A 57671-nucleotide genomic window follows, 5' to 3' on the forward strand; every position below is an offset into this window, starting at 1 on the left:
GATAATAATAAGCCATTGCAAGGTGTTGGTGTTTATAATAAAACTACTGGAGCTTATACGTATACTAATGTTTCTGGGTATTTTGAATTAGATGATATTTCGGTAAACGATATTATTTATTTTTATCAATTAGGTTACGAAAATCAAGAACTTGTAATTGTAGAAAAACACTTAGATAGCGAAGTTAATATTATTTTAGAAATATCTTCAGCGTCTTTAGATCAAGTATTAATCGTTTCAAAAGTAAACGTACTAAGTAATTTTGTTAATGTCGATTTAAAAACAAGTCCAGTAAAATCATCGCAAGAAATTCTTAGAAAAATCCCTGGGCTAATCATAGGTCAACATGCAGGCGGAGGTAAGGCAGAACAAATATTTTTAAGAGGTTTTGATATTGATCATGGAACAGACATTGCTATAGATGTTGATGGTATGCCAGTTAATATGGTGTCTCATGCACATGGTCAAGGTTATGCCGATATGCACTTTATTATACCAGAAACCATTAATAATATTGACTTTGCAAAAGGTGCATATTATGCAGATAAAGGCAATTTTAACACTGCTGGTTATGTAGATATTAATACAAAAAAAACAATTAATAATAATATTGTTTCGGTTGAAGCTGGTCAGTTTAATACGTTAAGAGCATTAAGTATGCTAAAAATTGTAGACGAAGATAAGAGTAAAGCATACATTGCATCTGAGCTTATGTTATCAGATGGTGTTTTTGAATCGCCACAAAACTTTAATCGTATTAATGTTATGGGGCGATATAATTTTAATAACTACGAAGATCAAGAATTTAACATGGCTATTTCACATTTTCAAAGCAAATGGGATGCTTCAGGGCAAATACCTGTTCGTGCAGTTGAAAACGGACTAATAGGCCGTTTTGGGGCAATTGATGATACTGAAGGCGGGAATACCAGTAGAAGCAACTTTTGGATAAAACATAATAAGCAATTGGATGAACATTCTACAATAAAATCATCGGCTTACCTTTCAAAATACGATTTCGAATTATTTTCAAACTTTACGTTCTTTTTGGAAGACCCTGTAAATGGCGATCAAATTCATCAAAAAGAAGACAGAACAATTATTGGGGCGAAAACAACTTACGAGCATTCGTTCCATCTAGAAGATCATGATGCGCAGTTAAAATACGAATTAGGTGTTGGTTTTAGATACGACGATGTAAATGATGTCCAGTTATCAAGAACTTTAAATAGGCAAACTATTTTAGAAAGACTAGCTTTTGGTAACATTGATGAGTTAAATGGATTTGCTTTCGCGAATTTAACATACAAAAAGAATAAATGGACGTTCAATCCAGGTTTACGTTTAGATTATTTTAACTTTGATTACGAAAATTTACTAACAACGACTTATGAGAATAAAAGCGAAAACAAAGTATTGGTAAGCCCAAAACTAAATATAATTTATGCAGCATCACCAAAACTACAATGGTTTGCAAAAACGGGGTTAGGCTATCATTCAAACGATGCGAGAGTTGTTACTGCAAACAACGGCAAGAAAGTATTACCAACTGCTTATGGAACTGATCTAGGTGTTATAATGAAACCTATGAATCGATTGGTAATTAATGCGGCATTATGGAGTTTGTTTTTACAACAAGAATTTGTTTATGTTGGCGATGCAGGTATTGTTGAACCTAGCGGAAAAACTAAACGTTATGGCTTTGATTTTGGTTTACGATATCAATTAGCAGATTGGTTATTTTTTAATACCGATGTTAATTATACTTATGCAAGAAGTAGCGAAGACCCAAGTGGACAAAATTACATTCCTCTTGCACCAGATTTAACATCCTCAGGTAATATAAGCTTTAGAGACTTAAGCAATTTTTCAGGCGGATTGAGTTATAGGTATATTAAGGATCGACCAGCAAACGAAGATAGTTCTATTGTAGCTGAAGGGTATTTTATAACAGATTTGAATGTAAATTATCAGTATAAAAACTGGACATTTGGTTTAATAGTTGAAAATTTGTTTGATAGCGAATGGAACGAAACTCAATTTGCAACAGAAAGCAGATTATTTAACGAACCAGATGCTGTTGAAGAAATTCATTTTACACCAGGAAGTCCATTCTTTTTAAGAGGAAAAATATCTGTTAGATTTTAAATAACCTTAAATTTTTTAAATAAAAATGCACCTAATTTTGGTGCGTTTTTATTTAACTCCAAGTTTTTTTAAGAAATCTAATAAAGTTTTCGCTCATAATATTCTCAATATCTTCTTTTGAATATCCTTTTTTTGATAACATTTCTGGAATTTTTTGAAGGTCAGCAATAGTGTCTAAATCGCTGGGAGATTGTTCTTTACCAAAAGCACCGTCTAAATCTGTACCAATTCCAACATGTAGAGAATTTCCTGAAAGCTGACAAATATGGTCTATATTATCAATCATTTGATTTAAAGTAACACCCATACTTTCTGGTGTAGATTTTCCTCTTACCCAATTAGGAACCATCATCCACGCATCTAAGGCAACACCAATTACAGCATTTCTATTAACTAGTTCAATAATCTGATTATCCGAATATTGTCGATTATGATTTACAAATTTTCTACAGTTATTATGGCTTGCCCAAACTGGGCCATCATAAGCTTTCATGGTTTCCCAAAAGCTAATATCACATAAATGTGTTGCATCTAGAATTAAATTTAGCTCTTTAATTTTTTTTAGTAATTCTTTTCCTTTAATACCAATACCACCAACCGAATCGGTGCCATGTGCATATGTGCCAGGGCCATAATGAGCAGGTCCAATAGCGCGTAATCCTTGTTTGTATGATTTTTCTAAATAATCAATAGAAACAATAGAGTCAGCACCTTCTAAACTTAAAATATATCCAATAGGTTTTTTATTAGAACTAGTTTTCCATAAACTTAAATGGTTATTTAATTGTTCCAAATTGGTAACTTGTGTCATTTCACCAATATCTTCCATAGCTTTGTACCAAGCTAATTGACCTTGTGTTTGTGCCCATGCTTGTTGAGGCGAGTTCCAACCAGGTAAAGCACTTCCTTTTTTTACGTATCTAGCAATTTGAGTTGCAACACATAGGCCAATATTTCCTTTTCGCATAGCATCTAAAGAGACTGTGTTTTTTGCTCTGTCTGGTTTATCAGTCATTCCTATTTCACTACGTCTTATGTCTTCAACAGTCCAAGTTAAATCTCGGTTCCATTCTAAAGCATTCATTGCAAGATCTAAATGAGCATCTAGTATAAACATTTTTTATGTTTTATTTATATGGTTATTTTATAATCTCTTGCAACTACTTGCCAAGAGCCATTAATTTTACCGTTTAAAATTGTAATTACTTCATTGTATTTACTTACTGTTGGGCATATATGCATAGGAATTGCATAACAAACATCTCCTATTGAATATTTATTAGATGCGTTAAACTCTAAAACTAAATGTTCCTCGCTATGGCTAATTTGTTTGCAACCATTAATATTTAAAATTTTCATTCTAGGGAATGTCATTTCAGCAGCAACAGCTTTATGTCCTATATCTAAGCAAATAATATTTTCTTTGGGCTTGCTAATAATGCTCCCTAGTAAAACAGCTGCTGGGAGAAATGGTAAATCTTTAAAGGTGTTTTTATAGCCTTGATCCCATAGCAAAGGTGTGCCAGGGCTAACTTCAACTTCCTTTCTTTTTGCATGAATAGGAAAACATGGAGTGCCTCCAGCAACAATTACTGGTGCTTTATACCCTGAGTTTTCTATATCTTTTTTTAAATTAGAAACTACTTTAAAAGCGTCATTACATGCCTTTTCGCGTAAGTTTAAATCGGAGTCTTTAATATGCCCGTCGTAAACATGCAAGCCTTTGGCTATTAAATTAGAGTTTGAAGCGATGTCTTGGTATAATTTTAATGCTTCTACTTTGTCAGAAATTCCCGTTCTGTTCATACCATTATTAATATCTAACCATAACGGAATAATCATGCTTTTTTCTGAAGCTATTTTTGAAATTTTTTCAACTGTTTCATAATTATCTGTAATGGATGAAAACTCTGAATTTGGATATTTTTCTATTAACCGAAAAAATCTGTAGATATTAACTCCAACAGGTTGTATGGCTAAAAGAATATCCTTGACTTTGCACATAGCCAAAAGTTCTGCTTCTGCAATGGTAGCACACTTAAACTTTGTAATTCCATATTTTAATTGCAGTTTTATAATTTCTGCGATTTTATGGGTTTTTATATGCGGACGCAAATATTCTGTACCACCAGCAATCTTAATCATGGTTTGAATATTTTTTTCTATCCTTTCTGGATAAACCAAAAGGGTAGGCGTAATTAAATGTTCAGTATTGCTAATTTTATACCAATCTGGATTTTGCATAGTTTAATATAATTCAAACATAACTTCTACTTCCACAGGAATTCCATCAGGAAGCATCATACCTACTGCGCTTCTTACACCAATTCCATGTTCCTCTCCAAAAACATCTGCCATAAGTTCGCTAAAACCATTTATAACATAAGGATGATTGATAAAATTTGGTGTACAGTTTACCATACCTAAAACTTTAACGACTCTTTTAATTTTGTCTAAACTCCCAAAATGAGTGACTATTGATGAAAGTACAGTTAAACCAACTTGTCTTGCAGCCATTTTTGCTTCTTCATCACTAATATTATCTCCCGCCCGACCTTGCATAAGACTGCCATTAATATTTACAGGCCCATGGCCTGAAACATATAAAAATTTATCTACAACTAATAAGGGTTTGTATACACCTGCTGGTTTGGGTGCAGGCGGAAATTCTAATTCTAATGCTTTTACTTTTTCTGATGGTAACATATTTATATAAATGTATTTAATGTTAAAACGCCAATTAATCCCATTATTCCTACAGTAGTTTCCATAACGCTCCATGTAGAAAGTGTTTCTTTAACTGTAAGGTTAAAGTACTCTTTAAACATCCAAAAGCCGCCATCGTTTACATGTGATAGCATTAAACTTCCAGAGCCTATAGCTAGAACCATTAATTCTGGACTAACACCTGTACTAGATATTAAAGGGAGTACAATACCTGCGGCAGTTAATCCTGCTACAGTTGCAGACCCTACACAAACTCGAATTACTGTAGCAATTAGCCAACCAAGTATTAAAGGCGATAAGCTTGAATCTTTTAATAAATGGCCAATATAATCGCTTACGCCGCTATCTATTAAAATTTGTTTTAAAGCCCCAGCTCCAGCTATAATTAAAAGTACCATAGTAATACTTGAAACTGCATTCGATATAGATTTCATTAATTCAGGCATTTTTTTACCTCTAGCTAGACCTAAAGTATAAATGCCTACTAAAACAGATATAAGCATTGCAATGGCTGGATTACCAATAAAGTTGACTATTGTTTTTAACAATCCTTCGTCTAAAAATTGATTGAAAATTGTGGAAAAAGCAATTAAAATAACTGGAAGTAGTGCTGTAAAGATGCTAATACCAATTCCTGGCATTTCTTCATCTTTTAAAATAACAGGATTGTAAAATTCTTTTAAAGGTGTTGCTTTTATATTTTTTATTGTTCTAGAAAATAATGGTCCCGCAATAATTATAGCCGGTATAGCAATTATAATTCCATAGAGTAAAGTTTTACCAATATCTGCTTTAAACATTACTGTAATAGCAGTAGGAGCTGGGTGAGGAGGAAGAAACCCATGAGTTACAGATAAAGAAGCAAGCATAGGTAAACCCACATAAATTAAAGGTAACCCTGTAGCAGCGGCAACAGTAAAAACCAATGGAATTAATATTACAAAACCAACAGAATAAAACATAGGAATACCTACAATAAATCCTGCTAAAACCACGGCCCATTGAATATATTTTATACCAAATGAAGCAACAAGTTTTGATGTAATTCTTTGTGCTGCTCCACTATCGGCAACTAGTTTACCTAGCATTGCCCCTAAACCTAGAATCATAACCAAAAACCCAAGAGTGTTTCCAATTCCTGTTTGGATAGATTGAGTAATTTGTTCTAGATCCATGCCTTGTAGAATACCTACAAAAAGACAGACTATAATAAATGAAATAAAAGCATTAAGTTTAGATACAGCTATTAAAAAAAACAATAGAACTATTCCAAGAATAACGATGGTTAAAGTCATATACAAGAATTTGCTTGATATTAATTAATAATTGCAGCTAATTTTTTTGCTAAAAATTATTAACCTACTCTATACATAGGTATTAAAAAAATTATATAGTAAAGTAATAAATTTAATGTTATTAATATTAAATTATTTCTACAGTCAGTAGGAAACTATCGCTAAACAGAAGGTTTTAGCTTATCTATATGATAGTTATAATGTGTAGTAAAAGAAAAGTAATTTAAGCAGATGGAATAAATGACTATTGTTTTTCAATAATTTCAACCTCAAACAATTTATCCCAACGTTTACCAGTCACAAATATGGTTTTAGTTTTTGGGTTGTAAGCAATACCATTTAAAACATCTAGTTTTTCGTGTTGGGTTACTTTTTTCTTCAAAGGAGAAAAATCGATAACAGCAATTACAGCACCGTTTTTAGGGTTTATAACTGCAACACCACCTCTTTGATAAATGTTAGCGTAAATTTTTCCGTTTATCCATTCCAATTCATTTATACGTCCAATTTTACCTTTATTTGTAAACACTTGAATATAATCTTGTTCAATCAATGTTTCTGGATTTAAAAGCCATATTTTTTCGGTGCCATCACTTTTATAAATCGTATTGTCATCATTACATAGCCCCCAACCTTCTTTACTGTTACCATATTTAAAGCTACTTAGTTTATCAAACGTATTTACATCATAAACAAAACCAATGCCTTCTTGCCAAGTGAGTTGGTAAATTTTATTATTTAAAATTGTTACGCCTTCACCAAAATATTCATCAGCTAAGTTTATGTTTTTTACAACCTCACCAGTTTTATAATCAAGCTTTCTAAGTTTCGATTCTCTGTACTGGCCGGTACTTTCGTAAATAGTATCATTAAAAAACTCAATACCTTGAGTGTAAGATGTTATATCGTGCGGATATTCATTAATAATATTATACTTATAAACTTTAGGAGCTTCGTTATTTAAAATAGTAATATTTGTATTTGCAGTTTGCTTTTCATTATTAAAATAAACAGTAGCTTCAACAGTATATTTTCCTAATTTATGATTATTTAATGAGAAGCTTTCGTTAACCTTTTTTCCGTTTAAAGTGTATAAAACAGAATCTATAGTGTGATTTTTTTTGTTTTCTAAAGAAAGATTTAAATTTTCAGATATAGAAATATTACCTTTTTCAGCATTAGTTTTAATAGAGAAATCACTTTTTTTCTGACTAGAATTTGAGCCACAAGAAATAATAAATAAACTTAAAAATATGATTGTGAGAGCTTTGAATGTATTCATTTAGTACTAAAAATTTTCAGCAAGATATTTATTTAAAAACAGTTTAAAAAATTATTGTGAAAATTTTAAAAGGTTGTATCTTTGCAGCTGGCAAGTCCTACACAACCAGCTCCTGTTGAATCCTCCAGGGCGGGAACGCAGCAAAGGTAAATGGTCGTAGCGGTGTGATGTAGGTAGCTTGCCTTTTTTTATGCGCTAAATTTAAGGTTTCTTATCATTTCATTTTTGTAATTTGGTGCTTTATTATTGTAATTTTAATTTTTATGTCTAAAGTTGTTTTAATAACAGGCGGTTCTTCAGGAATAGGGAAATCTGTGGGCGAATTTTTAACCCAAAAAGGCTTTACAGTTTACGGCACAAGCAGAAATCCAGAGAACTATAAAAACAGTAAATTTTCTATACTTCAATTAGATGTTAAAAAAAATGAAACCATTAAAAAAACCGTAAGTGAAATCATTGAAGCTGAAGGAAAACTAGATGTATTAATTAACAACGCCGGAGCAGGCATTACAGGACCCATAGAAGAAATTCCAGATTCTGAAATTAAAGCCAATTTTGACACTAATTTTTTTGGACCTATAAACGTTATAAAAGCTGTTTTACCACAAATGCGCAAACAGCAATCAGGTTTAATAATTAATATAACATCTATAGCGGGTTATATGGGCTTACCGTATCGTGGTGTTTATAGTGCTAGCAAAGGCGCTTTAGAGCTTTTAACCGAAGCTTTTAGGATGGAGTTAAAAGAGTTTAATATTAGTATGACTAATGTGGCACCAGGTGATTTTGCTACCAATATAGCTGCTGGTCGTTATCATGCGCCGCTTATAGATGATTCACCATATAAAAAACCATACGGCGATACTTTAAAGTTAATGGATGAACATGTCGATTCTGGTAGTAATCCTAACTTAATGGCAGAAGCGATTTATAAAATCATCAATACCAAAAATCCAAAAGTGCATTATAAAGTAGGGGAGTTTATGCAGAAATTTTCTATTGTGCTTAAAAGAATACTTCCTGATAAAGTTTATGAAAAATTGTTGATGAATCATTATAAGCTTTAATGTTTTTTTTGGCATATTAGTTGATATTGATTGTTTTAAAATCTTTCATCATGAAATATCACATGAAACAATCAATACGCATCATTCTTTTATTTTCTTTTTTTACGATCAGTAGTTGCGAAAATGTTATAGACTGTATTATTAATGTACGCCCAGTATTATCTGATAAAAGATTAGCTATTGGGGGTGTTAATCAATTCTATTCAGAAATAATTTCGGCAGAAATTAAAAACGAACCGCGAGACAATGCTTACGAATATTATTATGACATTCGTGGAGATATCCCTGAAGGTTTAGGGGTAACTATAGATTACAGAGATATTTTTATTGAAGGCACGCCAACAAAAGCTGGACGATATACGTTTACGGTACACTTAGATGTCGACCCACCAAATGGGTATTATTATGATGAAGATGGTAACGAAAGGTACGATGATTCGTTATGTAGCGATAGTACTTCAAGAACTTATACTATTGCCATTAAATAGCAGTTTATAGCATACTCAATTGTTAATATTTTTTAATTAAAAAATAATTTTTGAAGGATTATAAAGTTGTAAATTTGCAGCGCGTTAAGGATAGTAGTGGCATCCTTTTTTACTTTTTGTAAAAAGATATAGCAATAGCCTGATTTGAACGACTTTTTAGGAGAGAGCAACGCCCAAAGTATAAAACACAACTTAAATATATACGAATGAAATTTTTTATTGACACAGCAAATCTAAATCAGATAAAAGAAGCGCAAGACCTTGGTGTACTTGATGGCGTTACAACAAACCCATCGTTAATGGCTAAAGAAGGTATTACGGGACACGATAACATTTTAAAACACTATGTTGATATTTGTAATATTGTTGATGGTGATGTAAGTGCCGAAGTTATTTCGACAGATTTTGAAGGGATGGTTAGAGAAGGTGAAGCTTTAGCTGAATTACACGATCAAATAGTTGTAAAGTTACCAATGATTAAAGATGGTGTAAAGGCTTGTAAATATTTTGCAGAAAAAGGCATTAGAACAAATGTAACATTAGTGTTTTCTGTTGGTCAAGCATTATTAGCAGCAAAAGCGGGAGCTACTTATGTGTCGCCATTTATTGGTCGTTTGGATGATATTTCTACAGATGGATTAAACTTAATTGCAGAAATTAGACATATTTACGATAACTATAATTTTGATACTCAAATTTTAGCAGCTTCTGTTCGTCATACGATGCATGTTATTGACTGTGCTAAGTTAGGTGCCGATGTTATGACAGGACCACTAAGTTCTATTGAAGGGTTGTTAAAGCATCCTTTAACCGATATTGGTTTGGCTAAGTTTTTAGAAGATTATAAAAAAGGAAACTAAATATATTCGGTTTCAGGTATAAAAAAAGCCTCAACTATTATTAAGTTGAGGCTTTTTTTATGATTATTTTTTTTATCTATTTATTAAGCCTAAAAGCTGTTCCTCAAAATTTCTAGCAAAAATATTAGTTTTGCTGTTTACTATTTTATGGTTTTTATCTATCAGAAAAGCTTTAGTCATGGGGTAAATGGCTAAATTTTCTTTTGATGCTTCTGGGTTTTTAAATTGGTATTGGTTTTTTAGCGAAAAGCTATTTCGTTTTAATGCATTTAATGCTGAGTTTAATCCGTAGTCATCAACATTAATAACCACAAATTTCACTTCTGGATATTTAGTACTTAGCTCATAAATTTTATGCTGACTTTCTTTAAAATGGTCATAATACGTTTGCGACCAAAAACAAATTACGGTCGGTGAATTTATAATAGCACCAACACTTGTCTCAGAATTATTAGTGTCTATAAGTTTTATTTCTGGAAATGAAGAACCAATTTTTAAGTTATTTAAAGCATTGGCATAACGCGTAATCATTTCTTTTCCTTTGCTATTAGAGCTTACACTTGTATAATATTTTAGAATACTATTATTATTTTTTTCATTTTTACTTTTGTTTAAAAAACTTATTGTGTAATGATGAAGCAAGTCTTCTTTTATTTGATTATCGGTTACTAAACTATCAATAAGTGCAAGTCTGTCTAAATTATAGCATACATCTGAACTTTTAAAATGATTGTCTTTAGAGTGTTTATAATGCTCGGTGAGCGCTATGTTGTTAAAGTTCCATCGTAAAAAAGTGTTGTAAATAAAGTAATCTTTAAGAAATGTATCGTTGTAATTTATGTTTTTTCTGTAGCTATAAAAGTCTTTTGGTAACGAGTCTAAAATATCATTTTTATTATGGCCATAATGTACAAACGGATAAATTTCTTTATTAAAATAGTAGTTATACTCTATGTTGGCTTGTGCAATTTTATTGAACAGCTCAGAGGTATCGTATTTGTTTTTAAATTTTTTAAGTTTTTTTAATTTAATCTTTTTTAAAGAGTCTACTTGTTTTTGATATGCTTCTGCGCTTAATTGACAGTATTTAAAAATCTTTTTTTCTTCTATTTCATTTTTTAAAAACTCATCAATTAAGTAATTGTTCTTTTTTGCACCCTCTCCAGTATAAACTAACGATTCGTCAAATTCTAAAGTGTTTAATCTAAACATAATGCTGTCCTTTGGTTCTAATAAAATCATTTGGAATTCGCCGCCATGTTTAAAGCTATAGAGTCCAGCTTGTAAATTATTTATTTTATAAATAAATCTATTATTACCATCTAATTTAATAGTATCAATAGTACTGTTAGATTTAGATAGCACAACAAAATTATTGTTTGCATTAATAATTTCACCGCCTATAAAAGCATAATCACCATTACTTTGGGTGTTATCCTTTTTACAACCTATTAGTATGATTGCAATAAGTAGTGTGTAATAGTATGATTTCATAGTCCCCCTTCAAAAAATGTTTTAGCATAAATGCTATTTATAACAAAAATATGGCTTGTATTTATAAAGTGCTGTTAAGGCGTTGTTAAATATTAGTTTGTAAATGGTTTTCTAATATCTAAATACTAGATAAAATAAGTAAATGATGTTTCGTCTTACGGTTTGAATTTTATACTTTTGCAAAAAAATTATCAAGATTATGTTATCAGTTTCTAACTTATCAGTTCAATTCGGAAAGCGCGTACTTTTTGATGAAGTAAATACCACTTTTAATAATGGTAATTGCTACGGTATTATTGGCGCAAATGGTTCTGGAAAGTCTACGTTTTTAAAGATTATTTCTGGAAAACAAGACCCAACTTCTGGCCACGTGTCTTTAGAAGCTGGTAAGCGTATGTCTGTACTAGAGCAAAATCATAATTTATATGATGAGCATACCGTTTTAGAAACGATTTTAATGGGTAACAAGCCATTATATAAAATTAAAACTGAAATTGATGCGCTTTATGCAGATTATACTGATGAAAATGCTGAAAAAATTGGAGAACTTCAAGTGAAATTTGAAGAAATGGATGGATGGAATGCAGATAGTAACGCAGCTTCTATGTTATCAAATTTGGGTATTAAAGAAGAATTTCATTATACCCTAATGGCAGATTTAGATGGTAAACAAAAAGTGCGTGTGCTATTAGCGCAGGCTTTATTTGGAAATCCAGATGTGTTGATTATGGATGAGCCGACCAACGACTTGGATTACGAGACTATTTCTTGGTTAGAAAATTTCTTAGCTAATTACGATAATTGTGTTATTGTTGTATCTCACGATAGACACTTTTTAGACGCTGTTTGTACACATATTTCTGATATTGATTTTGGAAAAATAAATCACTTTTCTGGTAACTATACGTTTTGGTACGAGTCGTCTCAATTAGCAGCAAGACAACATGCGCAACAAAACAAAAAGGCTGAAGAGAAGAAAAAAGAATTAGAAGAATTTATTCGTCGTTTTTCTGCCAACGTTGCAAAAAGTAAACAAGCTACCAGTAGAAAAAAAATGATTGAAAAATTAAATATTGGAGATATTAGACGTACTAGTCGTCGTTATCCTGCGATTATTTTTGAACGCGATAGAGAAGCAGGTGATCAAATATTAAATATACAAGGTTTAGCAGCTTCAATTGATGGTGAAACTCTTTTTAAGGATATTGATCTTAATTTAAACAAAGGCGATAAAGTGGTCGTTTTTTCGAGAGATTCTAGAGCTACAACAGCCTTTTATCAAATATTAAATAATAAAGAAAAAGCCGATGCTGGTAAATTTGCTTGGGGTGTTACAACCACACAATCATATCTACCACTAGATAATAGTGAGTTTTTTAATAACGATTTAACGTTGATTGATTGGTTACGCCAATGGGCTCAAACCGAAGAAGAGCGAGAAGAAGTTAATATCCGTGGGTTTCTTGGAAAAATGATTTTTAGTGGTGAAGAGGCTTTTAAAAAATCGTCTGTATTATCTGGAGGCGAAAAAGTACGTTGTATGTTATCAAGAATGATGATGACAAGAGCAAACGTATTGCAATTAGATGAACCTACAAACCATTTAGATTTAGAGAGTATTACGGCATTTAATAATTCACTTAAAAACTTTAAAGGCACTGTACTTTTTACAACACACGATCATGAGTTTGCACAAACCGTAGCGAATAGAGTGGTGGAGTTAACTCCAAGTGGTGTTATTGATAGATATACAACGTTTGATGAATATATGCAAGATTCTAAAATTAAAGAATTGCGTAATAAAATGTATGCGGTAACGGTTTAATTAATACTATTATTACGAGGAGCTTTTGCGACGTGGTAATCTTTTTAAATTGAAACGGTGCTTATGCTTTTAAACTAGCATTAATAGTTTCAACAATCACAATAGCTTTATCAAGTTCATCTTTGTGAACATATAATTCTTGTTGACCTTGTATAGACGCTCCAAAGCCAGCTAATCGTCCAGATTCTGATTCATCTTTAATAACTGCTGTTACATTAATATTTTCAAGTTCTGAAAGTATACGTTGTACAGTAATAAAATTGCCAGTAAAAATTTTTATATAATTAGAATCATGCATAGCGATAGGTTTAAACGTTACTTATAAATATACGAAATTTTTGGTTAATATAAAAAGAAGATTTTACAAGTCATTAGATTAAAATGTTCCAACAAAACCTATCTTTTTTTTGCTAAAAGTAAAATTCCAAGAAATTTGTTTTTCTTTTTTAGTATAATCGTATGCCTTTGTTTTAAATAGAAATTTATCTATTGAATCCACTACAACGATGCTTAAAACTGTAGCAATTCCTACATCGGTTAACCAATGTGCGCCAGCAAAAAGTCTAGAAACAGGGGCAATGGCACCCAAAGAGTAAACACTAATTTTAGACCATGTATTATCAAACTGCTTTGCTATGGCATGTGCCATTGTTACGGATAAAACGGTATGACCTGAAGGAAATGAATGAAATTTAGCTTTATTAGACCAGAACCTAAATTCATTACTATCATATCCGTTTTCTGGTCGTGCTCTACCAAAAGCAGTTTTACTTAAACTTTGAATAATACCACTAGTAAAAGACGACGAAATAATTAAAACACTAGTTTTTCTTAGTTTTTCATTTTTTGTAAATAAACCAAATCCATAAAGTGATGCATTAGCAATAAAATATACTTGCGGACTTCCAAAACGAGTGCCAACTTCTTGAAATGAATTGGGAACATGAGGTTCGTTACGCACAAAAAAAGCACTTGATTCATCATCAACAGTAGACAATGCAAAAGCACCAATAATTACAGTTCCTAAAGTTTTGAAATCCTTTTTTTTCCAATGAAGAGGTCTTGTAAACGAATAGCCAACACCTTTGATGCTCTGTTTTAAATCGTAAATTGCCAATCTTCCAATAGAAAGAGTATCATAAGCATTATTTATTTTTGTTATATTTTTTTGTGCACTCAACTTAAAAGCAAACAAAATAACAACAATAAAAATAAAGCTATTTTTTAATTTCAAAATTACCTTAATTCTGCTCCAAGTTGTTTTTCGAAATTTGCTTGTAGCTTGTTCATGATTTTATCAATCTGTTTATCAGTAAGTGTTTTGTTTTCGTCTTGTAAAGTAAAGCTAACCGCATAACTCTTTTTACCTTTTGGTAAGTTTTTACCTTGATATACATCGAATAAGTTAACACTTTTAAGCAATTGCTTTTCACTCTGCTTAGCAAGTTTATAAATAGATTCAAAAGTTACAGCATCATCTAAAAGTAATGCAAAATCTCGACGTACTTCTGGGTATTTCGAAATAGCTTTAAACGTGATTTTATGACGTTTTACAATATCTAAAATGGCATCCCAATTAAAATCAGCAAACAACACATCTTGAGAAATATCAAAATGTTTTAAGATTGATTTTTTTACTAATCCAAAATCTACCAATTTGGTTTTACCAAAATTTAAGCTTAAACCTTCACTAAACAAATCATTTTTTATGGGCGATTCATTAAATCTAGAAACACCTAAGCGATCTAACAACGTAATAATACTTCCTTTTAGGAAAAAGAAATCACTCTTTTTAGAGGCAACCTGCCAACTTTCTTTATTTTGATTTCCGGTTGCGAAAAGTGTTAAATGCTTGTTTTCTGCTCTTGTATCGCTATAATGATGATAGGTTTTTCCAAATTCGAAAAACTTTAAATCTTGTCGCTTTCTATTTATATTATGTGAAATGGATTCTAAACCAGAGAATAATAAAGATTGACGCAATACTGATAAATCGTTACTTAAAGGATTTAACATTGTAATATTATGTTCATCCTTTAATTGTTCGCTTAGCGCAATGTAATTAGGATTGGTTAGCGAGTTTGAAAGTATTTCGTAAAACCCCTGAGCCGCTAATTGATTACCAACGATATTCTGAATTTTATGGTCTTCGAAACGAGACGTACTAGAAATTGAAGCATTTAGTTTTTCGGTGGTTTTTATGTTGTTATAGCCATAAACTCGTAAAATTTCCTCAATAATATCAGCTTCGCGTTGCACATCGTTTCTGTATGCGGGAACGGTTAAACCTAATCCTGTTTCAGTAACATTATTTACTTTAATATCTAGGGATGTTAAAATACGTTTAATGATTTCTTTAGGAATTTCTTCACCAATTAATTTCTTTGCATTATCGAAACTTAAACGCACTTGAAAGTCTTCGATTTTATTTGGATAAATATCAATTAAATCACTAGTAATTTCTCCGCCAGCTAATTCTTGAATTAATAAGGCTGCACGTTTTAAAGCATATTCTGTAATATTTGGGTCGATACCACGCTCAAATCTAAATGATGCATCTGTATTTAAACCATGGCGTTTAGCCGTTTTGCGTACACTAATAGGGTTAAAATAGGCACTTTCTAAAAATATACTTGTTGTACTTTCGGTAACGCCAGAATCCATACCACCAAAAACACCAGCGATACACATGGGTTTTTCAGCATCACAAATCATTAAATCATCTTCGTGTAATTCACGTTCAATACCATCTAAAGTTGTAAACTTAGTTCCAGCTTTTAGAGTTTTAATTTCAATTTTATTACCAGAAATTTTTACAGCATCAAAAGCATGAAGCGGTTGCCCTAATTCGTGTAGTACATAATTAGTGGCATCAACAATATTATTAATCGGGCTTAAACCAATAGCCTTTAGACGATGTTGCAACCATGTTGGGGATTCAGCAACCTTTATTCCAGAAATAGTAACACCGCAATAACGAGGTGCTAAATCTTTATTTTTAACATCAATATCAATCTTTAAAGTACGGTTATCTGTATGAAAAGCACTAACCGATGGTGTAATAAATTCTAGGTTAATATCTTTTTGTACTAATCCTGCTTTTAAATCGCGAGCTGTACCAAGATGGCTCATCGCATCTGCTCTATTTGGAGTTAATCCAATTTCAAAAACTTGATCGTTTTCAATATCAAAAATATCTTCAGCAGGTGTTCCTACTTTTACGGCATCATCTAAAACCATAATACCGTCGTGAGATTTTCCTAGACCTAGTTCATCTTCAGCACAAATCATGCCGTGGCTTTCTTCACCACGAATTTTACCTTTTTTAATCGTCCAGCTTTCACCGTCTTCAGTATATAAAGTGGTTCCGATAGTCGCAACAGGTACTTTTTGTCCAGCTGCAACGTTTGGCGCACCACAAACAATTTGTAAAGGGGCATCTCCGCCAATATTAACCGTAGTAATTTTTAGTTTATCTGCGTTTGGGTGTTTAATACAAGTTAATACCTCACCAATAACAACGCCTTCTAATCCACCTTTTACAGATTGGTAACTCTCAACACCTTCAACTTCTAATCCTAAATCTGTAAGTAGCTCGCTAGTTTGCTCTGGCGTCCAATCAATTTTAATAAATTGTTTCAACCAGTTATATGAAATCTTCATAAATCAATTAATATGTGATGCGCAAAGATAAAATATTGATGTTACCAATCAAACAAAGCGTTACTATTTATGAGAGCAAAAAATTAATTAATAATTGGTGTGTTTCTTTAATATAAAACTGTGCTTATTAGCTTACCAAATAATTTTTTAAATTAATTTCTATATTTTAAGAATATATTAGATACTTCATAAAAAAAAGCGCCTAATTAGGCGCTTTTTCAAAATGTTATAAATTTCTTTTTAGAATTGGTAACGAATACCTAAAGCAATATCAAAATCTAAATCATTATTATCATACAAATCATCGCCAAAACCAATTTCTGGTCTAAAATCTAGTGATAACAATAATGGGATATCAAAATTATATTCAATACCTATATCACCAGCAGCAAAAACAAACGTATCGGTAATATCTTTTTGTCCAGGAACATTAACGCTGAATGATCCTAAGCCACCACCAACACCGGCATACCAGTTAAAACCACCATCTAAATCCCAAACCCATTGGTATAACCCAGCAAGTTTAAAACCATCGTAATTTTTGCCATCACGCCAACCTAAATCTAATTCTAAACGATTGTTCTCACCTAAAGCATGTTGATACGAAATTTCTGCACCAAAACCATCACTATCGCCTAAGCGAAGCCCAATAGCATTTTTAGAGATGTCTTGTGCGCTTGCAGCAAATGTAAAACCTAATACGGCAACTGATAATAAAAATAATTTTTTCATAAGTTTAAAGTTTTTGTTTCATTAATAATATACGAGCTATTGTAAAAAATAGATCATTTTAATATTCGGTTTACTTTTGCAAAAATAACGCCAAAATTGTAATTATATTTAGCTTCTTTTTAGATTTAAAATAATATTTATTAAAAACATGAGCTTAACATCACATTTACAGGCTTTAAAGAGAAATCTTTCTGGTGAGTTTTTTTTATGATGACTTAATAAAATCGATATACGCTACAGATGCGTCTGTTTATAGAATGTTGCCCTTGGCTGTAGCATACTTTCAATTTCAAATAAAAGTTTAGGTAAACAATTTAAAAAATTTAAAAATCAAATAGTTAAAGAAAAAATTATTAAAACTATTTATTTTTTTAATGATGAATTTACCAATCATTTAGACACACTGATTGGTGTGGATGCTATACAGCTTTTAAAGGCACTAAATTATTACGAAGTTAAATTAATTAATCATGCTGAATCTGGTCGTTCCTTTTTATCAAAAGGCTTATTAAAACAAGCTAAAGATTTTGCTAATAAAAATGTTGAAATTTTTAAAAATAAAGTTTCAGAAGATACGCCACTTATCGGCATTGAACCTTCAGCGATTTTTACCTTCAAAGACGAATATTTAAAATTAGCAGACAATAAAACTTCTGCGGAAGCGATAGCAAAACACACGTTTTTAATTGAGAAATTTATTCAAAAAGAAATAGACTTGGGAAATATAACTTCTAATCAATTCACTTTAGAAGAAAAAACCATAAAATTCCACGGACATTGTCATCAAAAAGCGATGAGCAACCAATTATTGAGTTTTGCAGTTTTAAATTTACCTAAAAAATACAAAGTCACTATTTATCTCTAGTGGATGCTGTGGTATGGCTGGAAGTTTTGGCTACGAAAAAGAACATTACGAAGTGAGCATGCAAGTAGGCGAACAAACCTTATTTCCTGCCGTTAGAAAAGCTTCAGAAAGCACTGTTATTTCCGCAAGCGGGACAAGTCGCAGACACCAAATAAAAGAAGGTATACAACGCGATGCAAAACACCCAATTACCATTTTAAGAGAGGCATTGGTTTAGTTTTTTTCATGCGGTTGAATAATAGTGATTGCTGCAATTAAATCTTTAATTTCCATGTTTTCAAAATCTTCATCAACGACAAAAGGTGCAAGTTTATCTTTATTGTAATTATATATTTTCCAGCGTTTAAACTGATATTCTAAAGCTGTAAAGTTCTCAACCCAATCACCAGAATTTAGGTATATGGTTTTTCCGTGTTTATTCTCTTTATATTCCATTTTTGGCTGGTGTATGTGTCCGCAAATCACATAATCATAGTCATTTTCAATGGCTAAATCAGAGATTACTTTTTCATAATCATTAATATATTTAACAGCCCCTTTTACTCCATTTTTTATCTTTTTAGAAAGCGAGTATCGTTCTTTGCCACGTTTTTCTAAATACCAATTTATAAGTCTATTAAGTAGTGTTAACAAGTCGTAGCCATAACTACCAAGTTTGGCAAGCCATTTTGCATTTTGAATGGAAACATCAAAAACATCACCATGAAAGAACCATGCTTTTTTTCCGTGAAGATTTAATACAAGTTTATCTACAATTGAGATTTTACCAATAGTAGTACCACTAAACTTACGTAGCATCTCGTCATGATTTCCAGTAATATAAGTAATTTCAACACCATTGGCAGCCATGTCCATGATTTTTTTTATGATCTTTAAGTGTGGTTTTGGGAAGTATCGTTTGTTAAATTGCCAAATATCTATAATGTCACCATTTAGAATTAATTTTTTTGGCTCAATACTGCTTAAGTAGGTTAGTAATTGTTTTGCATGACAACCGTAAGTGCCTAAATGCACATCAGAGATTACAGCAATTTCTATTTTACGTTTAATTTTCAAAAGAGTTGTTTTTTATTGTTATAAATTAAAGGAACTATTATTATGTAATCATTAACTTATAATTATTTAAGTATAAGCATATTGTTAAATAATTATTGTATTCAATTCTGGTAATTTATTAGTCTTTCTCTGATTTCATTTCCGTATCTCTAATAATAGATTTATTTTAGCATCAAAATTTAACTATGGCAGGTAATTCTTTCGGAAAATTATTCAACTTAACAACATATGGTGAATCTCATGGACCAGCTTTAGGTGGTGTTATAGACGGTTGTCCGTCTGGAATTGAATTAGATTTGGATGCTATACAAAATGAGCTTGATAGACGTAAACCTGGGCAATCTGCAATTGTAACTCAGCGTAAAGAACCAGATACCGTTAAATTTCATTCAGGAATTTTTGAAGGAAAAACAACTGGAACTTCCATAGGTTTTGTTATAGAAAACACCAATCAGAAATCTCACGATTATACACATATAAAGGATAGTTATCGTCCAAGTCATGCCGATTATGTGTACGATAAAAAATATGGTTTTAGAGATTACCGTGGTGGTGGACGAAGTTCTGCACGAGAAACAGCATGTCGTGTGGTTGCAGGTGCTATAGCAAAGCAAATGCTAAAAGGTATCGAAATAACGGCTTATGTTTCTGGGGTTGGAACCATGAAATTGGGTAAACTATATAATGAAATAGACCTCACTAAAGTAGAATCTAATATTGTACGTTGCCCAGACGAAGCTATGGCTGCAAACATGGAAACTTATATTAAAGAAGTGCGCAGTAAAGGTGATACCGTTGGAGGTATTGTAAGTTGCGTTATAAAAAATGTGCCTGTTGGTTTAGGCGAGCCTGTATTCGATAAATTGCATGCAGAACTAGGTAAAGCTATGCTTTCAATAAACGCAGTAAAAGGCTTTGAGTATGGCAGTGGATTTCACGGAAGTACTATGTATGGTAGTGACCATAACGATGCATTTAATACAGACGGTACTACAAAAACCAATTTTTCTGGCGGTATTCAAGGAGGTATTAGCAATGGCATGGATATTTATTTTAACGTTGCTTTTAAACCGGTAGCAACGCTTATCCAGGAGTACGAAACTATCGACAAAGAAGGTAAAGTAGTCCAAATGCACGGTAAAGGACGTCACGATCCCTGTGTTGTACCTAGGGCTGTTCCTATTGTAGAGGCTATGGCAGCTTTGGTTTTAGCTGATTTTTATTTAATTAACAAAATTTATAGCTAGAAGCTGTTACCCGCTTGTAATTTATCCTGAGCAAAGTCGAAGTGCTATATTCTTTTTAAAAAACAACGTCAATACTATTAGGTATGACTTATCAATCTTCTAAAGTTTAGTTTCAAGCAAGACTTACATCTTTTTTAGATTTTAAAAAGATTGATGCTTCAACCGTAATAAACTAGCCATAAAAATACGTTTTTATAGAAAAGGTAAATGTCTTTTGTAGAGCTATTAAATTAACTCTTTCAGATTAATACTCGATGTGTTTAGACGTTGATGATTTTTAAAATTATTTATATTTATAAATAAATTAAAATACACTAAGTATGATAAAATTTCTAAAGGAATTAATTAATAAATTAAGAGGTTTATTGGGGAAGTATGATGTTACATTTCCATACGTTATAGCTATCATATTAGCTTTAATTGTAGTAATAGGAGGGATAAATATATTCGTTGAGTTAACCGATACATTATCAACTGAGCAATTAAGTAATTATGATGATAAAATTACCGATTATATAATCTCTTTTCGATCCCCAATATTGACTGATTACTTTACTATTGTAACACAACTAGGTGGCTTATATGGCTATATAGTTGTGGTTTTTATAAGTGCTTTTATATCTCTAGTTGTGTTTAGAAAATGGAAATATATGGTTCAAATTACTTTCGTGTTAGCACTTTCCGCATTATCTAATTTAGTCTTAAAACGTTTTATTAATAGAGCAAGACCAGAAATTGAACACTTAGTAACTGTTGAGACGTTAAGTTATCCTAGTGGTCATGCCATGGCAGCAATGGCTTTTTATGGCTTTCTCATATATTTATTTTACAAATTTAAAATGCATAAACTTATAAAATATTCGGTTATCTTTTTGTTAACGATATTAATCTTTAGCATAGGAATTAGCAGAATATATTTGGGGGTGCATTTCCCTTCAGATGTTGCTGGCGGCTTTATTGCTGGTGCTATATGGGTTATTTTTTGCGTTATTCTTTTTAATATCATTGAAGTATTTAGACGTGACCCAAAAACACCAGGAGGCGTTGAAAAAATGGATGCTATTGAAGATTAGATTATATACTATAAAAATACTTATCTTGTCTCAAATTATTTATGAAATTAATATTTAACTAACTAAATATCCCTCTCTATGGAGAGGTTAGAAGGCAAATGAAAAAACTAGCATTACATTGGAAAATTATTATAGGAATGGTTTTAGGGATCATTTTCGGCTTTATTATGAACACTCTTGATGGCGGAAAAGGTTTTGTAACCAATTGGATTGCTCCTTTTGGAACGATCTTTATTAATCTTTTAAAACTCATAGCTGTGCCTTTAATTTTGGCGTCGTTAATTAAGGGAATTTCAGATTTAAAAGATATTTCTAAAATAAAATCTATGGGTTTGCGTACCATTGGTATTTATATTGGTACAACTTTAGTAGCTATAATTATTGGTTTAAGCATTGTAAACCTTGTAAAGCCAGGAACAGGAATGCCTACTGATACAATAGAAAAAATAAAAACAACGTACCAAGGAAATGCAGATGTCATGATTGGTAAAGCAAAAGCTACTAAAGATGCAGGACCACTTCAACCTTTAGTAGATATTTTTCCAAGCAATATATTTACAGCTTTAGGTGAAGCTAAAATGCTTCAAGTTATATTCTTCGCGTTGTTTGTTGGTATTTGTTTACTATTAATACCTGAAAAAAAAGCAAAGCCATTAGTTAAGTTTTTTGATTCATTAAACGAAGTGGTTATGAAAATGGTAGATTTAATTATGCTATTTGCACCATATGCTGTTTTTGCTCTATTAGCAAATGTTATTATTGCTTTCGACGATACAGAAATTCTAGTTAAACTACTTTGGTATGCCCTTTGCGTAGTTGGGGGGTTATTATTAATGATAGGGTTCTATCTTATTTTAATAAAATTTGTTGTTAAAAAATCACCACTGTGGTTTTTAAAAGAATTAAGTCCAGCTCAATTATTAGCTTTTTCAACCAGTAGTAGTGCGGCAACCTTACCAGTAACTATGGAACGTGTTGAGGAACACTTGGGTGTAGACAAAGAAGTGTCTGGTTTTGTATTACCAGTCGGGGCAACTGTAAATATGGATGGAACAAGTTTATATCAAGGTATCGCTGCGGTATTTATTATGCAAGTTATTTGGCCGGAAGGTTTAACATTTACCAACCAATTAGTTATTATCGCTACAGCATTATTGGCCTCTATTGGTAGTGCCGCAGTACCAAGTGCGGGTATGGTTATGTTGGTTATTGTGTTAGAATCTATTGGGTTTCCAGCAGAATTATTACCAATTGGTTTAGCATTAATTTTTGCGGTAGACCGCCCATTAGATATGTGTAGAACAGTGGTAAATGTAACTGGAGATGCTACGGTTTCAATGATGGTAGCAAAATCATTAGATAAACTACACGATCCAAAACCAAAAGAATGGGACGATAATTATGAGGCAGTAAAGTGAAAATTCTTTATTTTTATATTCAATCAAAAACAGTAAAAAATGAACGTTTGTTTTATAATGTATCCGTGGAAGGAAATTGATCCAGAAAACGATACGAGTTTAGCTTTGATTAAAGAATGTGTTAAAAGAGGTCATGGTGTAGCTATGTGTACACCAGCCAATTTAACAATTAGAAACAGTGTAACCACAGCAAATTGTACTGTTATTGGTAGAATGGAAAAAACTCCAACATCGTTAAAATCGTTTTATAACAAGGCTAAATTGCGAGAAGAAATGTTACCGCTTGCTGGTTTTGATGTAATTTTCTTCAGAGCAAACCCACCATTGGACCCTATTATGCTTAATTTTTTAGATTCGGTTAAAGACGATGTTTTTATAATGAATTCTTTAGAAGGCATGCGAGAAGCTAATAATAAGCTATACACGGCTGCTTTTGGTGATGCTCATAGCAATATTATTCCAGCAACTCATGTATCTAAAAGTAAAAACTATTTAATCAAACAAATAAAAGAATCAAAAGCGGATAAAATGATTCTTAAACCGCTTAATGGCTTTGGCGGTTCAGGAGTTATTCTTATTGAAAAATCAGCAATGAGTAATATTAATTCCTTATTAGATTTTTATATAACAAGTGGCGATGGGTCTTCAAATTATGTCATTCTTCAAGATTATATTGAAGGCGCAGACGAAGGCGATGTTCGTATTTTAATACTAAATGGCGAGCCAGTTGGTGCTATGAAACGAGTTCCAGGAAAAGAAGATCACCGTTCTAATGTTTCTGCTGGAGGCAGCGTGCAAAAGCATACTTTAACTAAAACAGAAAAAGCGCTCTGTAAACAAATTGGACCTAAATTAGTAAACGACGGATTGTATTTTGTTGGTATTGATGTGATAGGAGGAAAACTAGTCGAGGTTAATGTTATGTCTCCTGGAGGTATTACCTATATCAATAAAGTTTATAAGCTAAAAATAAAGGTGGAAGAAAAAGTAATCGACTTTTTAGAAATGAAAGTTTTAGATAAACTTCAAGCTTTTGATAGACGTACTAGGCTAAGAAAAACGGTGCAAGACGCTTAATAAATTAATAATATTTTTTACGTCGAAATGAGACACGATTTAAACATTTCATAATCAGATAGTATTTAATAAATGAGTTCTTATATAAGCTTAACATCTCCAACGGTTTCTGTAAAATGGCTTCATGATAATTTGAAAGCGGAAAATCTAGTTGTTTTAGATGGCACAATTGTCAAGTCATTTGATCCTTCGCAAAAACAAATACCAAATGCGCGTTATTTCGATATAAAAAATAAATTTAGTGATGTATCAAACCCCTTTCCAAGTGCATTTCCTTCTGCAACTCAATTTCAAAAAGAAGCAAGAGTTTTAGGAATCAATAAAAATAGTGCTGTTGTAGTTTATGATGATAAAGGCATATATTCCAGTGCACGTGTTTGGTGGTTATTTAAGGCTTTTGGTTTTAATAATGTTGCGGTTTTAAATGGTGGTTTTCCTGAATGGTTAAAAGCAGGATATTCAACAGAACCAATAAAAAACTACTCGGTTAAAGCAGGCGATTTTGTTGCAAAACTTAAACCAGAATATATGCGATTTTTTGATGATGTAAATAAAGCTTCAAAAGCAAATACGCATAAAATAATTGATGCACGTTCTGTCGCTCGATTTAATTGTTTAGAGCCTGAACCTCGTGAAGGGTTAAGAATGGGAACCATTCCAAATTCTCAAAACATACCTTTTAAGAGTTTATTGAATAAAGAAGGGTTACTGAAACCTGAAGCCGAATTAAAATCCATTTTTTCAGAAATTATTAATGAGGGAGATGATGTTATCTTCTCATGTGGTTCTGGTATAACGGCTTGTGTTTTAGCTTTGGGAGCAGAAATTTCTGGGTATAAAAATATTTCGGTTTACGATGGCTCTTGGACAGAATGGGGAAGTTTAGTTGAAGATTAAAAGATGCAAAAACTCTCAATAAAAGATATAATCAGTAAAATTAGTAACAAAGAAACCTTTGAAGCAGTATCTTCAGATTATTCGTTCACTATTAAAATAGATAAATATGTTCCGTATGCTTGTGCTGCGATTCACGACGGACATCAATTTAGAAAAGAACTTTGGGATAATTGCATACATACCGAATACGAACGTTGGTACGAAGAAGACCCAGAAACTAAAAATATGGTTAAATCGCACCCCATTGTTATTGCAGGTTGCGACTCACGTTTTGAATACGATTTAAACCGTACACCAGAAGATGCTGTTTTCGATACCGCTTGGGGAAAGCAATTATGGTATAAACCACTTTCTGATAATATGAAAGATAAAAGCTTACGAAAGCATACCAATTTTTATAAAGTGGTGCATACTTTAATTGCGGTTTTAGAATCTAAATTCGGATTTTGCACCGTTTACGATATACATAGTTATAATTGGAAACGCTGGGATAGGGAAGTGCCGACATGGAATTTAGGTACTAGTAATGTAGATAATAATCGTTTTGGAGAAGCTATTGAAAGTTGGAGGAGAAGCTTGTCTGAAATTAAATTCCCTAACGCTATAAAATCGACTTCAAAAATTAATGATACGTTTCAAGGTAATGGTTATTTTTTAAAATATATAACTAATAATTTTAAAAACACCTTCGTTTTAGCAACTGAAATTGCCAAAGTGTATTGCGATGAATATGATTATATTATTTACCCTGAAGTTGTAAAAGCTGTCGAATCTGAGTTAATAAAACGCATACCCGAACACGCATTAATTACGTACAATACCTTTAAATGATTAGAATTAAATATGAAGACAGAAAACAATGTAACGACTAAATCACTTTTAGATATTGATAAAAGTATAGATATGCTTGTTAAGCGAATTGAGTTGCTTAGTTTTGTTAATCCTATAAATATAGAAGAAGAGAAAGCGCGTTTTTTTTCATCAAAATACTTAACAGACCCTGTTTTTAAATACCCAGAAATAAACTTCGATAAGTTTAAACTACATCGAGAATTATTTACGCAACAATTAGAGCTTATTGAAGATGAAGAAATCAGAGATTTATATGAAGATATAATTTATACCTATTCAGGTTTAATTCAATGTATAGAGAATATAGGTAGTGGGAAGAAATTTTATTACGATAGTTTGCATTGTTTTGGTACTCCTACTGAGATTGATGTAGAAAACGCTAAATATATTCTTCATTTTGAAGATGAAGATAAAGATTCTCCAGCGTTTATACCAAAATATAGTGCCGTAGAAGCTGAGTCTTTTTTTAGAACCTACTCTGTGCAATATGATTTTACGTATCATATAAAACATTCAGATAAAATTTCGGCAATAGCCATGGTTTTAAACAATTTAAAAGTATTGGTTTTAAATACGAATCACAAGTATTCAGATAATGAAATTGCTGTGCTTACCAATCATGAAATAGGGGTGCATATGGTAACGACTATGAATGGTTTATTGCATCCCTTAAAAATATTTTCTCATGGATTCCCAAATAATGAAGAAACCCAAGAGGGTCTAGCAGTTTTTGCAGAATATATGAGTAATAATTTAACAGTAACGCGTTTAAAAGAGTTAGCGTATCGTGTTATTGCAGTAAATAGTTTAGCTAAAGGTTATTCGTTTTCAAAAACGTTTAGATTGCTCCATAATCAGTATGATTTAGATAGAGAAACAGCTTATTATATAACCGTTCGGGTACATAGGGGTGGTGGGTTTACTAAAGATTATTTATATTTAACAGGACTTAAAAAGATATACGATTATTATCATGCAAGCAAAGATTTAAGCTTATTATTAACGGGTAAAGTATCTTTAGAATATGCTGATGAAATAGAATCGCTTATTAAAAAAGGATTGGCTGTTCCTGCAAAACATATTACCGATGCTTACGCAAAAAATAGTAATACCAACAAAACAGTAGATTTTATTCTTAAAAATTTAAAGTAGAAACGCATAGTCTTAATTATAAAAAAGGGAATACCGACATTTTAACCTTGCGAAAATTTAACCAGTCATTTAAACTATATTAATTGGTATTTGCCAGCTTCCCTTTTTAATTTGTTTTGTAAAATGAATACACAAATACAATTTCTATTCAAATTAAGGTATATAAACACAAGGTTATTTGTCTAAAAACATCAAATTTTAAGAGGAATTCAAAAACATGCTCGTAGAACAAATTCGATAAGTGCTAAAAACTATAATTTTATATTAGTTAAGAATAAGACATTTAAGGTACTCTCAAAAAAACACTTCTCTGATATTAAATTCTGGAAGAAATTTAACTTGAAGAAGTGATTATATGCGTAAATTATAAACCAAAAACTCAAAATAGAAGCAAACTATTTTTGTGCGATTTTTAAGTATTTAATTCTGGAAAAAGGAAAACTTAAAGCTACTATTTAAAATTTGCTTTTAAATAGTAGCTTTAAGTACTTTTAGGTTTTTAATTACAGATGGGTTTACACCAAACTCTTTTTTAAAAGTTTTACTAAAATGCCCTAAATCTTCAAAACCAGCTTGAAGGTATATGTCACTAACCGAATTATTGGGGTCTTTTAATAAATCGTAAGCTAATTGTAGGCGTTTTTTCAATACCCATTTATGAGGCGTTTCATTAAAAATAAGTTTAAACTCTCTTTCAAAAGTAGATAAACTTCTCCCAGATAGTTCTGCTAACTCTTTTAAAGATGTTTTCAACATGAAATTAAGGTTCATAAATAAATACAAATCGGCTCTTTCGGCTAAAGAGAATTCTTTAAAAAGTATAGCTAGTTTATGATTTGAATCTATAATAGCTCTTAAAGATTGTACTATATTTGCTTCTAATTCTATAGTGTCTATATGTTGTTTGTTGTCTACAGCAGTTTTAATATTTGTGATAATATTATGTAATCTTTGGGTTGGTGCTAGTTCTAAAATACGTTCACCTATGGGTTGTAGGTCTTTTTCAAATTTAAAATTTGCAATAACGTTTCTTAAAAACTTATCGGGCATTATAAATGTATATGTTTTTGCTTGTCCTTCTTCTTTAGTAAATCGTTTAGATACTTTTGCATGAAGATGCTTTCTTACTAAAATAAAACTTCCTTTGTTGTATCGATGTAGTTTGTTATCTAGTTCAATTTCTACAACTCCTTGTTCAACAAAAAAAAGGAAACTATAAGGTTGATAATATTCGTTAACAATGCATTCATCTTCTTCAAAATGCGCTTCACAAGAAGCGGCTATTTCTAAATTTTCACATTCAATTAGTTTGTAGCCTTTTTTTAGATCTTTGAATTCCATATGTAGAGGGATAGTTTTATGCTACTAAGGTAAAAAGTTAGATAGATTTTTCTAAATATTTAAGAAAAAAAAGCTGAATAACTTTTTAGGTTGTTATTCAGCTTTTTATGATTTTTAAAATTTAAATGATTATGGTTTTGGTCCAATCAACATCCAACGTAGAGTAGCTAATGTTGGACTGCCATTTTGTTTTACATTAAAAGAAATTTGGTTTGTTGAAGTTATATTGGCGTGCGAAACAAATACACCAGTATTGTTCTGGTCTGCCATTATAGTGGCAGTAAGTGATGATCCCGTAGCACTGCCCATCTCATACACAGAAAGTTGAGCACTACCGTTAACAGTTAACATCCCCCATTGCATGCGTACATCGCCTATATCAATATATCGAATCTCCTCTGTTGGATGCTTTACCATTGCATTAACAGTATTATCCATTAAAGCTTTTACACTTTCTGCACTTGGTACGTTACTACTAGAAGCCGTAGCAAAAGTATCGTCGTCTATTACGGTGGTTAAAGAAGGGTCTAATACTGTTTTTTGGGCTTTGATACCAACAATTCTAAAATTAGCTGTACCACTACAATGTACTGTTAGACTTGTACCGGATGCATTTATATCTGCATGAAGATAGTATACTGTGTCCGCATAAATTAAAATCCTTTTACCTGCCATGTTTGATACTAATATCGTACCATGAACAGCGTGTAAATTAGAAGCTATATCCCAATTATCTGTTTCAAGTCTAATGTATTCATAATCACTTACATTGGCTGGAATGGCAATACTTGTTCCATTGCCACCAGTGGCACTTGCAAGAACTACCTCTACGTCTTCTGTAGCTCCGCCACTTTGCCATTCTGGAGCTGTTGCTCCATTGTTCATTACTAAAGATTGGTTGGCTGTACCTTTTGGTAAACGCACCCAGTCAGTCCCATTAAAATATGCCATATCTCCTGCAGTTTCACCACTTAACGAAATATCGGTGCCATCTATGGCATTGTCTGTAATGGTAAGTGTGCCATCGTTTGCTAAAGTGGCATCGCCGCTTAAGGCAACTGATGTAGCAACATTACTGCTATTACCTACCAGTAGGTTGGCATTTGTCAAGGTTTTATCAAGTTTAGAGTCTTGTAATGTTTTACCTTGTTCGGCAGAAAGGGCGTCGGTTGTACCACCTGTAGTAAGGTCGTTTATTATAGTGGTATTAGAATCATCTACATATTTTTTTGTAGCTGGCTCATAATCAGCATCAGGTGTAAACGCATTAGTATTGTCAAGTTCTAATACGTTCGCTTTTGCTGCTTTACTATTTTCTAATGTTTTACCTTGTTCGGCAGAAAGCGCATCGGTTGTACCACCTGTAGTAAGGTCGTTAATTATAGCGGTGTTTACCTTAGTATCTACTAAATCTTTTAATACTTTTCCTTGAGCCGCAGATAATGCTTCCGTAGTACTTGTAGAAGTAAGGTTATTGATTATGGTTACTGTTGCATCTGAACCGTCAGCCCCATCATTCCCAGGAATCCCTTGTGGCCCTTGCGCACCAGTTGCGCCAACTAAACTTGCTAAAAACTCGGCTTCCGTTCCTGTATTACCTGCCGCTAACCATATTTGATAAGCAGAATCACCATCAGAACCATCACTTCCGTTTGCGCCATCAGCACCGTCATTCCCAGAAATCCCTTGTGGCCCTTGGGCACCAGTTGCGCCAACTAAACTTGCTAAAAACTCGGCTTCCGTTCCCGTATTGCCTGCTGCTAACCATATTTGATAAGCAGAATCACCATCAGAACCATCACTTCCGTTTGCGCCATCAGCACCGTCATTCCCAGAAATCCCTTGTGGCCCTTGCACACCAGTTGCACCAACTAAACTTGCCAAAAACTCGACTTCCGTTCCCGTATTGCCTGCAGCCAACCATATTTGGTATGCCGAGTCTCCATCTGCACCATCAGCTCCGTTTGTACCATCATTTCCCGGTATACCTTGAATACCCTGAGGACCAGGTGTTGAGCTTCCAGAATTTGCTGCGTACAGCGCATAAGGAACACTGGCTAGTTGGCTGGTTCCAGTGATATTGTAACTTGTACCACCGGTAGGATCTATTTCAGTTTTTATGAAATAGGTGTTATTGGCCCAATCTATGGTTGAGAAATTACCACTAACTAAAGTTCCTATACCAATTTCTATACTGAATAAACCATTAGCATTGGTTGTAGGTGTTTGGGTTTCGGCGTAAACTACAGTGCCGGATGCACTGCCTTGTAAAATACTAATCTGTACACCAACATTTTGGTCAGCTAAAATCATGTCGCTGGAGTTTCTAACAATAGCTTGATAGTTCATTTTTTGTGGGGTTTGTGCAAATAGGCTTATTGTACACAAAAACAAGATGGATAATAGGTATAATTTTTTCATTGGGTTAATTTTTAATGATTTTAAAGGTTTTAATTGTGTTATTATAATTGTTTATCGCTAATAGATAAGTAGCCATAGGTAAATGGTCTATATCAATTTTAGTGATGTTGCCTGTTACTTCTCCACTAGTCATTAATACACCTAAAAGATTAAATAGTTTATAGGACAGTTTGCTCTTTTCTATACCACTTACTCTTAAATTTAGGGTTGATGAGGAAGGGTTGGGATAGGTGGAAACATTAAGGTTGTTTGCTGTATCTACAATAGACAATGTTTCGGATTCAAAATAAAATTGAATACCCTGGTAAGCAAAGCCATTGGTTCCTGTTAATGTAGCCTGTACGGTTTGCCCAACAGAATAACTTGCGGAACCACCAGTGTCCGAGGCATCACTACCAGAGGTAAGAACTACTTCTTGAGCCTGTGCTGTGCCAAATAAAGAAAAGCATATAGCGAGTGCTATTATAACCTTTAACTTAGGTTTGGCTAATTTTTGTTTAATAGGGGTGTTTTTCATCATATAAAAAAGTTTTGAGTAAATGTTTATAGGGAAATAATATAACTGCTATAACGCTCGAATGTGCTGAGCTTTGATAGAGCATAAAAGCTTGGAAATGGTATCTGAAAAATATACGCTTGTATGAAACGTAAGAACCTACATAACGAGATAAACAAAAGTTATAAAAAATATGATTTAGTAAACAACCAATATTGACATTGGTAAAGGGGATAATAACTAAAAAGTTAGTTTTTTTTGATAAATAGGATGTCATATATACCGCTTTTGGCTATATGACTAGTAGTAATTTTCGCAACACAAATATAGAATTGATTTTGATAAAACAAAAAATTTATCTAATAAATATACTTTTTATCGATTAAAAAAATATTTAATCGTCTGAAATAAAAATTGAATACTTGTTTAGTTAATCTAACGAAAATATTATTTACGTATTCTTAAAATTAGAAAATTAGATATTAAACTCATTTATAATTTTGACAATAAAGGGAAATCATCATGAAATAATCAAAAAAAACCTCTGTCATTATTTTATGATGCAGAATTATTTGTTATTTCGACATGATAAATGTTTAAATTACTCTAAAAACCTATTTTTTAATTCAGGCGTAGGAATCATGCAGCTTTCTTTTTTGCCATACCATTTATATCTATTTTTTGCAATGTAATCATAAACCCAATTGCGTATAAACGGAGGAATAATAAAAAATACACTTATTAAATTTTGAGGAAATCCAAGTTTGTTAGCTATTTTTAAAGCAGCAGTACTTTTATAATCTATTCCTTTTTCTGGAGAATAAAGCAATATAGAATCTGTTTTTGAAGTATCTATTTTGAATTCTTTAATTACTTCTTTACCAACTTCACTTTGTAAAGCAGTAAATATAAAAATATTCTTTTTATCATGATTTATCACATACTGAACACTGCTGTTGCAAAGGTTACAAATGCCGTCAAACAGTATTAGTTTTTTATGTTTTGGTAGGTCTATCATTTTTACTTAACATTTATAAGTGCTTACTTTGTACCAGCTTCAACAAGCTCCAATTGTTCAATGCTTACATTAGTTGTAAAGATTCCGTAATTTACAACCGCTTTATTTTTTTCAATTTTATCAATGCTGCCAATAGCACGTCCATCTTCCATCCTAACGCGATCGCCTACTTTTAGTGTAGGTTTTGGTTTAGGTGATTCAATAGCTTTTTGTTTTGCTACCTTTTTCTTTTTTCTAATAACGTTTACTTTCTTTTCTGCTTCCTGTTTTACTTGTTTTTCTTTAGCCTTTATTACTTTTTTTGCTTTCGCGGAAACTCTTTTACGTTTAGAATTTTCAATTTGAACCAATTTGAATAGTTCATCCATTAAAACCTTTTTTTGCTTATTTTCAAAATACTTTTCGGCAATGTCGTTTAGTTTTTGTCCTAAATAAATAAGGCGTTGGTTGCTATCGTATAGCTCTTGATAGCTTTCTAGCTTCTTTTGAATTTTTGCATTAATTTCTTCTAATTTATCGGCTTCTTCAATCTTCTTTTTTTCATTAAGTTTTAAAGATTGCCCTGTCTTTTCAAGTTTTGAGCGTTCTTTTTGAAGCTTTGCAATAGTAGCATCAAAACGTATTTTGCTGCGTTCAATTTTCTTTTTTGCACGATTTATTAAACTGTACGGAATACCATTTTTTTGTGCGACTTCAAATGTGAAGCTACTTCCGGCTTGACCGATAACGAGTTTAAAAAGCGGTTCTAAGCTGCGTTCATCAAATAGCATATTCGCATTCAGCATAAACGGCAATTCATTTGCTAATATTTTTAAATTAGAATAATGTGTTGTAATAATACCGAAAGCTTCGCGATGATAAAATTCTTCTAAAAAAGTTTCAGCCAAAGCACCTCCCAATTCTGGGTCGCTTCCCGTGCCAAACTCATCAATTAAAAAAAGCGTGTTTCTATTACACTTTTTTAAAAAATAATTCATTTGTTTTAAGCGATAGCTGTATGTGCTTAAATGATTTTCAATGGATTGATTATCTCCAATATCGCTTAAAATCCTATCAAATAGACAAACATGACTACGTTCATGCACAGGAATTAACATACCACTTTGCAGCATAACTTGTAATAAGCCAACGGTTTTTAAGGTGATGCTTTTTCCGCCAGCATTGGGACCAGAAATAACAATAATTCTGCTGTCTTCTTTTAATTGTATGCTTTGAGGAAATGTAGTTTCTTTCTTTTCTAAATTGTTTAAATAGAGTAATGGGTGATACGCATCTCGCAAAAACATACTTCTAGCTTCTGAAATTTCTGGAAGAATACCGTTCATGGATTTAGCATATTTCGCTTTAGCTGAAATCACGTCAATATCAATCAAAAAGGTTTGGTAATCTTCTAATAGTTTTAAAAATGGACGAATGTAATTTGTAACTTCTTTTAAAATTCTAATAATTTCTTCCTGTTCTTCGTATTCTAAATTATTGAGCTCGCGTGAATGTTGTAAAGTGGTTTCAGGCTCAATGTATATAATACTGCCTGTTTTGCTGCCGCCCATAATGACGCCTTTAACCTTACGCCTGTACATGGCTTTTACGGCTAACACACGTTTGTTGTCGACTACAGATTCTCGAATATCATCCAAATATTCAAGATTGTAATATGTGTTTAAAGCCGATGAAAAACTAGCATTTATTTTGCCTTTTATTTTGTTAACGGCTTGACGTAAATCAAAAAGTAATGTAGATGCATTATCTTTTATGTCTCCAAAACGGTCAACAATAGCATCTACTTTCTCGATAATAACTTTAGTAACTTCTATATGCGAAGCATATGCGTTTAAATTTGGATAGTATTCTTCAAACTTTTTTAAATAGGTAACTATTTCATTGGTTGTTAACGAAATTGAGACCAATTTTTTTAAGCTGTGTACTTCTAAATATGTGTTTTCTATTCGTAAAAGCTTAATTTCTTTAGCTATGGTATCAAAACCATGATTAGGAATGCGATTATCGTTATAAAAAGATGATAAATATTCATTGGTTAGTTGTAGCACTATTTGTAGCTCTTCTTTTTTCCTATATGGTGAAATCTGAAGTGCTCTATCGTTTCCTAGAGGCGTTACGCAATGTTCGCTAACTTGCTGTAAAACTGTATGAAATTCTAAATCTTGTAATGTCTTTTCGTGAATGTGTATCATTCTTATTTTTATAAAAGGCTAGCAAAGTTAAACATTCTCTTTGAGATGTTTTGTGTTGCTAAACTCTTCTTAATAAATAGTTAATTAACAGTTTTGCAATCTTCTTTAACAAAACGCTAACACTTGCGGTTACGATTTGTATATACCTTGAGGTACAAACTAAATACAATCAAAAATGAAAAACAACAAACTTACCACATTTTGTATGCTACTGATGCTAACTTTTAGTTTCAGTACATTTGCTCAATTAAACACACCACGTGGTAGTCAGCAAGCTACTATATCGCAACGCATAGGTGTTTCGGATGTTTCAATAACGTATTCAAGACCAAGTGTAAACGGTCGAAAAGTTTGGGGAAAATTGGTGCCTTATGGTATGAATAACCTTGGCTTTGGTACGTCTACCGCTGCACCATGGCGTGCTGGTGCTAATGAAAATACAACTATTACGTTTACACATAATGCTAAAGTTGAAGGAAATCCTATAAAAGCGGGAACTTACGGCTTACATTTTGAAGTGAAAGCAGACGATACCGCAACACTTATTTTATCACACGATGCTGAAGCTTGGGGTAGTTATTTCTATGATAAAAGTAAAGATGCCTTACGAGCAGAAATTAAAACGATTACTGTCCCGCACCATGAATTATTGACTTTTGAATTTAATAATGTTGCTGCTAATTCTGCAACAGCGACTTTAGCTTGGGAGAAAAAAGGCTTTCCCATTAATGTATCTTTTGATGTTACAGATATTGTGTTGAACGATTTTAGAACTAAATTTAAAGGTCAAGATGGATTTCAGCGTCAAAATTGGGAACAAGCGGCTCGTTTTTCTTTAGGCAATGGCGGAGATTTAAATGAAGCTTTAAAATGGATTGATGGCGCTATAGCGGGCAATTTTTACAGTCAAAAAACATTTAATAATCTAGCGATTAAAGGGCAGATACTTAATAAATTAGGAAGAGCAGATGAGTATGCTGTATTAATGGACGAAGCTTCAGCCATGGCTAATACAAATCAATTAAACACATTAGGTTACCAAATGATGGGTATAAAGGATTTTAACAGAGCCTTAGAATATTTTAAATTGAATGTTGAGAATAATCCAAAAAATGCTAATGTTTATGATAGTTTGGGTGAATGTTATAAGAATATGGGAGATAAAAAGAATGCTATAAAAAACTTTAAAAAATCACTATCACTTAATCCGCCTGCTAATGTTAAAGCTAATTCTGAAAAACATTTGAAAGAATTAGGCGTTATATAAAAGATCATCAATCAAACTACAATCAGTTTTTAAAGGCTCAATCTTATGGATTGAGCTTTTTTATCCATGAATAGTTTCAGACTTTCCATATTTTTTAATAATTTCACTTTCAAAATTTACAAGTTCTTTCCAACGTTTATCAACATCAATTTCTTTTCCGTATTTGCGCGCAAAACCAATAAAAGTTGTGTAATGTCCAGCTTCGCTAATCATTAAATCGTGATAAAATCTTGAAAGTTCAGGGTCTTTTATTTCTTTTGAAAGTAACTTAAAACGCTCGCAACTTCTAGCTTCAATCATGGCAGAAAACAATAATCTATCTACCATAGATTGCAATCTGTTTCCGCCTTTATTCATAAATTTATAAAGTTCGTTTACATAGCTGTCTTTGCGCTCTCTACCTAATTTGTAGCCTCGTTTCTTTATAATATCATGTACCATTTTAAAGTGTTCTAATTCTTCTTGAGCCAAAAGCAGTAAATCGGTAACTAAGTCGGTATATTCAGAATTTAAAGTAATAATTGTTATCGCATTTGTCGCCGCTTTTTGTTCACACCAGGCATGATCGGTTAATATTTCTTCTAGATTTGATTCTGCAATGTTTACCCAACGCGGATCAGTTTCTAGTTTTAAATGAAGCACATAAATTGTTTGTTTAATGTGAAAGTAATATTTGTTTGTAATTTAACTAATATAATTCCAAATATTCTTATACTTTCCTAATTGTTTATAGGTATCAAGCAATACACTATGCTCTTGTTTAGAAAGCGCAGGGTCGTTTTGAAGAACCTTTTTTGCATAAAATCTAGCGCTTTGTAAAATATTGTTATCCTTAATAATATCTGCAATTTTTAAGTTTAGTACACCGCTTTGTTGAGTACCCATAATATCTCCTGGACCGCGTAAACGTAAATCTACTTCGGCAATTTCAAAGCCATCATTAGTTCTTGTCATGGTTTCTAAACGCGTTTTGCTATCGCTACTCAATTTATGACTCGTCATTAGTATGCAATAACTCTGTTCTGCACCACGACCAACGCGACCACGTAATTGGTGTAATTGAGATAATCCAAAACGTTCTGCGCTTTCAATAATCATCACCGAAGCATTAGGTACGTTAACCCCAACTTCAATAACCGTTGTGGCTACCATAATTTGAGTTTCACCTTTAATAAAACGTTGCATTTCGTAATCTTTGTCCGCAGGTTTCATTTTTCCGTGAACTATAGATATTTGATATTTTGGCATGGGGAAATCTCTAGAAATACTCTCGTAGCCATCCATCAAATCTTTATAGTCCATAGCGGAACTTTCTTTAATTAACGGATAAACAATATAAATTTGTCTGCCTTTATCAATTTCATCGCGAATAAATTTAAAAACATTAAGTCGGTTTTTGTCGTAACGGTGCACTGTTTTTATCGCCTTCCTTCCTGGTGGTAATTCATCAATTACAGAGATGTCTAAATCGCCATAAACAGACATCGCTAATGTTCTAGGAATTGGTGTTGCAGTCATCACTAAAACGTGTGGAGGAGAGGTGTTTTTTTTCCATAATTTTGATCGTTGTGCTACTCCAAACCGGTGTTGTTCATCAATTATTGCGAGTCCTAAATTCTTAAATTTCACCTTGTCTTCGAGTAGAGCGTGTGTACCAATTAGTATTTGTAATTCACCATTTTCTAAAGATTCATGAATTTTTTTTCGTTCTGAAGTTTTGGTTGAGCCTGTTAATAGTTTTATGTTGATATTCAAATTATTACACAACTCACTTAATCCGTTATAGTGTTGGACTGACAAAATTTCAGTCGGCGCCATCAAACAGGCTTGAAAACCGTTGTCAAGTGCTATTAACATTGACATGAGTGCGACTATAGTTTTGCCAGAACCTACATCGCCTTGCAACAACCGATTCATTTGGGCATTACTCCCTAAGTCGGCACGAATTTCTTTTAAAACACGTTTCTGTGCGTTGGTTAATTCGAAGGGTAAATGGCTTGAAAAAAAGGTGTTAAAATAGTCGCCCACCTTTTCAAAAGAAAAGCCTTTTATTTTTGATTTATGAATGAGGTTTTTTAAAATGAGTTGCAACTGAATATAGAATAATTCTTCAAATTTTAATCGATATTGTGCCTTAGAAAGTAGCTCTTGATGCTTCGGAAAATGAACATTAAAAAGAGCGTTTTTTTTTGAAATCAATTTTAATTCTGAAAGTAAATTTTCCGATAAGGTTTCTGTAAACTTTCCGCCAGCTTCAATAAATAATTGCTGCATGATTTTACTCATCACGCGGTTACTAATGCCTTTATTGGATAATTTTTCGGTAGACGGATAAATAGCCTGCATCCCCGAACTTAGGTTTTTTTCGTGGTCTTCCAACAACTCTAAATCGGGGTGAGCCATATTAAATTTACCACTAAACCAATTGGTTTTGCCAAAAGCGACATAGGGTTTATTCAGTTTTAAATTTTCTCGAATCCATTTTTGCCCTCTAAACCAAACGAGTTCCATTGTGTCACTGTCATCTTGAAAGGTTGCTACCAAACGTTTCCCCCGTTTTTGCGCCACTTCTTTAAAACCTGTTATTTTGCCAATAATTTGCACATCAGCATTATTACGCTGCAATTGATTGACTTTATAATACTGCGTTCTATCAATATATCTATTTGGAAACAAGTTGATTAAATCTTGATAGGTATGAATACCCAATTCCTTGCGTAATAAATCAGCACGATTTGGGCCAACGCCTTTTAAATAATCTATGGGAGTTTGAAGGTTAACAGACATAAAAGCGAATTTAATTAATTATCACGAAAGTGGGAATCTTATCAAGTTGTTACTTTTCAGATTCTTATTAAAAGTTGTATTTTGGTATGATCGTTATTATAACTTATTTATGAAATATTTTTCAGTCTTTTTCTTTCTCACCTTAATTTCTTTTTCTCAACAAACGGATTATGTTGATTTTAAAACGGCTAAAGCTGAAATTGGTTTTTGGGATTTAAAGAATAAAGAACTTAAGGGACTTGTTACTTATGAATTTGAAATTTTAAAAGATGTCGATTCTGTTTTTATAGATGCTAAAGATTTTGACAGCATTAAATATAAATTAAATGAACAGTTTGAAGATAGCTTATACAACGGAAAACAACTGATTATAAAACATCCTTTTAAAGCTAATAGTAAGCATAAAATTGATGTTATTTGGGAAACAAGTCCCAAAAAAGCCTTGTATTTTATTGATTGGGCAAATGAAAATGGTGATTTCGAGAACCTCAATCAACAAGGAGGGCAGGTCTGGACCCAAGGTCAAGGCAAATACACAAGTAATTGGTTGCCGAGTATTGATGATATGAATGATAAAATTGAATTCGATTTATCCATAACATTTGATAAGGATTACGAAATTATCACCAACGGGAAATTAACAGATAAACAAATCAATGCATCAACAACCACCTGGTACTACGACATGCAAAAACCCATGTCTAGCTATTTAGTCGCATTAGCTATTGGTAAATACAAAAAAAAAGTAGAATACTCAAAAAGTGGAATTCCTTTAGAAATGTATTATTACCCAGAGGATTCATTAAAAGTAGAGCCTACTTATCGCTACACGAAACAAATGTTTGATTTTTTAGAAGAAGAAATTGGTGTGCCATATCCGTGGCAAAACTACAAACAAGTGCCTGTAAAAGATTTTTTGTATGCAGGCATGGAAAATACAGGAACAACTATTTTTGCAGATTCTTTTGTTATAGATTCTATTGGGTTTGTAGATAAAAACTATGTTAATGTCAATGCTCACGAATTAGCGCACCAATGGTTTGGTAATTTGGTAACTGCAAAATCTGGCACGCATCATTGGTTGCAAGAAGGTTTTGCAACCTATTACGCCTTATTAGCAGAACGCGATATTTTTGGAGACGATTATTACTATTGGCGATTATATGAATATGCTCAAGAACTATTAGAACAAGATAAAGCAGGAGGAAGCACTTCGCTTTTAAACCCTAAATCGAGTAGTACCACGTTTTATAAAAAAGGTGCTTGGGTGTTGCATATTTTAAGAGAGCGAGTAGGAGATAGGGTTTTTAAAAAAGCGGTTAAAACTTATTTAAAGAAGTATCAATTTAAGAATGTTGAAACTAATGACTTTATAAATGAGGTTGAAAAGGCTAGTGGGCAGAATTTAGATGAGTTCGTTGAAATTTGGCTTAAAAGTAGCAACCTTAATTACAGTGAAATTAAGAAGAATTTACAATTAAATTCAATGTCTATTAATCAATACCTAAATAATGATTGTAAAGTAATGCCAGAAGCGTGTAAAATCTTTTTATTAGATAATAGTAGTAGTTTTTTTAAAGAAAAAGTTATTAATGATTTAGGAAATAACATTTCAAAATCTACATTTTTCATAAAAGATATTAAGTCTCGTCAAGCTATTGCTAAAACGATGCGTGAAATTCCTTTAGAATTAAAAGTTGATTATGAATCTTTGCTAGATGATAAATCATATATAACTACTGAAGTTGCATTATTTAATTTATGGAATAATTTTCCAAAAAATCAAAATAAATACCTCAATAAAACAAAAGGGATTATTGGTTTTAATGATAAGAATGTAAGAACGCTTTGGTTAACATTAGCTTTAATTAGTGATGATTTTGAGCCAGAGAATAGCGAACTTTATTTTAATGAATTAGTTAATTATACTAGCTCTAAGTACGGTTTTGAAGTTAGAATGAATGCTTTTAGTTATTTAGCATGGATTCAATCTTGCGGAGATGTTTGTCAAGAAAATTTAAAACAAGCTACAACCCATCACAATTGGCGATTTTCAAAATTTGCAAAAGAGTTATTGAAAAATACTGCTGATAAAAACTAGAATAAAATGATGTTTTGTCATTCTGAATTTATTTCAGAATCACATAGTATGTAAATTAGTAAATAACATCAGTTTTTATGTGACCCTGAAACAAGTTCATTGTGACGTAATCACTTTCTCCGTTCTGTATTAGTTGGGTTTCTACATATTAAGCAATCTGCTAAATAGGTTATTGAAATTTCGTAAACGCCATCGGTTCTTCCAATTTTGGAAGTATTAAAATCATAAGAAAATCCAAAACGAAAGCGCTCTAATTCTAGCCCAATAAATGCATTTATAGAAGTTAATAAATGACTATTCATATTATTTTTAGCGGGATTTGTAACTGCCATAGCACCTAACATGAGTTTTTCTAACTTTACAGTTGTGCCCACATCCAATCGATTATACTCGCCTTGTTGCATATAATTAAGTGAAATAAGCATATCGTTATAATCAAAATATGGGAACTTATAATTGGCATGTAAGGAGTAAAAAATATCTAAGGGTACATTACCATTTTCTACAAATGAAATGTTAGGTTTGTTTAAGTGTTTAATGGAAGCACCTAGCCATAAATCGGTGTCATTTCGCGTGTTTTTTTTGTCGAATACAAAGCCAGCGGTAAAATCGAAAAACGTGATGTTTCGGTTGGCATTCATTGCAAAAATATCTGATGATATAGGGTTTATTGTTCCAGCACCAATATTAATCTGGTCGGCTAAAACTAAGTTTCTAAAATTAAAGGATTTTGTGCCAAAACCAACTTCAACTGCGGGTCTAAAATACCAATCGTTGGCTAATTTAACATGATAAGAATAGTTAACATTTCCTTGTAAATGATTATAATTGGTATTGTTTTCGTGCTGATTTAAAATACTAAAACCAAGACCACCAACATTTTCTATCCAAGTGTTAAAAAAGGCATATTCGGTATCTACCCTTAAATCTAGACTAGGCCATTGTGTTCTGTGAATAAGTCCAAAATAAGTAGCATCTTCAAAACCTGAAAACCCTGGATTTATAGTTTCGGGAACTTGAAAATATTGCGTAAATACTGGATCTTGAGCGTTTGATTTTAAATAAATACAACTGATAATTATTATAGATAGTATCTTTATTTTCATTTTTTTGATTACTTAATTAATACAAAGGCACCTTCTGAGGTAATGGTTTTTCCATAAAACGTGTCACCAGAAAATGTGTAATAATAATTACCGTTTTCGGCTTCGGAATCTTTAATTTTTCCATTCCATCCTTTTAAATTTTCACCAACTTCAGAATAGATTAAACTTCCCCAAGTATCGTAAATATCTAATTTCATATTACTCAATGCTATAAATGAAGGATTGAAAAAATCGTTAAGTCCATCGTTATTTGGTGTGAACGCGTTAGGCATCATTAGTGCGTAACCTTTTTCAATATTTAATGTGATTACTTTAGTGTACACACATCCGAAAGGGTAGGTTACGGTTTGTGTTGCAACGTAAGTGCCGATAGTTAAATAGGTATGTGTTGGATTTTCTTCACTTGAAAAATTACCATCTCCAAAATCCCAAGACACACTTATATAATCACCAATAGAAGTGTTTGTAAATTGAATGGGGTCTTCAATAGAATAAAAACCATAAGTGCTAAACCCTGTGGAGTTTTGAGTAAAATCGGCATCGCCCAAAACTGGGATTTCAACATTGTGAGAGTAGCTTGTGGTGCAACCAAAACTATCAGTAACATCAACAATTACTAAGCCGTCTTGATTGGTATTCATTATTTCGTTGTTTACACCGCTAATAGTTCCGCTAGACCAATTGATTTGATACGGCGGTATACCACCAGTTACATTAGCTACAAAAGATTGATTGACATACCGTGTTTCGCAATCGAAATCGGTTATAGTTTCAACCGAAATCTCAAGAGGATCGAATCTATTAATCGTCCAACTATCTGAAATTGTACAACCATTTGTATCTGTAACGGTAAGGGTGTAATCTCCTGGAGGCGTATTTGTTAAATCCTCTGTATTTGCGCCATTAGACCATGAATAAGTAAGAGGAAGTGTACCACCAGTAACGACTGCGTTTATTGCGCCGCTATTGGCGTCATCGCAATCTAAAGCATCGGTTGTGGTTGCCGATAACTCTAAAGCATCTGGTTCAATTATAGTAAAGGTTTCAGTAATAGCACAAGGTGTGCCATCGGTAATAGTTACAGTGTATGTGCCAGGGCCAATGTTGTTTCTTTCTAGGCCAGCAGTGGCATCATCATCCCAAACTAAAGTCACAGGGTTGATGCCTCCAACAAGATTTAAACTAATGCTGGCATCATTTTCGCCGAAGCACGACACATTATTTACAACAGGGTTTATGGTAAAAATAGGTGCTTCGTCAATAATAATAGTAGCTTGTTTTTCACAATTTGTATCGTCTGTAACTGTAATCGTGTAGGTGCCAGCAGATAGATTGCTTTGAATATTCCCTGAGCCTAAATTACTCCAAGCTATTGTGTAAGGTGGGTTTCCTCCAGAAATATTATTGATAGTGATAGACGCATTATTGTCACCATAACACTCAATTTCGGTGGTAGTATAATCGATTATGATTTCATCAGATTGATCTAAAATAACTTCTAAATCATCAGTACAGCCAGATTTGTCGGTAACTACTAAGTTATATGTACCAGCAATTAAATTTGAAATGTTTTGAGAGGTACTTGTAAATCCATTTGGTCCTGTCCATGCATAATTATAGTCGAAAACGCCTGCTGAAACCTCAATAGGCCTGCCACCAACAACATCAATATTGATAGCACCTGTGGCATCTCCAAAACAAATAATATCAGTTTGATTGATTAAACTAGCTTGAAGCAAATTGGGTTCAATAATAGAGAAATTTTCAACTATAGGTGTACAATTGTTAGCATCGGTTACGGTTATTTGATAGTCACCTGGACCTAAATTTGATAAATCTTCGGTAGTATCAAAAGGATTTCCATTTCGTGTCCAATTATAAGTATATGGCGTTGTACCTCCAGAAATATTAATATCAATTTCGCCATCATTTGCACCAAAACAGGAGATCGTTTCTGGGTCGAAATTAATATTGCTAAAAATCAGTTCATCAGGTTCTAAAATGGTAAAAGTATCTGTAAATGGGCAACCGCCGTCGTCATTAATCACCACGGTATAATCACCTGGTTCTAAATTAGAAATATCTTCATTGGTACTAGTAAATCCGTTTGGCCCAGTCCAAGAAATTTGATACGGATTTCCTGTTGTAAAAGGCACGCCACCAGTTATTGAAATGTCAAGAGAACCGTTGTTAGCTAAATAACAATCGCTGTTTATTTGATTGGTTGTAATGCTTATTGAAGGGTTAACGGTTATGTTGATGGTAAAATCCGCGCCAGCACAAATACCAGAAATAGGTGTAACGGTATAGGTTACAGTTGCTGGATTTGTGGTATTGTTTGTTAATGTTTGACTAATATCTGATTGCGGTGTGCTTTCGTTTGAAGCTCCCGTAATTGAACCAACAGGATTAATAGTTGGTGTTGTCCATGTGTATAATGTTCCAGTGGGTACAATATCTCCTGTGGATGAATCAGGAATAATTTGAAAGCTTACGCCACTACAAATCGTTATCGCTTTATCTGAAATATTTGGTGTTTGATTAATTGTAATTTCTGCAGTTTGTGAGTTGATTTCAGTACAACCACCAGCGGAAAATGTAACGATACAATAATAATAAATCGTTCCAATATTCGTTGAAGGTGGATTGTAAGTTGCGTTAGTTTCGCCAGTAATAGCAGCTCCTGTTAAGTTATCATTAATTGTGTTAGAATACCATTGATATGTTGGTGTTCCCACGCCATTGGCAACTGCAACTGACAACGTATTTAAACTTTCACCAAAACAAATGGTTTCTGAAATGGGTTGTGCAGTAAAGTTAGGCGCTGCATTAACTGTAACCAAAGCTGTGTCGCTTATAACGCTACACCCAGGATCTGGCTGCGTAATCACACAGTAATAATATATGTTTCCAATAGTAGTGGTCGGCGGTGTAAAAATACTATTTGTTGCTCCAGTAATTAAAGTACCTCCAACATTAGAGTTTGTGGTGTTAGAATACCATTGATAATTGTAAACAGTTCCTAATCCGCCACTAGTAACAACCTCTAAATTTTGAGGTGTTGTTCCTTGACATAATTCTTGAGAGACTAGTGGTTGTGATGTAATAGTGGGGTCATCAGCTACTACAATTTCAGCAACTTCACTAGTTATAGCATTACACCCATTTCCGCTTGAAGAAATCTCAACATAGTAATAATAGTTTCCAACAGTATTAAAAGTAGGCGGGGTATAATTTACGTTTGTTGCACCTGTAATGATTACTCCTCCAGTATTAGAATTTGTAGTGTTAGAATACCATTGATATGTTATTGTACCTGTGCCTCCAGAATGTACAACCGATAAAGCTGAATTGATATCGCCGCCAACACATAAACTTTGGGTTGCTATAGGTTGTATGTCAATTTGAAGTCCATCAACAATCTCAATACGAGCGGTGTTAGAAGTGATTTCATTACAACCAATTCCTGTTGGGAAAGAAACCACGCAGTAATAATATATAATGCCTGTTGGATTATTTGGCGGCGTGTAAGTAGTTGCTGTTTCTCCAGTTATAATCGTGCCTGTCGTATTATCATCAACGGTATTGCTGTACCATTGATAGGTTGGAGTTCCTGCCCCAGTGACGCTAACCGATAACGAATTTAAAGCACCGTTTAAACAAATGGTTTCTGGTTGCGGTTGACTTGTGAATTCTGGTGCTGGATCTACAGTAATTACAACATTCACCGAGTTACCTGTACAGCCGTTTGTTGTTGGAGTGATGGTAAAAGTTACGTCTTCAGAAGTGTTATTTGAATTAAAAATAGTTTGAATAGGAATGATACTCGTGTTCCCAGAAGCAATAAACCCTGTTATTCCAGTTGGTGCAGTTGCTGTCCACGAGTATGTTGTGTTTGATAAATTTGAAGTTAAAACAACTTCGGCAGTATCGGTTCCAGAGCAAATGGTTTGCGTTAAATCGGTATTCGTAATCGTCGGAATTGGATTTACTGAAAAATCTTCATTTACCGTTGTCGTTCCGCAGCTATTTGTTATGCTGAAAGTAACTTGGTAATCTCCTGGTGTTGCGTACGTAATTGTACCAGGATCTAAAGTGCTTGAAGTTGCTGGACTTCCGCCAGGGAAATTCCAACTGTAAGTTATAGTTTCGGAAGCTGGCGCACAATCCTCAACAACCGCAATAGGATTAAATGATGCTGTTTCACAAAAATCCGAAATACTATTTATAGTCGCCGTTGGTGGTTGTTTAACTTCAATAGTTTCAGAAATAGAATTGCTACCACAAGAATTTGTTATGGTTTGTGTTAGGGTGTAAGTTCCAGCGGTTACAAAGCTTATGGATGGAGTTGCTGAGGTTTCATCTGTTCCGTTAGTAAAACTCCAATTTGGAGGTGTTGTTCCGCAAAAACCAGAAGCATAAGTTACTTCCCATAAATATTCCTCAGTACCGCAACTTAAACTTAAATCGGTATTATTGGTTACTTGAACATCTAAAGGCGAACATCCGTTATTCGTATTTAAAGTAAAGCTCGGTATTAACTCAGGTTCAATACAAATATTTTTAATTACTGTATTTGTTACACCACAAGAATTTTCAGCATATAACGAAACTGTGTAAGTTCCGGGCGCTGTATAAATATGACTTGGATCTCTTAATGTTGATGTAGATCCATCCCCAAAATCCCAATAATAACCATCGTTAATGCTACAATTATTGCTATATCCATCTAGTGATGTATTGTCGAATTGCACTGAAGTATTCACACAGCTAATAGGCGGGTCTTCAAAATCAACTTCTGGTTTTCTTAAAATAATGATAGGGCCAGCGGTTAAATTGGTTTGTCCACACGAAGTGGTAATATTTAAAAAAACAGTATAACTAAATGGACAACTCGTTTCTGTATATGTATGTGGAATTGGGAAATTTTGAGAATTTACAGGGTCTGCGGCATTAAAGTATGTTGATGCTTCTAATTGAGATTGTGTGTAGCTTTCAGTGTTTCCATCGCCAAAATCAATAAAGTAATTGGTGTCCGGAGGGTTTGTGCCCCAAGAGCCAATTGCAAACTCAAGAGGAGAAACAGGTGTACATAAATTTACTGTATTCCCTGGATTTACAATAGACCCAGTGGGGTTGCTGGAGTTTTTAATCAAATAAGTAACAGTATTATCACAATTGCTTCCAATTCCTGTTATGTCCATGTTAAAAGAGCCTAATTGTGTGTAAGTATGTGTAGCTGGAAATGTAACATTAGTTTCAATGGTGCTTCCGTCGCCCCAATCAACAGTATAAGAATTTATACAAGTGGCAGAAACGTTGTCAATGCCAACATTAATAGTATATGATGGATCAGTAGTATTATTACCGCAATTATTAAAGGGGTCAAACTGATTGTCGATATCGCGAAATTCCAATCTTGGTTTTTCTTCAACTAAAATAGATTTGGTAACTGAGTTAGTACAACCATTTGAATCTGTAACTGTTAGTGTTACACTAACATTTTGAGAACCACAACCCACAATATCAAATTCGTGTGTTGGGTTTGCAACTGTTGATGTATTCCCATCACCAAAACTCCAATTATAAGTAAAAGGGGCACTTCCGGTAATATTAGATACAAAATCAACAGATGTTCCAGCGCATGTGCCAGCATTGTTAAAAGTAAAATCTATAATAGGTTCGGTTACCGTTACAGTAGCAGTTCCGCTTTCATTGGTTGAATCTCCAGTACTATCGCTTACCGAAATAAGTTCGTAAACAAAAGTTCCAATAGTATTGGTACTAGCAGATAGATTTATCGAATTGTTACCCCCCGTGGTTGTAATGGTTTGATTAGGGCCACCATTTAGCATATAGGTAAATGTGTAAGGCGTTGTACCGCCAGATCCTGTAAATGTTATTTGTGGCTGGGGTGTTTCGTCTTTACAAACTTCTGTTGTACCAGAAATAGTTGCCGATGGCGGTAATAATTTATCCGAAGTATTTAAGGTAATTGAACTTTGTTGGTTACTAGGTTTCTCCTTTTCGTTAAATGCAAAAATAGAGATGGTAATTATAAAAAATGATAATGTACCCAGAAAATAATTTTTTCTCATTTAAGTTAATTGAGTTAATAGCTGTGACTAAAATAAATATTCTTTTTTATGAAGTATCATCTTTAATCAACATAAATCTATTTTTTCTATAAAAGACCCATTATCGGGGATGTAATTTTTTTCAGACCTATTTTGGTTTATTAATTAACTTTTTTATTAGTTGTTGTTTATATTTACAATAAAAAGTATAATGAGAGCATTAGTAATTTCTGGAGGAGGTAGCAAAGGTGCTTATGCAGGTGGTGTTGCACAATATTTAATTCAAGAAGAAGGTGTGAATTACGATATGTTTTTAGGCACATCTACAGGAGGTTTGTTGGTGCCTCATTTGGCAGCTGGTGAAATTGATAAAATTCATCAGGTATTTACTAATGTTAATCAAAGCAATATATTTAGTGTCAATCCATTTGTACTGCGTAAAAAAGGAGATAGAGAATTTGTTTCTATAGACTTTATTAACACCTTTTGGCAGTTTGTTAAAATGAAAAGAACGTTTGGTGAAAGTAAATCATTAAGAAGACATATAAAGAAGCATTTCACTATTGAAGAGTATAATTTAATTAAAGAAACTAAGGACGATGTTGTTGTTACCGTTTCTAATCTTTCTAAAAATCGTGTAGAATATAAATCGATAAAGGATTTTAGTTATGATGAATTTTGCGATTGGATATGGATTTCATGTAATTATATACCATTTATGTCTTTGGTGAAAAAGGATGGTTTTGAATATGCTGATGGCGGTTTAGGCTGCGTAGTTCCTATTAGAGAAGCTATCCTAAGAGGTGCAACCGAAGTGGATGCTATAATTCTAGAATCCGAAAATATGGCTTATAATAAAGTTTTGGGAAAAAACCCTTTTTCATTAATGATTAATTTATTTGGCCATTTACTTGACCAAGTAGAACGTAATGATATTGTTATAGGAAAATTGGCTGCAAAAAATAAAAATGTAAAACTTAATCTATATTATACGCCATCAAAACTTACTGAAAATTCATTGATTTTTAATAAAAAGCTAATGACTAAATGGTGGCAACAAGGGTATTACTACGCTAAACAAAAGTCTGAAGAAGCACGTTCAAATGAGTTAAGAATGGATGATGATTTACCACAAGTCTGAAACCTCTTCTTTTATAAAAGATAATGCAGCATCGCTTGGTGCTCTGCGTTCCATCATTTCAGTTAAAACAACCTCTCTTAGTTTATTGGCTGTATCTGTTTTTTCAAGTAAGCTTGCTTTTCTTATCAATTGAATGGTCGCATTTTTTGCTGCCGAAATAATGCTCCAACACTTTTCGCTAACATATATTTGTTGTGCTAAATTATGTTCCATTTCTTGTTCAATATTCTGTATAAGTAATCTTTCGTAATCTTCTTTATTTGAAGATATTGGAACAACTCTAATCATTAACTTGTTGGGTGATATTCTTTCTAAAAATAAGGCAAGTCTTTCATAAGCTTGAAGACGTAAAGGCATTGATGAAACTTGTAAATCTTTTTTTAACAAAAAGCGTCTTCTACCAGCTTCATTTTTAGTGTGTTCTTTAAAAAAGTAATAAGCAATAAGTCCTACAATTAATGAGGGAATTGCGAATAAAAATAAATCTATAATGCGATCTGAGTCCATAAAAGTTTGACTGGTTTTGTGTTATTTTAATTATTTAAAAAATCAAAAGTAATATTTGTTAATGTTTTTACACCTAAAAGCATACCGCTTTCATCAATTTTAAAATCGGGTGTATGGTGTGGAAACGCATTTTTATTTCCAGGTGTCATTCCTCCTAAAAAGAAATATAATCCAGGCACTACTTCCTGAAAATATGAAAAATCTTCACCCCCAGTAACAGCTTTCGTTAAAACTACGTTTTCTTTACCTGCTACTTTCTCAAACGTTGGTAACATTTGTGTAACCAAATCTGGATCGTTATAGGTAATCGTTGTGTTTTCTTGAAACTCTATTGAAGCTTCACCTCCATAGGCTTTTGCAATGGTTTCAGTCATTTCAGTCATACGTTTAAAAATGAGTTTTTTCATGTCTAAATCTAATGTTCTTATTGTTCCAATAAGTTCAGCACTTTCAGGAATAATATTAAATCGTACACCACTTGTTATTTTACCAACCGTTATTACAGCAGGTTCTACTAACAAATTAGATTCTCGACTAATGATGCTTTGATAGCCATCAATAATTTTAGCAGAAATATAAATTGGATCAACGCCATTCCAGGGCGCAGAACCATGTGTTTGTTTGCCTTTTACGTTAACTACAAAACGCTCAACACCAGCCATAATGCCTCCAGATTTATATTCTATTTTGCCAACTTCTGTATCCGAACTAATATGCAATCCAAAAATAGCATCTACTTTTGGGTTTTCTAAAACTCCTTCTTTTATCATCAGTTTAGCACCCCCTTCTTCTCCTGGAGGAGGACCTTCTTCTGCGGGTTGAAAAATAAACTTTACAGTGCCTCTTATTTTGTCTTTATTTTTAGATAAAATCTCTGCAACACCCATTAAAATGGCAATGTGAGTATCGTGTCCACAGGCATGCATCACACCCGTTTCGGTATTTAAAAAAGTAGCTTTTATTTTAGACTTAAATGGTAAATCATTACGTTCTGTAACAGGAAGTGCATCAATATCGGCACGTAAAGCAACTACTTTTCCTGGACTGTTACCTTTTAAAATGGCAACAACTCCAGTATGCGCAACACCAGTTTTAACTTCTAAACCCAAAGATTTTAAATGTCTAGTAATGGTTTCAGCAGTTTTAAACTCTCTGTTTGAAAGTTCTGGGTTTTCATGGAAATGTCGTCGCCATTCAATCACTTTTTCTTCAATATCAATAAATTGTTGTTCTAGATTATCTTGACTATATACATTAATTATTCCAAAGCATGTAAATAAAAATATAAGATATTTCATAATAATGATTAAATTTTTGAAGTCTAAAGATATTCAAATTTTAATAAAAGCTGCCGAAGCTGTTAATTGTTTATAATTATTAATAATTCGCCTTAATTAAAAGTATAACATTGGTTATTTTCACGTCTTAAAATGAAAATGATTTGGAGAAGTATTTAAGTCAGCTAAATGATGCACAATTAGAACCTACGATTCAAATTGAAGGACCAATGATAGTTATTGCTGGTGCAGGTTCTGGTAAAACACGTGTGTTAACTTACCGTATTGCTTATATGATGAGTAAAGGAATTGACCCTTTTAATATCTTATCGCTCACATTTACCAATAAAGCAGCACGAGAAATGAAAGAACGTATTGCATCTATTGTTGGAGCAAGTGAAGCGAAAAATTTATGGATGGGAACATTCCACTCTGTATTTGCAAAAATTTTGCGTATTGAAGCTGATAGATTGGGGTATCCTAGTAATTTCACCATTTATGATACGCAAGATTCTGATAGGTTGATTGCGTCTATTATTAAGGAAATGAGCCTTGATAAAGACATTTATAAATATAAGCAAGTACGCTCTAGAATTTCATCGTATAAAAATAGTTTGATTACGGTGCATGCGTATTTTCAAAATCCAGAATTAAAGGAAGCCGATACTATGGCTCGCCGACCAAGAATGGGTGATATTTATAAAGCATATGTTGAGCGTTGTTTTAAAGCAGGTGCGATGGATTTTGATGATTTGTTATTGAAAACCAATGAGCTTTTAACGCGTTTTCCTGAAGTTTTAGCAAAATACCAAAACCGATTTAAATACATTCTAGTTGATGAGTATCAAGATACTAACCATTCGCAATATTTAATTGTGAGAGCCTTGGCTGATAAGTTTCAAAATATATGTGTAGTGGGTGATGATGCACAAAGTATTTATGCCTTCCGTGGTGCAAATATTAATAATATTTTAAATTTTCAGAAAGACTACGATGATGTGAAGCTATTTCGATTAGAACAAAATTATCGTTCAACAAAAAACATTGTAAACGCAGCAAATTCTATTATCGATAAAAACCAAACGAAGCTTGATAAAATTGTTTGGACGGCTAATGATGAAGGCGAACAAATAAAAGTAAATCGTTCATTAACCGATGGAGACGAAGGGCGTTATGTAGCAAGTACCATTTGGGAAAACAAAATGAATCACCAATTAAATAATAGTGATTTTGCTATATTATATCGTACCAATGCGCAGTCAAGAGCTATTGAAGATGCGTTGAGAAAGCGAGATATTAAATATCGAATTTATGGTGGATTATCATTTTATCAACGTAAAGAAATAAAAGATGTTCTCTCGTATTTACGGCTTATTATTAATCCAGCCGATGAAGAAGCTTTAAAGCGCGTTATTAATTTTCCGCCTCGTGGTATCGGGCAAACAACAGTTGATAAACTTATAGTATCTGCAAATGGATACAACCGAACCATTTTTGAAGTGATGAAACACATCGATAAAACCGATGTAAAAGTTAATTCGGGTACAAAAACTAAACTTCAAGATTTCGTTACACTTATAGAAAGTTTTCAGGTATTAAATCAGACTGCCGATGTTTTTGAATTGGCAGAACATGTTACCCGAACCAGTGGTTTAATTCGAGAATTCAATAAAGATGGAACTCCAGAAGGTGTTACTAGAATGGAAAATATCGAGGAACTTTTAAACGGAATGAAAGATTTTGTTGAGGGTCAAAAAGAAATTGCTGATACCACTGGTAATTTAGCTGAATTTTTAGAAGATGTTGCATTAGCAACAGATTTAGATGCCGATAAAGGAGATGCAGACCACGTCGCTTTAATGACCATACATTTAGCAAAAGGATTGGAGTTTCCGTACGTTTTTATTGTTGGTTTAGAAGAAGATTTGTTTCCAAGTGCCATGAGTATGAACACACGTAGCGAACTAGAGGAGGAGCGACGCTTGTTTTATGTAGCACTAACACGAGCAGAAAAGCAGGCTTATTTAACTTATGCTTTATCGCGTTACCGTTGGGGAAAATTGATTGATTCTGAACCTAGTCGTTTTATTGAAGAAATAGACGAGCAGTATTTAGATATAGTTACACCTATTGAAGAACGCCGCTTTAACCCCATGCTTGATGCCGCTATTTTTGGAGACACACCCTCTGTAACAAGCAAAAGAGCAGATTCTAATACGATTAGATTTAAACCAGCTAAACAAGCGGTGTTAAAAAAAGGTAGTAAGCCGAAGTCAGAACCAGCTAAATTTCAAGTTACCACACCAAAAAACTTAAAGCCTGTTGTTAAATCTACTGGCAATACTAATTTATTTGATAGTAAATTGGTTGTTGGTAATATTGTAAAACACATTCGGTTTGGCACAGGAGAAGTTATGAAAATAGAAGGTAAAGGTGCTGACGTTAAAGCCGAAATTAATTTTCAACATGGTGGCGTTAAAAAATTATTGTTGCGCTTTGCTAAGTTGGAGGTTGTTGGGTAGATTAGGTTTTGGGTCTTGGGTATTCAATCCTAAAGATGTGTCTCTATAAAAGCCTTCAATTTAATCCAAGTATCAATTAATTCTAACCCAATCCAACCATGACCAGCATTTGGGTATAAGGTAAACTCATGTGTAACACCTAAACTTTCCAATTTATCCCGCATATCGGTACCTTGTGTTGTTGGTATTAAAGGGTCTTGTCCGCCATAAAACAAAATAGTTGGAGGTGATGTAGCTGTAGCTTGGTGATATGGGCTTACTTCTTCTAAAAAAGAGGTCGTTGCGTCTATTCCAAATAAATCTATTAGCTCTTGTACATCAGGATTTGTATTGTTTAAATACGCAGAATCTGTAAAATTTGTTGGACCAACAATGCTGCAAACCATATTTACTTTGTTTGTTGTATTAAAAGCATAACTCCAAAGTAGCGATAAATGTGCACCGGCACTTGTACCAATAAATCCAATGGCTTCAGAAATTGTGTATTTTGTTTTATTATCCTTTAAATAGTTGATAATTGTAGTAATATCATCTGTTTGCATAGGATAAGGTTTCGTGTTCTCATCGGCTAATCTGTAATTAATATTTACAATAGCTAAGTCTGAGAAATCTTGACGTATTAAATCTTTTATAGGATTCATTTCAGATTTATCGCCAGCAGACCATCCGCCACCGTGGACTAAAACCATCACTTTAGTATTATTAGTTCTATTAGCTGGTAAATACAAATCAAAATTTTGATTAACATCTTGTCCGTAAGAAATATTTAATTCTTGATAGAATTTTGATGGATCTAAAATGGTAATAAAATCTTCATCTGCTTTTTCTTTTGAGCAATTGAAAAAAGTAATAAGTACAACAAAAACTAAGAAAGTAGATTTAAGTGCTTTCATTTTAAAAATAATATTTACTTTGTAAACGAAATTACAAGATAGTTATTATGGCTGAGTTTATAAGAATATATGAAGAAAATCCCAATCCGAAAGCGATTGAAAAGGTGGTTGCTATTCTTAAGCGTGGCGGTGTAATTATTTATCCAACCGATTCTGTTTATGGTTTAGGTTGCGATATTACTAATCTTAAAGCTTTAGAACGTGTTGCAAAAATTAAGCAAGTAAAACTTGAAAAAGCAAATTTCTCATTTGTTTGTCACGATTTAAGCAACTTAAGTGATTATGTTAAACAAATAGACACATCTACATTTAAAATTTTAAAACGCGCGCTTCCTGGGCCATATACCTTTATACTTCCTGGCGGAAAATCATTACCAAACCCATTTAAGAAACGTAAAACCGTTGGTATTCGTGTGCCTAATAATAACATCGCTTTAGATATTGTTAAGCAGTTAGGAAATCCCATTATATCAACATCTATACATGATGAAGATGAAGTTTTAGAATATACCACCGATCCTGAATTGATTTTAGAAAAATGGAGTAACTTAGTAGATTTGGTAATTGATGGCGGCTATGGAGATAATGAAGCTTCTACTGTTATAGATTTATCTGAAGACGAACCCATTATTATTAGAGAAGGAAAAGGAAGTTTAGAGATTTTTTAAATGCCTTTTTTTAACAAAAATATATTTATTAAAGACGATTTTTCACTAAAATATTTTAACTAAACAACACTATATGAATTTAGCAGAAATAAGTAGCGACATTCCTTTATTTGCCAACGACACCATTATTTTTGGCATTTTAGCAATAACACTGGCACTTATATTTTACACATCCAGTTTATCTCGATTTTCAAAATTTTACAGTATTATTCCTGCCCTTTTATTATGCTATTTTATTCCGTCTATATTAAGTTCTGTTGGATTAATTGCAGACAAATGGATTGATGTTTCAGCAACCATAAAACACTTACAATCGCTTTACGGGAATTTAGATGAAGTTACTAATTTAGAGACTTTAAAAGCATATACTGCGGCAAATAAAATAAACCCATCGGAGTACTCTCAGTTTATTGGTGGCAGTAAATTGTATTATGTGTCTTCTCGATTTTTATTACCAGCATCATTGGTGCTTTTAACCATGAGTATCGATTTAAAAGGCGTATTTAAGTTGGGTTCAAAAGCCTTAATTATGTTTTTAACAGCTACCGTTGGTGTAATGATTGGCGGTCCAATAGCTATTTTGTTTTTTAAGTTTGTAGCACCAGATATTTTAGTTGCAGTTGAAGGTACCGAATTATGGAAAGGTTTATCTACCGTGGCAGGAAGTTGGATTGGTGGTGGCGCCAATCAATTAGCTATGAAAGAGCAATGGGAAGTTAGCGATAGCCTGTTTAGTATTATGGCAGTAGTTGATGTTTTAGTAGCCGAAGTTTGGATGATATTTTTGCTACTTGGTGTTGCTAAATCTGATAAAATAGACAAGTATTTTAAGGCTGATAATTCATCAATTACCACACTTAAGAATAAGATGGAAAAGTTTAGCTTAGAAACCGCTAGAGTACCATCGTTTAACGATTTAATGATACTTTTAGGAATTGGTTTTGGAGTAACTTCAATAGGTCATATTGTAGGTGATAATTTAAGTGTTTGGATAAAAGAAAATGCACCATTTTTGGTTGATTTCGGACTTGGAAGCTCATTTTTCTGGCTCATTATTACAGCAACAACTGTTGGTGTTATTCTATCGTTTACTAAAATGAAAAGTTACGAAGGCGCCGGAGCGAGTAAAATAGGTACTGTTTTTATTTACATACTAGTGGCAGCGATAGGTATGAAAATGAATTTGAATGCCATTGTAGAAAATATAAGTTTATTCGCTATTGGATTTGTTTGGATGATTATTCACGTCGGTTTACTATTTATCGTTGCAAAAATTATAAAAGCACCATATTTCTTTTTAGCTGTTGGCTCTAAAGCTAATATTGGTGGTGCTGCATCTGCGCCTGTGGTGGCTGGTGCTTTCCACCCATCGTTAGCGCCAGTTGGTGTTTTGCTGGCGGTTTTAGGCTACGCTTTAGGTACTTATGCTGCTTTTGCTTGTGCTTTAATGATGAAGTGGGTGAGTTGATTTTATAAATACTTATTACGGTAGTTTATTTGTTCTTAATAACTGAATTACTCCTGAGTTTAGTTGAAAATCTATATCAGATATATAGTAATTAATACTATTATTTTCGAAAATATGTCTTATGTTAATAACACTATTGCACACATTCTTATAATAGTCTAATAGTTCTAAATCTTCAGGGTTTACCATAGTTTTTTGCACCAATTTAAATAATCTGTGGATTCGTCTAGGTCTGCTAATGCCCTAAATACTAATATGAAGTTTAGAATGTAGTTGTTTTTCTCTAAGTCATTGTACTCATCATCAATATAAATAGTAAATAAATCATCTCTTATTTTTAATTCTATAGGAAATATATTTTCGTAAAAAGTAATTCTTGAGTGTTTTCTAAAACTAATATTATTTTTGGATATTAGTTTCTGTATAGCCTTTAATTCTGGGTAATTTTCTAGATTCATTTTACTTTATTTAATTATATTAATTTCAGTATTAATAACTTATAAAGTATTGATATTATATTTTTTAGTAAATTAATAAAATATTTTAAAATTAATTAGGACTATTATGCAGAATAAAATAAAAAATAGCTTTAAGCTTTTAATATGTTTTTTTTTCTCTTTTACGGTATTTGGTCAACCACAAAAACCAATTGTTAACGATCCAAATTTGTTTACAAATAGTGAACTAACTAATATATTAAAACAAATTGAGAAGGCTCCAATATTACACCCAGACTGTATTTCAAATAAATGTGAAGAGGTTATTAAGTATCATAAAGCCATATACGGTTTGTATAGTGAACTTAGTATTTACAGTGTTTATTTAGTACGTTATCAAGAACAGTATAGAGATACATGGATAAATTATGTAAATCAAACAATTGCTAATGAAAATTTGCGAGCAGAAATGGAATATACACTTGCTTGGAAAACAGCTTTAGCAGATTTTTCAGCATATTTTCTTGACCTTTCTAATTTATATAGTTCAATAAAATCTGGTAAACATATTGACCCTTCAGTTGTTTCAAGTCTTTTAAAAAGATATTATAAGAATTTAAAAGATTTATATGATACCATAGCTAAAATTGATGAAACGGTTAAAAAATTTGCTGATTTGCCTAAGGTAAATAATAATCTTACTGAATATATTGAAACATGGAAAAGTGTTTCAT

At 32.7% G+C, this 57671-nt stretch carries 43 protein-coding genes, 1 other RNA gene and 1 pseudogene (2 of these 45 only partly in view); 21 read left to right on the forward strand and 24 right to left on the reverse strand.

The window, feature by feature from the left end:
- On the forward strand, positions 1 to 2148 hold the 3' portion of the coding sequence (locus RG22_RS16160) for a TonB-dependent receptor (RefSeq protein ID WP_034046238.1). 87 nt of this gene lie to the left of the window's left edge; the window shows 2148 of its 2235 coding nt (coding positions 88–2235); its start codon lies off the left edge, out of view; it ends in the stop codon at positions 2146 to 2148.
- Positions 2149 to 2200: 52 nt separating this feature from the next.
- On the opposite strand, the gene RG22_RS16165 is transcribed toward RG22_RS16160, so the two are convergent.
- The 5 genes from RG22_RS16165 to RG22_RS16185 form a co-directional block, all read right to left on the reverse strand.
- The gene (locus RG22_RS16165) at positions 2201 to 3265 is read right to left on the reverse strand and encodes a dipeptidase (RefSeq protein WP_034045176.1); all 1065 of its coding nucleotides are present in this window, start codon (positions 3263 to 3265) and stop codon (positions 2201 to 2203) included.
- A 14-nt stretch (positions 3266 to 3279) separates the two neighbouring features.
- A complete protein-coding gene (locus RG22_RS16170) occupies positions 3280 to 4392 on the reverse strand; it encodes a D-TA family PLP-dependent enzyme (RefSeq protein WP_034045178.1) in 1113 nt (370 codons plus the stop codon).
- Positions 4393 to 4395: 3 nt separating this feature from the next.
- The gene (locus RG22_RS16175) at positions 4396 to 4860 is read right to left on the reverse strand and encodes a RidA family protein (RefSeq protein WP_034046240.1); all 465 of its coding nucleotides are present in this window, start codon (positions 4858 to 4860) and stop codon (positions 4396 to 4398) included.
- Positions 4857 to 6170, reverse strand: coding sequence for a gluconate:H+ symporter (locus RG22_RS16180; RefSeq protein WP_034045181.1), 1314 nt, complete (start codon positions 6168 to 6170; stop codon positions 4857 to 4859). Before RG22_RS16180 ends, RG22_RS16175 begins: the two co-directional genes overlap by 4 nt.
- Positions 6171 to 6414: 244 nt before the next feature.
- Positions 6415 to 7452, reverse strand: coding sequence for a glutaminyl-peptide cyclotransferase (locus RG22_RS16185; RefSeq protein ID WP_034045183.1), 1038 nt, complete (start codon positions 7450 to 7452; stop codon positions 6415 to 6417).
- An 88-nt stretch (positions 7453 to 7540) separates the two neighbouring features.
- Here RG22_RS16185 and ffs point away from each other — a divergent pair.
- The 4 genes from ffs (at position 7541) to fsa (ending at position 9867) form a co-directional block, all read left to right on the forward strand.
- Positions 7541 to 7639, forward strand: an RNA gene (ffs, locus tag RG22_RS17730) — signal recognition particle sRNA small type.
- Positions 7640 to 7715: 76 nt separating this feature from the next.
- A complete protein-coding gene (locus RG22_RS16190; protein ID WP_034045186.1) occupies positions 7716 to 8519 on the forward strand; it encodes an SDR family oxidoreductase in 804 nt (267 codons plus the stop codon).
- 50 nt (positions 8520 to 8569) lie between these two features.
- Positions 8570 to 9007 carry a hypothetical protein gene (locus tag RG22_RS16195; RefSeq protein ID WP_156113410.1) on the forward strand — a complete coding sequence of 146 codons (438 nt, stop codon included), beginning with the start codon at positions 8570 to 8572 and terminating at the stop codon, positions 9005 to 9007.
- A gap of 206 nt (positions 9008 to 9213) precedes the next feature.
- Complete coding sequence (fsa, locus tag RG22_RS16200) at positions 9214 to 9867, forward strand: fructose-6-phosphate aldolase (RefSeq protein ID WP_034045191.1); 654 nt, start codon at positions 9214 to 9216, stop codon at positions 9865 to 9867.
- 72 nt (positions 9868 to 9939) lie between these two features.
- On the opposite strand, the gene RG22_RS16205 is transcribed toward fsa, so the two are convergent.
- Positions 9940 to 11361, reverse strand: coding sequence for a TlpA family protein disulfide reductase (locus RG22_RS16205; protein ID WP_034045194.1), 1422 nt, complete (start codon positions 11359 to 11361; stop codon positions 9940 to 9942).
- Between the two features lie 199 nt (positions 11362 to 11560).
- Between RG22_RS16205 and RG22_RS16210 the strand changes: the two genes are divergently transcribed.
- Positions 11561 to 13186 (forward strand): ABC-F family ATP-binding cassette domain-containing protein, encoded by a 1626-nt coding sequence (locus RG22_RS16210; RefSeq protein WP_034045196.1) that lies wholly within the window; start codon positions 11561 to 11563, stop codon positions 13184 to 13186.
- Between the two features lie 61 nt (positions 13187 to 13247).
- On the opposite strand, the gene RG22_RS16215 is transcribed toward RG22_RS16210, so the two are convergent.
- From RG22_RS16215 to RG22_RS16230, 4 genes are all read right to left on the reverse strand, one after another.
- On the reverse strand, positions 13248 to 13484 hold the full coding sequence (locus tag RG22_RS16215; RefSeq protein WP_034045198.1) for a putative signal transducing protein: 237 nt from the start codon (positions 13482 to 13484) through the stop codon (positions 13248 to 13250).
- A gap of 78 nt (positions 13485 to 13562) precedes the next feature.
- On the reverse strand, positions 13563 to 14420 hold the full coding sequence (locus RG22_RS16220; RefSeq protein ID WP_052143798.1) for a phosphatase PAP2 family protein: 858 nt from the start codon (positions 14418 to 14420) through the stop codon (positions 13563 to 13565).
- 2 nt (positions 14421 to 14422) lie between these two features.
- Positions 14423 to 16849 carry a phenylalanine--tRNA ligase subunit beta gene (pheT, locus tag RG22_RS16225; RefSeq protein ID WP_034045202.1) on the reverse strand — a complete coding sequence of 809 codons (2427 nt, stop codon included), beginning with the start codon at positions 16847 to 16849 and terminating at the stop codon, positions 14423 to 14425.
- A 240-nt stretch (positions 16850 to 17089) separates the two neighbouring features.
- Complete coding sequence (locus RG22_RS16230) at positions 17090 to 17581, reverse strand: hypothetical protein (protein ID WP_034045205.1); 492 nt, start codon at positions 17579 to 17581, stop codon at positions 17090 to 17092.
- A gap of 286 nt (positions 17582 to 17867) precedes the next feature.
- Here RG22_RS16230 and RG22_RS18325 point away from each other — a divergent pair.
- Positions 17868 to 18663, forward strand: a pseudogene (locus RG22_RS18325) ((Fe-S)-binding protein); the annotation flags it as partial.
- Here the strand turns inward: RG22_RS18325 and RG22_RS16245 are convergent.
- Positions 18660 to 19502: a UDP-2,3-diacylglucosamine diphosphatase gene (locus RG22_RS16245; RefSeq protein ID WP_034045213.1), complete on the reverse strand. Its 843-nt coding sequence runs from the start codon at positions 19500 to 19502 to the stop codon at positions 18660 to 18662. The pseudogene RG22_RS18325 and the gene RG22_RS16245 overlap by 4 nt on opposite strands.
- A gap of 185 nt (positions 19503 to 19687) precedes the next feature.
- Between RG22_RS16245 and aroC the strand changes: the two genes are divergently transcribed.
- From aroC to RG22_RS16280, 7 genes are all read left to right on the forward strand, one after another.
- Positions 19688 to 20749, forward strand: a complete 1062-nt coding sequence (aroC, locus tag RG22_RS16250) for a chorismate synthase (RefSeq protein ID WP_034045216.1) — start codon at positions 19688 to 19690, stop codon at positions 20747 to 20749.
- 320 nt (positions 20750 to 21069) lie between these two features.
- Entirely contained in the window at positions 21070 to 21822 is a 753-nt protein-coding gene (locus RG22_RS16255) for a phosphatase PAP2 family protein (protein ID WP_052143799.1), read from the forward strand.
- A 98-nt stretch (positions 21823 to 21920) separates the two neighbouring features.
- Positions 21921 to 23240: a dicarboxylate/amino acid:cation symporter gene (locus RG22_RS16260; protein WP_034045219.1), complete on the forward strand. Its 1320-nt coding sequence runs from the start codon at positions 21921 to 21923 to the stop codon at positions 23238 to 23240.
- Positions 23241 to 23279: 39 nt separating this feature from the next.
- Positions 23280 to 24317, forward strand: coding sequence for a glutathione synthase (gene gshB, locus RG22_RS16265; RefSeq protein ID WP_081997758.1), 1038 nt, complete (start codon positions 23280 to 23282; stop codon positions 24315 to 24317).
- Positions 24318 to 24389: 72 nt separating this feature from the next.
- Positions 24390 to 25214: a sulfurtransferase gene (locus RG22_RS16270; protein ID WP_034045225.1), complete on the forward strand. Its 825-nt coding sequence runs from the start codon at positions 24390 to 24392 to the stop codon at positions 25212 to 25214.
- 3 nt (positions 25215 to 25217) lie between these two features.
- Positions 25218 to 26045 (forward strand): N-formylglutamate amidohydrolase, encoded by an 828-nt coding sequence (locus RG22_RS16275; protein WP_034045228.1) that lies wholly within the window; start codon positions 25218 to 25220, stop codon positions 26043 to 26045.
- Positions 26046 to 26057: 12 nt separating this feature from the next.
- Positions 26058 to 27218 (forward strand): peptidase MATCAP family protein, encoded by a 1161-nt coding sequence (locus RG22_RS16280; protein WP_034045231.1) that lies wholly within the window; start codon positions 26058 to 26060, stop codon positions 27216 to 27218.
- 468 nt (positions 27219 to 27686) lie between these two features.
- On the opposite strand, the gene RG22_RS17415 is transcribed toward RG22_RS16280, so the two are convergent.
- From RG22_RS17415 to RG22_RS16305, 5 genes are all read right to left on the reverse strand, one after another.
- Positions 27687 to 28559 (reverse strand): helix-turn-helix domain-containing protein, encoded by an 873-nt coding sequence (locus tag RG22_RS17415; RefSeq protein ID WP_052143800.1) that lies wholly within the window; start codon positions 28557 to 28559, stop codon positions 27687 to 27689.
- A 129-nt stretch (positions 28560 to 28688) separates the two neighbouring features.
- Positions 28689 to 30980, reverse strand: a complete 2292-nt coding sequence (locus RG22_RS17420) for a collagen-like domain-containing protein (RefSeq protein ID WP_156113411.1) — start codon at positions 30978 to 30980, stop codon at positions 28689 to 28691.
- Positions 30981 to 30984: 4 nt separating this feature from the next.
- On the reverse strand, positions 30985 to 31500 hold the full coding sequence (locus RG22_RS16295) for a T9SS type A sorting domain-containing protein (RefSeq protein WP_081997759.1): 516 nt from the start codon (positions 31498 to 31500) through the stop codon (positions 30985 to 30987).
- Positions 31501 to 32077: 577 nt separating this feature from the next.
- Positions 32078 to 32494, reverse strand: a complete 417-nt coding sequence (locus RG22_RS16300; protein ID WP_034045233.1) for a thiol-disulfide oxidoreductase DCC family protein — start codon at positions 32492 to 32494, stop codon at positions 32078 to 32080.
- Positions 32495 to 32517: 23 nt separating this feature from the next.
- Positions 32518 to 34686, reverse strand: a complete 2169-nt coding sequence (locus tag RG22_RS16305) for an endonuclease MutS2 (protein ID WP_034045236.1) — start codon at positions 34684 to 34686, stop codon at positions 32518 to 32520.
- Between the two features lie 175 nt (positions 34687 to 34861).
- Between RG22_RS16305 and RG22_RS16310 the strand changes: the two genes are divergently transcribed.
- Positions 34862 to 35953, forward strand: a complete 1092-nt coding sequence (locus tag RG22_RS16310; protein WP_034045239.1) for a DUF2911 domain-containing protein — start codon at positions 34862 to 34864, stop codon at positions 35951 to 35953.
- Between the two features lie 60 nt (positions 35954 to 36013).
- On the opposite strand, the gene RG22_RS16315 is transcribed toward RG22_RS16310, so the two are convergent.
- Positions 36014 to 36595 (reverse strand): MiaE family protein, encoded by a 582-nt coding sequence (locus RG22_RS16315; RefSeq protein ID WP_034045241.1) that lies wholly within the window; start codon positions 36593 to 36595, stop codon positions 36014 to 36016.
- Between the two features lie 42 nt (positions 36596 to 36637).
- Positions 36638 to 38740: an ATP-dependent DNA helicase RecG gene (recG, locus tag RG22_RS16320; protein ID WP_034045244.1), complete on the reverse strand. Its 2103-nt coding sequence runs from the start codon at positions 38738 to 38740 to the stop codon at positions 36638 to 36640.
- A 109-nt stretch (positions 38741 to 38849) separates the two neighbouring features.
- Between recG and RG22_RS16325 the strand changes: the two genes are divergently transcribed.
- Positions 38850 to 40841: a M1 family metallopeptidase gene (locus RG22_RS16325; RefSeq protein ID WP_034045247.1), complete on the forward strand. Its 1992-nt coding sequence runs from the start codon at positions 38850 to 38852 to the stop codon at positions 40839 to 40841.
- Between the two features lie 110 nt (positions 40842 to 40951).
- On the opposite strand, the gene RG22_RS16330 is transcribed toward RG22_RS16325, so the two are convergent.
- Positions 40952 to 41947 carry a PorP/SprF family type IX secretion system membrane protein gene (locus RG22_RS16330; RefSeq protein WP_052143803.1) on the reverse strand — a complete coding sequence of 332 codons (996 nt, stop codon included), beginning with the start codon at positions 41945 to 41947 and terminating at the stop codon, positions 40952 to 40954.
- Between the two features lie 8 nt (positions 41948 to 41955).
- Entirely contained in the window at positions 41956 to 48045 is a 6090-nt protein-coding gene (locus RG22_RS17425) for a PKD domain-containing protein (protein ID WP_052143804.1), read from the reverse strand.
- 190 nt (positions 48046 to 48235) lie between these two features.
- On the opposite strand from RG22_RS17425, the gene RG22_RS16340 reads away from it, so the two are divergent.
- Positions 48236 to 49165, forward strand: coding sequence for a patatin-like phospholipase family protein (locus RG22_RS16340; protein WP_034045250.1), 930 nt, complete (start codon positions 48236 to 48238; stop codon positions 49163 to 49165).
- On the opposite strand, the gene RG22_RS16345 is transcribed toward RG22_RS16340, so the two are convergent.
- The gene (locus RG22_RS16345; protein ID WP_034045253.1) at positions 49151 to 49672 is read right to left on the reverse strand and encodes a DUF7935 family protein; all 522 of its coding nucleotides are present in this window, start codon (positions 49670 to 49672) and stop codon (positions 49151 to 49153) included. The genes RG22_RS16340 and RG22_RS16345 overlap by 15 nt on opposite strands.
- Positions 49673 to 49698: 26 nt before the next feature.
- Positions 49699 to 50970: an amidohydrolase gene (locus RG22_RS16350; RefSeq protein ID WP_034045256.1), complete on the reverse strand. Its 1272-nt coding sequence runs from the start codon at positions 50968 to 50970 to the stop codon at positions 49699 to 49701.
- Positions 50971 to 51113: 143 nt separating this feature from the next.
- Between RG22_RS16350 and RG22_RS16355 the strand changes: the two genes are divergently transcribed.
- Entirely contained in the window at positions 51114 to 53471 is a 2358-nt protein-coding gene (locus tag RG22_RS16355) for an ATP-dependent helicase (protein ID WP_034045258.1), read from the forward strand.
- Positions 53472 to 53500: 29 nt separating this feature from the next.
- Here the strand turns inward: RG22_RS16355 and RG22_RS16360 are convergent, their stop codons facing one another.
- On the reverse strand, positions 53501 to 54364 hold the full coding sequence (locus RG22_RS16360; RefSeq protein WP_034045261.1) for an alpha/beta hydrolase: 864 nt from the start codon (positions 54362 to 54364) through the stop codon (positions 53501 to 53503).
- 47 nt (positions 54365 to 54411) lie between these two features.
- Here RG22_RS16360 and RG22_RS16365 point away from each other — a divergent pair, with 47 nt between their 5' ends.
- Both RG22_RS16365 and RG22_RS16370 read left to right on the forward strand, forming a co-directional pair.
- A complete protein-coding gene (locus RG22_RS16365) occupies positions 54412 to 55032 on the forward strand; it encodes an L-threonylcarbamoyladenylate synthase (RefSeq protein WP_034045262.1) in 621 nt (206 codons plus the stop codon).
- 73 nt (positions 55033 to 55105) lie between these two features.
- Positions 55106 to 56500 (forward strand): DUF819 family protein, encoded by a 1395-nt coding sequence (locus tag RG22_RS16370; protein WP_034045264.1) that lies wholly within the window; start codon positions 55106 to 55108, stop codon positions 56498 to 56500.
- A gap of 182 nt (positions 56501 to 56682) precedes the next feature.
- Here the strand turns inward: RG22_RS16370 and RG22_RS16375 are convergent, their stop codons facing one another.
- On the reverse strand, positions 56683 to 56958 hold the full coding sequence (locus RG22_RS16375; protein WP_034045265.1) for a hypothetical protein: 276 nt from the start codon (positions 56956 to 56958) through the stop codon (positions 56683 to 56685).
- 106 nt (positions 56959 to 57064) lie between these two features.
- Between RG22_RS16375 and RG22_RS16380 the strand changes: the two genes are divergently transcribed.
- Positions 57065 to 57671: the 5' end (the start) of a hypothetical protein gene (locus RG22_RS16380; protein ID WP_034045266.1), read on the forward strand. 1370 nt of this gene lie beyond the right edge of the window; only the first 607 of its 1977 coding nucleotides appear in the window; the start codon lies at positions 57065 to 57067; its stop codon lies off the right edge, out of view.

The organism is Wocania ichthyoenteri Th78, assembly GCF_000789235.1.
Lineage (GTDB): Bacteria > Bacteroidota > Bacteroidia > Flavobacteriales > Flavobacteriaceae > Wocania_A > Wocania_A ichthyoenteri.

Excerpts from the sequence above, each read along its gene's own strand:
- RG22_RS16165 (WP_034045176.1), bottom strand. The coding sequence starts at position 3,265 with ATGTTTATACTAGATGCTCATTTAGATCTTGCAATGAATGCTTTAGAA.
- RG22_RS16170 (WP_034045178.1), bottom strand. The coding sequence starts at position 4,392 with ATGCAAAATCCAGATTGGTATAAAATTAGCAATACTGAACATTTAATT.
- RG22_RS16180 (WP_034045181.1), bottom strand. The coding sequence starts at position 6,170 with ATGACTTTAACCATCGTTATTCTTGGAATAGTTCTATTGTTTTTTTTA.
- RG22_RS16185 (WP_034045183.1), bottom strand. The coding sequence starts at position 7,452 with ATGAATACATTCAAAGCTCTCACAATCATATTTTTAAGTTTATTTATT.
- RG22_RS16190 (WP_034045186.1), top strand. The coding sequence starts at position 7,716 with ATGTCTAAAGTTGTTTTAATAACAGGCGGTTCTTCAGGAATAGGGAAA.
- RG22_RS16195 (WP_156113410.1), top strand. The coding sequence starts at position 8,570 with ATGAAATATCACATGAAACAATCAATACGCATCATTCTTTTATTTTCT.
- fsa (WP_034045191.1), top strand. The coding sequence starts at position 9,214 with ATGAAATTTTTTATTGACACAGCAAATCTAAATCAGATAAAAGAAGCG.
- RG22_RS16205 (WP_034045194.1), bottom strand. The coding sequence starts at position 11,361 with ATGAAATCATACTATTACACACTACTTATTGCAATCATACTAATAGGT.
- RG22_RS16210 (WP_034045196.1), top strand. The coding sequence starts at position 11,561 with ATGTTATCAGTTTCTAACTTATCAGTTCAATTCGGAAAGCGCGTACTT.
- RG22_RS16215 (WP_034045198.1), bottom strand. The coding sequence starts at position 13,484 with ATGCATGATTCTAATTATATAAAAATTTTTACTGGCAATTTTATTACT.
- pheT (WP_034045202.1), bottom strand. The coding sequence starts at position 16,849 with ATGAAGATTTCATATAACTGGTTGAAACAATTTATTAAAATTGATTGG.
- RG22_RS16230 (WP_034045205.1), bottom strand. The coding sequence starts at position 17,581 with ATGAAAAAATTATTTTTATTATCAGTTGCCGTATTAGGTTTTACATTT.
- aroC (WP_034045216.1), top strand. The coding sequence starts at position 19,688 with ATGGCAGGTAATTCTTTCGGAAAATTATTCAACTTAACAACATATGGT.
- RG22_RS16255 (WP_052143799.1), top strand. The coding sequence starts at position 21,070 with ATGATAAAATTTCTAAAGGAATTAATTAATAAATTAAGAGGTTTATTG.
- RG22_RS16260 (WP_034045219.1), top strand. The coding sequence starts at position 21,921 with ATGAAAAAACTAGCATTACATTGGAAAATTATTATAGGAATGGTTTTA.
- gshB (WP_081997758.1), top strand. The coding sequence starts at position 23,280 with ATGAACGTTTGTTTTATAATGTATCCGTGGAAGGAAATTGATCCAGAA.
- RG22_RS16270 (WP_034045225.1), top strand. The coding sequence starts at position 24,390 with ATGAGTTCTTATATAAGCTTAACATCTCCAACGGTTTCTGTAAAATGG.
- RG22_RS16275 (WP_034045228.1), top strand. The coding sequence starts at position 25,218 with ATGCAAAAACTCTCAATAAAAGATATAATCAGTAAAATTAGTAACAAA.
- RG22_RS16280 (WP_034045231.1), top strand. The coding sequence starts at position 26,058 with ATGAAGACAGAAAACAATGTAACGACTAAATCACTTTTAGATATTGAT.
- RG22_RS17415 (WP_052143800.1), bottom strand. The coding sequence starts at position 28,559 with ATGGAATTCAAAGATCTAAAAAAAGGCTACAAACTAATTGAATGTGAA.
- RG22_RS17420 (WP_156113411.1), bottom strand. The coding sequence starts at position 30,980 with ATGAAAAAATTATACCTATTATCCATCTTGTTTTTGTGTACAATAAGC.
- RG22_RS16295 (WP_081997759.1), bottom strand. The coding sequence starts at position 31,500 with ATGATGAAAAACACCCCTATTAAACAAAAATTAGCCAAACCTAAGTTA.
- RG22_RS16300 (WP_034045233.1), bottom strand. The coding sequence starts at position 32,494 with ATGATAGACCTACCAAAACATAAAAAACTAATACTGTTTGACGGCATT.
- RG22_RS16305 (WP_034045236.1), bottom strand. The coding sequence starts at position 34,686 with ATGATACACATTCACGAAAAGACATTACAAGATTTAGAATTTCATACA.
- RG22_RS16310 (WP_034045239.1), top strand. The coding sequence starts at position 34,862 with ATGAAAAACAACAAACTTACCACATTTTGTATGCTACTGATGCTAACT.
- recG (WP_034045244.1), bottom strand. The coding sequence starts at position 38,740 with ATGTCTGTTAACCTTCAAACTCCCATAGATTATTTAAAAGGCGTTGGC.
- RG22_RS16325 (WP_034045247.1), top strand. The coding sequence starts at position 38,850 with ATGAAATATTTTTCAGTCTTTTTCTTTCTCACCTTAATTTCTTTTTCT.
- RG22_RS16330 (WP_052143803.1), bottom strand. The coding sequence starts at position 41,947 with ATGAAAATAAAGATACTATCTATAATAATTATCAGTTGTATTTATTTA.
- RG22_RS17425 (WP_052143804.1), bottom strand. The coding sequence starts at position 48,045 with ATGAGAAAAAATTATTTTCTGGGTACATTATCATTTTTTATAATTACC.
- RG22_RS16340 (WP_034045250.1), top strand. The coding sequence starts at position 48,236 with ATGAGAGCATTAGTAATTTCTGGAGGAGGTAGCAAAGGTGCTTATGCA.
- RG22_RS16345 (WP_034045253.1), bottom strand. The coding sequence starts at position 49,672 with ATGGACTCAGATCGCATTATAGATTTATTTTTATTCGCAATTCCCTCA.
- RG22_RS16350 (WP_034045256.1), bottom strand. The coding sequence starts at position 50,970 with ATGAAATATCTTATATTTTTATTTACATGCTTTGGAATAATTAATGTA.
- RG22_RS16360 (WP_034045261.1), bottom strand. The coding sequence starts at position 54,364 with ATGAAAGCACTTAAATCTACTTTCTTAGTTTTTGTTGTACTTATTACT.
- RG22_RS16365 (WP_034045262.1), top strand. The coding sequence starts at position 54,412 with ATGGCTGAGTTTATAAGAATATATGAAGAAAATCCCAATCCGAAAGCG.
- RG22_RS16370 (WP_034045264.1), top strand. The coding sequence starts at position 55,106 with ATGAATTTAGCAGAAATAAGTAGCGACATTCCTTTATTTGCCAACGAC.
- RG22_RS16375 (WP_034045265.1), bottom strand. The coding sequence starts at position 56,958 with ATGAATCTAGAAAATTACCCAGAATTAAAGGCTATACAGAAACTAATA.